A 55,794-nucleotide genomic window follows, 5' to 3' on the forward strand; every position below is an offset into this window, starting at 1 on the left:
CCGTCAAGGGGAGGGCATAAAACCGGCTAGTCCCGTCTAGCTATTTACACGTCCACATCAGGCCGCGGTCGAAGTGGAAGTGGTTGGCGTGCGAGGCATTGAAATTCGGCCCGAGTGCGACGCGGAAATATTTGCACGCCCGCCGGTGCACCTCTTTCAGGAAGCGGCTTTCCGCGTCGTCGCCCTTCCAGTCACGCAGCACCGAGATCGAGCGCCCGTCGGCCAGCGTAAAGCCGGAGATGTCGATCGCGTTGGCCGTGGCGTGCTGGCTGCGCACGCCCTTCCAGAACGGATTGCCGACGATGTTGCGGCAATCGTAGGTGCCCATGTCGCCGAGCCGGGTGACCTTCTGGCCGAACATCTCCTGCGCCAGCGGCTGCACCTCATGCTTGACCCAAAGCGTCAGCGCCGTCGCCGTTTCGCAGGTGAGGTTCTGCACGCCGATCTCGGCCTCGCCCGCGTGCGTGAAGCGCACGGCATTGATCCAGCCGCAGCCATCCTTGAGCGGCCGGTCCGGGATCGGCGTCGCGTCGATATAGGGATCCTTGAGCACGGAATTGCAGAGCGGCGCGTCGTAGCGCAGCGACGAGAGCTTGAAATCGACGAACAGTCCCGGCGGCTTCTCGAGCGAGATCGGGCTGAACGGGCTCAGCCGCTGCGGCACCAGCCCGAACCAGAACGCGCCGCAGACCGCGACGAGCATCAGCAGGGTCAACAGGACCTTGGAAAAAATTCGGCGCGGCTTTCGCATCTCGGTCCCCCGCATTCGAGCGCCGGACCGGTCGATGACACGCCCCGGCTCGCCCCGCAGGCTGTCGCCAGCCCTGACGTGCTCCCCGGACGGACCCTAAAGTGCTTCCGGAAAAGTGGGAACCGGTTTTCCGACAAGAAGCACGACAAGCCAGGACGTGCTTCCGGAAAAGTGGGAACCGGTTTTCCGACAAGAAGCACGACAAGCCAGGACGTGCTTCCGGAAAAGTGGGAACCGGTTTTCCGACAAGAAGCACGACAAGCCAGGAAGTGCTTCCGGAAAAGTGGGAACCGGTTTTGCGATAAGAAGCACGACAACCCAGGACGTGCTTCCGGAAAAGTGGGAACCGGTTTTCCGATAAGAAGCACGTCTGGAAAAATGGCGTTCCCGCGCGACAGGAACCCCGCCCGCAAATGGCTGCACAAGCGCGGCGGCGGTCCGTGCGCGGATTACTGCGAGAGGTGAAGGTTCGACAGGCTCTGGCCGATGGCGTTGAAGGCGGTCTTCAACGCGTCGCCGTTCGACGCCGGGAAATAGTGGGCGGGCGAGGTCGCGCAGTCCTTGAGCAGCCGCTCGGCCGCGCTGCCGGCCATAAAGCCGACGGAATAGACGATGATGCCCTCGTCTTTCATGTTGGTGCAGAGCGAGCGGGCCTGCGTCGCGGAGGCGCCGTTGCCGGACACATACTGCGTGTTGAATTCGCCGTCCGTCATCAGCAGCACGGCCTTGATGATTTTGGACGGCTGATAGGCTTCCGGCCGGCTGTCGTTCGGCCAGATGCTCGCCCACTTGGGCGACAGCAGATACCAGCCCCAGGCCGTTCCGATATGGCCGGCGGTCTGACCGCTTGCGCGCAGCTTGTCGATTTGTGCGGTGAGCGTGCGCTTGCTCGACGTGAGCGGCTGCACGGCCGCGCTAGGGCATGCGACGTCTTTGTCGTAGCCGAAATAAGTGCCGGACGAAGGTGCGTCCTCGCGGAACCGCGCCGCGCCGCCACGCTCGAACACGCAACCGGTGCCGGTCCGCCGCCCGGTCGCGGCCGTGAAAACGCCGCCTGCATTCACGCTCGCGGCATAGGGCGCCAGCGCCACGCGTACGCGGCTCGGCCGTCCGTCGTCGGGAAGGAGCTGTTCCACCAATCCATTCGCGGCGTGCCGCAGGTCGGCGATTTTCGAAGCCGGCGACCCCATCGATCCCGTCACGTCGAGCACCATGGCGAGTTCGATCTCGTGCTGTCCGGAGATGCTCTCGGCCGCGACGGGAATTTCGACATCGCGAAAACCGGCGACGCGCGTCAGCGTCATCGGCACGTTGACAGCGGCATCGACGGTCACCCGCCCGGTCTCGCGATCGATCGCCACCGAGAGATCGCCGATGCTGCCGAAGTCATGGCCTTCGGCAAGGTTGGCGCGGAAGTAGGCCTCCGCCAGTTGCTTGATCTCGCTGTCGGTCCGCGTGCCCTCGCCAAGCGCGCGTCCGGCCGCAAGCGCCGCCGCATCGGCCGCCGCCGCGAGATTGAAGCGGGCGTGCAGCATGCGGGCGTAATCGATGCCGGCGCCGGCCGCGAGCACGACGACCAGCATCAGGAGCGCGAAAATGAACGTCACGCTGCCACGGTCGTCGGATGCGAAGGGGGCCTTCAGGGTGTTGAACCGCGCCATGCCGGAGTCTCTCTTTGAAGCTGCTGCGTGCTGTGAAGCCTCCTGATGCAACTCGAGTGCCGCGACGCAGGCCGGGGCGGGTGCGGAACGGATCAGCCGCTCCGGCACGTAAACAAAGTCTTGATGTCGAAAATTATGTGAGCAAAATCAGGCGCGTATCCGGTCTGGCCAATTGAGCGAGCAGTGCGTGTCGGTCCTCGTTTGAGGAGGTTACCCTCGCCCTGCGGACCCAAATGCCCAAAAACGGACGGAACCGGGACAGCAGCACTAGCGCTGTCCGACGCCGCTCTGGGCCGCGACCGGGATCTCGACATCGTCGTAACCAACGAACCGTGTGAGGGTCATCGGCAAAAAGGCGTCGGTGCCGACGACGACGCGTCCGGCATCGCGATCGGTCAAAACGGAGAGCGTGCCAACCGAGCCGAATAGGCGCTCATCTCCGACGTTTGCTCTGAAATGAGACTCAGCAAGCTGCCGGATTTCGACATCGTTGCGCGTGCCGTCACCAAGCGCACGGCTCGCGGCGAGCGCAGCCGCGTCGGCCGCCGCTTGAAGATTGTAGCGGGCATGGATCACGCGGGCCGCGTCGAGGCCCACTCCGGCGCTGACGCAGAGCACAGCGTGCATCAGCACGGAGAGAAGCGTCACGCCTTTGCGGGCGTCGATTGTTGAAGCGACCGTCGGAGCGAGGGGATCGGCCATGGCTGTGTCTTGTTGTCAGAGCTGACGAAGAGCTTTGACACGGGCCCTTGCACCCCATGTGCCGCGGGGCGTGCCCCTGCGGGACAACCGCCCGAAACCGTTAATTCCGCAACGGCTCTGCGTTAAGCACGCGCCTCCGTGGCGGCACATAACCCTCAGAAGTCGCTGACGATGCCGGCTTTTTCCCAATCGCCGTAGCGCGTCGGCTCGGGGCCGTTGCGCCCGCCGATCTCCGCCTGCCGGGCCGACTCGGCCCGCTCGGCCGCGGCCCGCCGCTCCGCCGCCTCGGCCAACGCGCGTTCCGCGGCAGGAGAAAGAGCGCGTTCCGCGGCGGGAGAGGGCGTACCTTGCGCATCGGGTGGCAGCGCCCGTTCCGCGGGTGCCGCCGGCTGATCTGGAGTGTCGCGTCTGTCGGTCATCAGTGCAGGAACCCCATCCCTAGGGAATCTGGTCGTCGTCGGGAACGCTACCTATATAGCAACCCGGGAAGGCGGTGAACGCGGCCCATTGCCAGGCGGATCCACCGCCCGCCATGCCCGGTGCTGAGGCCCGGTGCTGAGGAGAGAATTTGAATGCCGATGAACTACGTCAAGACCGCCGCCCTGCTGGCCGCGCTGACCGCGATTTTCGTGGCCATGGGCGCCGCGATCGGCGGACAGGGGGGCATGGTCATCGCCTTCATCGTGGCGATGGGTATGAACCTCTTCAGTTTTTGGAACTCGGACAAGATGGTTCTGAAGATGTTCGGAGCGCAGGAGGTGGATGAGCGCACCGCGCCCGACTACTACGGCCTCGTCCGCGATCTCGCACGCCGCGCCGAACTGCCGATGCCGCGCGTCTTCGTCATGCAGAACCCGCAGCCGAACGCGTTCGCGACCGGCCGCAGCCCGCAGCGCGCCGCAGTTGCGGCCACCACCGGCCTGTTGGACATGCTGTCGCGCGAGGAAGCGGCCGGCGTCATCGCGCATGAGCTGGCGCACATCAAGAACCGCGACACGCTGACGATGACCGTTGCCGCCACCATCGGCGGGGCGATCTCGATGCTGGCGCAATACCTCCAGTTCGGCATGATGTTCGGCGGCCACCGCGACGATCGCGGCGGAGGCGGCATCGGCATGATCGGCTCGATCCTCGCCATGCTGGTCGCGCCGTTTGCCGCCATGCTCGTGCAGATGGCGATCAGCCGCTCGCGCGAATACAGCGCCGACCGCATGGGCGCGCTCATCTGCGGCAACCCGCGCTGGCTGGCGTCGGCGTTGGTCAAGATCGAGAACGCCGCCCGGCGCATTCCAAACGAGGAAGCCGAGGAGGTGCCGGCGGCCGCGCACATGTTCATCATCAATCCGCTCAACGGGCACGGTATGGACAACCTGTTCTCGACCCATCCCGCAACCGCCAACCGCATTGCCGCGCTCGAGGAGCTTGCGCGGGAGCTGTCCCAGGGCGGCGGAAATCTCGGCGGTGCCGACCTCGGTGGCGCGCTGCCGTCGGATGGCGGCGGATCCGGCACGCCGGGTCCGTGGTCGGACAACGACCAGACCCGCCCGGGCGGTGGCCCTTCCAACGGACCCTGGGGCTGATTGTCCTCCGGGGGCGTGCGCGCCCAGTGCCGTCGTGCGCCCAGTGCAGTCGTGCGTCTTGACGCGCGTTCGGGTTGGCGCGAAGTGAAGCACGTGAATCCGGCCGGGCGCTGATGCCCGGCCTTTGCCGTTCTATGAAAGATCCTGATGCCTCCTCCGCACCGTGACCAAAAAGCGCGAGCCCGGCCGTCTGGCTATGCGGCCCGCGAACTGGTCGTCGAATGCCTCGCTGCCGTGCTCGATCGCGGCCGCCCTCTGGATGATGCCTTCGACGCGGCCGCTGGCATGCATGCCGAGGCGCTGCCGACGCGCGACCGCGCCTTCGCGCGCCTGATCGTCATGACCGTGCTGCGCCGCAAAGGCCAGCTCGATGCCGTGCTGGACGCGTTTCTGGAAAAGCCCCTGCCCGCCAAGGGCGGTCTCATTCGGCCCATTCTGCTCTCGGCCGCCGCTCAGCTTCTCTTTCTCGACACGCCGCCGCATGCCGCCATCAGCCTCGCGGTCGATCAATGCCGCGACAACACGAAGACGCAGCGGTTCGCCGGTCTCGCCAACGCCGTCCTGCGTCGCGTCTCGACCACCGGCAAGGAGGTGCTGGCGGGCATCGACGCCGTCGCCGCGAACATCCCGGCGCGCCTCCTCGAAAGCTGGCAGGACGCCTACGGCGCAGATACCGCTCGCGCGATTGCGGAAGCCTCGCTCGCCGAAGCCGCGCTCGACCTCTCGGTCAAATCCGATGCGCACGCGTGGGCGGAAAAGCTCGGCGGCGTGGTGTTGTCGACCTCCACCGTCCGGCTCGCACGCGCCGGCCGCGTCGAGGATCTGCCGGGTTACGCCGAAGGCGCCTGGTGGGTGCAGGACGCTGCCGCGGCGCTGCCGTCTCGCATGCTTGGGGCTGTCCGCGATCTCGAAGTGGCCGATCTCTGCGCTGCTCCCGGCGGCAAGACCGCCGAGCTCGCGGCCGCCGGTGCCCGCGTCACGGCGGTGGACTTTTCGGCGGTCCGGCTGCGCCGGCTGTCCGAGAATTTGTCCCGTCTCAATCTCGCAGCCGACATCGTCGAGGCGGATGCGACCGCTTGGGATCCCGGCCGCCAGTTCGATGCGGTTCTTCTCGATGCGCCGTGCAGCGCCACCGGCACCATCCGCCGCCACCCGGACATCCTGCGCCTCAAGCGCAAGGACGACACCTCCGAGCGCGTTGCGCTGCAACGCCGGCTGATCGCCCAGGCGGCCCGTTTGGTTAAGCCCGGCGGGTTGCTCGTCTATGGCACCTGCTCGCTCGAGCCTGAGGAAGGCGAACGGATCGTCGACCGCTTTCTCGCCGGATCCGACATGGACCGCGTTCCCCTTACGCCGGGCGAAGCGGGCATTGACGGCGCCTGGGTGACCGCCCAAGGCGATCTGCGCACCCTCCCCTGCCATCTCCCGAACGCCGATCCGGCCCTTGCCGGCATCGACGGCTTTTTCGCCGCGCGCCTGCGCAAACGCGCTTAACGGTCCGGGATTGTCCCGGAGTTTCAGCTCCGTCCCCCCATGTGGCCGATTGAGGACGTGGGGCGGCATGCTACCATTCGAGGCACGGACGGGCTGACGAGGAGGCGCATGGCGCGGCTCAAGATTTCGGAACGCATCAGGATTACCCAGCTCGCCGCGGACAAACTGCGGCGTGGCGCGCTGACGTCCGTGCTCAACGCGCCGCCGTTCCGCTGGCAGTTCGGCGCGTCGGCGGCCGAGCAGTTGCTCATCGTTCCGCAGGACCTGCGCACGGCGGATCCGAGCTTCCTGAACGAGGTCGAGGTCGGGCAGTACGGGCTCGCCGGCGCGGTCGCGCACGCAGACGAATTCTCTCCGTTCGACATCAAAGCGCCGAGCGAAGCTTGGGCGCGCGAACTGCACGGCTTCGGCTGGTTGCGCCACATGACGGCAGCCGCCCGTCCCGAGGGCCGCGAGATCGCGCGCATTCTCGCGACCGAATGGGCATTGCGCTATCGCGGCGGCTCCGGTGTCGCGTGGGAACCTCACGTCACCGGCCGGCGCCTGATCTCGTGGATCTCGCATTCATCGCTGCTGCTCGAAGATGCCGACACCGAGACCTACGAAATTCTGACCGAGAGCCTGGGGCTTCAGCTGATCCGCCTGGCGGCGAGCTGGCGCAACAGCCCGAGCGGCTACCAACGCCTCTTGTCGTTGCTCACGCTGCTGCTCGCCCAGCTTTGCATTTCGGGCCACGAGGGCCAGATCACGGAAACGGAGAGGCTGTTCGTCCAGGAGCTGCGCCGGCAGATCCTGCCGGATGGCGGCCACATCGGACGCAACCCGGAAGTGCTCGTCGAGCTGATCCTCGACCTGTTGCCGCTCAATCAGTGCTTCGCCGCTCGCGGCCGCACTCCTCCGCCGGAGCTTGGCAACGCGCTCAAGGCCATGCTCGCGATGCTGAAGTACATGCGCCTCGGCGACGGCATGCTGGCGCGCTTCAATGGCATGGGGGTCGCGTCACCCGCCGGGCTGGCGACTGTCCTCGTCTATGACGACAACCCCGGCACGATCCCCGCATCCGCTCCGGCCACCAAATACATGCGCCTGGAGCGCGGTGAGCAGATCCTGATCATGGACGTGGGTTCGCCGCCGCCGTTGGAAGCGGCAGCGGAAGCGCACGCCGGTTGCCTGTCGTTCGAGTTCAGCACCCGGACGGAGCTGATGCTCGTCAACGGCGGAGCGCCGGGCGCGGGCAACGCCGAGTGGCGGGCCGCCTCACGCGCCACCGCCAGCCACAACACGCTGTGCCTCTTCGAAAAATCGTCATCGAAACTCATCCGCCACAAGACGCTCGCCGACCTGGTCGGCGGCTCGCCGATCCGCCACCCGGACGACGTGCAGGCCAGCATCTACACGCACGACGACTGCGTGGAGGTGAAAACCTCGCACGACGGCTACATGAAGCGCTTCGGACTGATGCATCACCGCACGCTGGCGCTGAACAGTTCGGGTCGCCGCCTGCTCGGCATCGACCGCTTGGCGGGCAAGCAGGAATCGATGCGCTTGTCCCAGGACATTCCGTTCGCGATCCACTTTCACCTGCACCCCGCCGTGCGCTGCCGCCGCGGCGACAATCCCAATCTCGCGATTATCGAGCTTGCGAGCGGAGCCGTGTGGTGGTTCAGCCTTGAAGGCGCGCGTCTCGCGATCGAAGAGAGCACGTACTTCGCCGACTCGGCCGGGCCGCGCCGCGCACTGCAGCTTGTCGCGCGTGGAGCCACCGTCGGAGAAGCCGAAATTCGTTGGGTGCTCGAAGCCCAGACCTAACCGCAGACCAAGCACTGAAGACCAGCAAGGACACGACCACGATGAAAGATCCCAATCCCCGGATCCGCCGCGCCCTCATTTCGCTCTCGGACAAAAGCGGCCTCGACGAGCTCGCGCAGCATTTGGCGGAATGGAATGTCGCTTTGATCTCGACCGGCGGCACCGCGGCCAAGCTCAAGGGCGCTGGCTTCGCTGTTGCCGATGTGTCCGACGTGACCGGTTTCCCCGAAGCCTTCGACGGGCGCGTGAAAACGCTGCATCCAAATATTCACGGCGGCCTGCTCGCCGTGCGCGGCAACGAGGAGCACATCGCGCAGGCGGAGGAGCACAAGATCGCGGCCATCGATCTGCTCGTCGTCAATCTCTATCCGTTTGAGCAGACGTTGGCGCGCGGCGCCTCGTTCGACGAATGCGTCGAGAACGTCGACATCGGCGGCCCGGCCATGATCCGCGCCGCCGCCAAGAACCACGCCTCCGTGACCGTGATCGTCGACAGCGCCGACTACGAGACGCTGCTCAAGGAAATGTCCGAAAATCACGGCCGCACGACGCTCGCCTTCCGCAAGCGCATGGCGGCGAAGGCCTACGCCCGCACGGCGGCCTACGATGGTGCGATCAGCAACTGGCTCGGCGCCGTGGCCGAGAGCGCCGACGGATCCGCGACCGGCTTCCCGCCGGCGCTGACCGCGCACTACAAGAAATCGATCGACATGCGCTACGGGGAAAACCCGCATCAGCGCGGCGCGTTCTATGTCGCAAGCGGAGCGCAACCCGGCACCATCGCCGCCGCGCGCCAGTTGCTCGGCAAGGAACTGTCCTACAACAACGTCGCCGACAGCGACGCCGCGCTCGAATGCGTCAAGGCGTTCACGGACCGGCCGGCCTGCGTCATCGTCAAGCACGCCAATCCGTGCGGCGTTGCCGAAGCCGACACCCTCGCCGCCGCCTACGACCGCGCCTATCGCACCGATCCCGAATCCGCGTTCGGCGGCATCATCGCGTTCAACCGCGAGCTTGATGCTGAGACCGCGGCGATTATCGTCGAGCGCCAGTTCGTCGAAGTCATCCTCGCGCCCTCCGTCACCGCAGCGGCGCAAGAGGCCATTGCGGCGAAGAAGAACGTGCGCCTGCTGGTGACGGGCGCATGGCCTGCGCAAACGCCGCCGCGCATGGATATCAAATCCGTGTCGGGCGGACTGCTCGCTCAGGACGCCGACCTCGCCCTTCACGAGAGCATCAAGGTCGTGACCAGGCGGCAGCCGAGCGCCGCCGAGATGGCGGATCTCCTGTTTGCCTGGAAGGTCGCCAAGTTCGTCAAGTCGAACTCCATCGTTTATGCGAAGGACGGCGCAACGGTCGGCATCGGCGCGGGCCAGATGAGCCGGGTGAACTCCTCGCGCATCGCCGCTATCAAGGCCGAGTTGGCGGGGCTCGACGTGAAGGGCGCGGCCGTCGCCTCGGATGCGTTCTTCCCCTTCCCGGACGGTCTCCTCGCGGCGGCCGAAGCGGGCGCGACCGCAGTCATCCAGCCCGGCGGCTCGATGCGCGACGAGGACGTGATCCGCGCCGCCGACGAAAAGGGCCTCGCCATGGTCCTGACCGGCATGCGCCACTTCCGCCACTGATGGAACCGGCCGGCCAGATCAGTCTGCGGCCGGCCACGCGCGCCGATTTCGATCTCATTCGCCGCTGGCTGGCCCGTCCCGACATCCAGGAGTGGTGGGGGCCCGTTTCAGCGACGGAAGCCGAGGTCAACATGGCGCTCTCGTCCGGTCTCGCCATCTGCCGCGTCATCGAGGCGGAGGGAGTCCCGGTCGGCTATGCCCACGCGGTCGATGCCACCTTATGGGGCGAGAACCTGCCGGACGAGCTCGAGCCCGGCACCTGGGACCTCGACCTCTTCATCGCGGCCGAAGACCAGCGCGGCCGTGGCGTCGGCCAGATCGCGCTTGCCAAGCTGCGTGAGGAGGTGTTCGCGACCACGCTGGCGGTCGCCGTGTGTGTGTTTCCGTCGGTCAAGAACGAACGCGCCGTGCGCGCCTACGAAAAAGCCGGATTTCGCTGGCAGCGCGTCTGGCACGATCCGCAGACAGGGCCGGCCTGGTTCATGGTCGCCCGCCGCGGCGATTGAATCGCAGTGCAGCATCGTTCGGCCGCAAAAACCCGGCGTTCCGGCCCGTCCAGCGCTGTAAAAACCGTCATCGAACAATTCGTATAATCATTTCGTCTAAAATTGCGTGCAAGGACGCGCCGCAGGCGCAGTCCGGTTTCTGCCGGGGGTCTTCCATGCACTACGTCCTCACGCCGTTCACGCCCCGTTATCTTTCATTAACGGTTGCCGTTGCCGGGACAGTCTCGCTCGCCGCCCTCCTGCTGGGTGGCGTCGCCGCGATGACACCTGTAACCGCGCTGCTGCTGGCGGCCCTCGCGTTCTTCGCCGCGCTCGGCCTGCGCGACGTCACCCAGACCCGCCACGCCATTCTGCGCAATTACCCGATTGTCGCGCACATGCGGTTCATTCTGGAAGACATCCGCCCTGAGCTGCGCCAGTACTTCTTCGAGGCGGACAAGGACGGATCGCCGTTCCCGCGCGACAAGCGCGCCATCGTCTACCAGCGTGCCAAGAAGGAGCTGGACAAGCGCCCGTTCGGCACGATGTACGATGTCTACGAGAGCCGCTACGAGTGGCTGCATCACTCGATGGCGCCGAAGCGCGCATCGCCCGAGCCGTTCCGCATCGTGGTCGGCGGACCGCACTGCGATCAGCCCTATTCGGCCTCCGTCTTCAACATTTCGGCGATGAGCTACGGCTCGCTGTCCGCCAACGCCATCCGCGCGCTCAACAAGGGCGCAGCCCTCGGCGGCTTCGCGCACGACACCGGCGAAGGCGGTTTCTCGCCCTATCACCGCGAGCACGGCGGCGACATCATTCTGCAGATCGGCTCCGGATACTTTGCCTGCCGCGACGCGGACGGCGGTTTCTCGCCTGAAAAGTTCGCCGAGATTTCTGCCAATCCGCAAGTCAAGATGATCGAGCTCAAGCTCTCGCAGGGCGCCAAACCGGGCCACGGCGGCGTGCTGCCCGCCGCCAAGGTGACGGAAGAGGTGGCCCGCATCCGCGGCGTCGAGATGGGCCGCGATTGCATCTCGCCCGCGCGCCACCCGTCGTTCTCGACGCCCATCGGGCTGATGGCCTTCATCGCCGAGCTGCGCCGCCTGTCGCGCGGCAAGCCCGTCGGCTTCAAGCTCTGCATCGGCCATCCGTGGGAATTTCTCGCCGTCGTGAAGGCGATGCTGGAAACCGGCATCACGCCCGACTTTATTGTCGTCGATGGCAAGGAAGGCGGCACGGGCGCGGCCCCGCTCGAATTCATGGACCACGTCGGCACGCCGCTGCGCGACGGCCTCGCCTTCGTGCATGCTGCCCTCGTCGGTGCCAACCTCCGCGACCGCATCAAGATCGGCGCCTCGGGCAAGATCACAACCGCTTTCGATATGGCCCGCGTGATGGCGCTCGGCGCGGACTGGTGCAACGCCGCGCGCGGCTTCATGTTCGCGGTCGGCTGCATCCAGGCCCAGCAGTGCCACACGGATCGCTGCCCCACCGGCGTCGCCACGCAGGATCCGCTGCGCCAGCGCGCCATCGACGTACCGAGCAAGGCCGAGCGGGTCGCGCAGTTTCACAAGCAGACGGTCAAGGCGCTTGCCGAACTCGTGGCGGCTGCGGGGCTCAATCACCCGCGCCAGCTCGAGGCGCATCACTTCATGCATCGCGCAGCACCCGATCGCGTCGTCACCTTTGCCGAGCTGTACCGCCCCCTGAAGCCGGGCGAGCTGCTGCTCGGCACCTCCGACGCGCGCTTCGAAAACGCCTGGGCCATTGCGACGGCCGAGAGCTTCTCGCCCATCGGCCGCGGCGTCTCGGTGATCCACGCCGTCGCGGCGGAGTAGTCAGTTTGGGTTAGGTCCGGATCGGAGTTCGCACGGGCGCCATGAGCACCAGACCAGCAATCAGGAAGAAGGCGATCGACGCCATGCCGATCCGCTGACTTCCCGTAATTTGCGTCACCGCCGCCACCAGCAACGGCGCGAGAAACGCGGTGACCTTCCCGGAAAATGCGAAGAGCCCGAAATACTGCGTCATCTTCTCCGGCGGCGCGAGGCGCGCGAGCAGCGCCCGGCTGGCCGCCTGCACCGGCGCCGCCACCATGCCGACGAGCACGGCGAAGGCCAGGAACACCAGTTCACCTGTAGATGAGAACGGCGCCGATCCGGGCGCCTTGGGAACGACCTCGCTGACGTAGAGCACATGGCTGGCATCGACCGACAGGATGCCGAGCGCGCCGGCGAGCAGCAGCACCAGCGACACCATGATGACGGTCTTCGACCCGACCTTGTCATCGAGCACGCCGCCGATCACCGCGCCGATTGTGCCCGCGATGGTCAGCACGATACCGAACAGCCCGAGTTCGAGTGCGCCCCAGCCGAACACGGACGCGCCGTAGATGCCGCCGAATGCGAAGATTGCGGCCAGGCCATCCGAGTAGAGCATCCGCGCCGCGAGGAAATGCAGCATATTCCGGTCTCCCGACAGCGACCGGATGGTCGACCAAAGCTCGGCGAGAGCCGGACGCCCGGATGCGGCAGAAGCGCCGCGCTCGTCCGGCACGAACAGGAAGAACGGGATCATGAACAGCACGTACCAGATCGCGGCGAATGGCCCGACAAGACGCTCGCCCTCGCGCTGAACCGTATCGAGCGTCAGCACCGGCTCGAGGCCCAGCACCGAGCGCCCGGTCGCGGGATCGGCCACGATGAAGCCGGCCATCACCGCGAGACTGATGAGCCCGCCCGCGTAGCCGACGGCCCAGGCCAGCCCCGACAGCCGGCCGAGCTGGCTGTGTGGCACCAGCGTCGGCATCATCGAGTTGGTGAAGACGGTGGTGAATTCCGCCATCGCTGTCGCCGCGACGAAGGCCGCCAGAACGAGGAAGATCGTGGCCGTGTCGGCGCCCGGCCGCGCCAGCCAGAGCGTGGCGAGACCGGCCACGAAGACCACCGAGAACAGCGCGATCCAGGGCTTTCTCCGCCCGCCGCCGTCGGCCAGCGCCCCCAGGAACGGGCTGCCGATGGCGATCAGGATACCGGCCGTGGCGGCCGCATAACCCCAGAGCGCCTGACCTTGAGCCGGCGACGCCGCGACGAAATTGGCGAAGTACGGCGCGAACAGGAACGTCAGCACCAGCGTGTAGTAGGGCTGGGCCGCCCAATCGAACAGCGCCCACGAGACGAGGGCCCGTCTTGGCGCGGCCACCTGCACGCCGTGCCCGGGAGCGATTCCCGATGTGCTGTGCGCGATTGCGGTCGTTTCCTGCACGTTCGGTCCCCCCGGATGCTGCGTTTCAGTCTTAACGTAAAGGAGGACGGTACGTCCTAACGTAAAGGAGTCCGGCGCGCGCCGAATGCGGAGCGGCGATCTCTGCATGCGATCCGGCAGCTCTCGCGGTTAATATACGGAAAAACTTATGTTTGCTGCGAGTGCAACCTTCCGATAAACCGGCATGAGGGCTGGGCGTTCGGGGCCCGCGCATCAGTTACTTCATATTGATTTCGTCGGGACAGGATTGCGTACCGTGTTGCTTCGCCTGTCGATCCTCGTCGCCATTGGCTTCGCCTCGTTCGCCCTTTGGGGCCGCGATGACGCGACCCCGCCTGCGGGTTCCGCGGTGCTCGGCTCCGGGATGAGCATCTCCGACGTCATCTCCGGCACGTACGACCGCCCCGAGGAAGGCGGCCGCCGCAAAGCGAAGGTGCAGCTCGCCGTCCAGAAAACAGCGAAGCGCAAGCCGCGTTGCGGGGAGAACGGCACGACCTGCGCCAGCCGCCGTCCGAAGATGCGGGACCTCAACGGCGGCTACCGCACACTCTGCGTCCGTCTTTGCGACGGCTACTATTTCCCGATCAGCGCCGCCGCCCAGCCGGCCGAATTCGCGCGCGACGAAGAAACGTGTCAGGCGGCGTGCGGCTCACCCGCCATGCTGTTCGTCTACAAGAACGGTGAAGGCGCGCCGGAAACGATGACCAGCCTCGACGGCAAGCCCTACGCGTCGCTGGCGACGGCCTTCAAGCATCGCGTCTCCTATGACGCAGCCTGCACCTGCACGGCGAGCCCGTGGACGGAAGCGTCCGCCGAGCGCCATCGTCTCTATGCGGCGGAGCAGGCGGCGCTGAGCGGCGATCCGGAAAGCGCACTGCAGGTGGCCGCGCTCACGAGCGCCGTGCAGGAGACACGCAAACGGACGCGCGCTCGGACGGGCGCCGATCTCGTCGCCAGCCGCTCCGCAGAAGTCATTGCGGGAGCCTCGCGCCAGCGCATGGAAGCAGCCAACGTGCGCAAGGCCGCAGTCGCGCGCGAGCCCACCGTGCGCGCAAAAGTCCGTGCCACCGAACGCGTGAAGGTCCGCCCCGTGCGGCAGGCCGAGGCCCGTATGGTGCGCGCTCTGCGCGCTGGCGAGACGAACCGTGCCATCGAGCGCCGCATCCGCGTGTCCGACGCACGCATGGTCGTCCGGCGCTAGCTCACCGACGCTCCTCCGCTTGCCGAAGCGGGTCACCACATGGTTTTTCACAATTGCTGGACGCACAGCCGCTACCCCGCGCTCCGTCATCCCGGCGCAGGCCGGGACCCACGCCAGTGTCAACAGATCGTAACTGCTGTTTGGGTCGCGACAGATCCACTGGTGTCCCGAGGATCCATGGTGCAACACCGAGGTCCTACGATCGTCGCGGCCTTCTTTGACTTGCGTGGGTGCCGGCCTTCGCCGGCATGACGTCTTATGATGGCGTCGTTATGCGAACATGCGATGGGTTGAATAGTCGTCGCGCGTCTACATCAACATCAGCGGTATGCAGAGAGCTTGTCGGCAATGCGCGCCTAATAGTCCGGCGCTAGCCGCCGATGTCACCTGCGGCGCTCGTTCGCCCAACTGGCCGCGTCGTCCGATCCGCCACGCAGGCCGAACGTATCCTCGATCACATACGGCCCGCCGCCGACCTTGGGCCGCGACGAATAGAGCCCGAAGCTTTCGACCTGGAATGGCTTGCTGCGGTAGGCGCCGAGTTCCTGCAGTACGCGCGCGACCGCCTCGGGCCGTGTGCCTCTGAGGCGCGCGAGCGTCACATGCGGCTTGAAGCCGTGTTTGTCCTGCTTCAATCCCGCCACCCGCGCCGCCCGCTCGTTCGCGCGCGCCAGCCCATCGAGCCACGGGCTTTCCTCGACGCCCGCCCACAACGTCCGCGGCTGCTGTCCCCCGAAAGCGCCGAACCCCGACAGCCTCAGCGTGAAGGCGGGCTCGTCGATGGACGCGAGGGAGGCGTGAAATTCGTTGGCCGTCGGGTTGTCGATGTCGCCCGCGAAACGAAGCGTGATGTGCATGTCTTGCGCCTCCACCCACCGCGCACCCGCGAGCGGCATGGCGAGATCGGCCAGATAATCGGCCAACTCCTCCGGCAGCGCGATGGCGGTGAACAGACGGGGCATTGAGCAGGCACCTCTGTCAGGGCGTCACGGCGACGGCACGTTTCGCGCTCACGCGCTCGATCAGTTTTTCGGTCATCGGCAGGATGCGCGAGACGATGACGTCCACCCCCTTGCCGGTCGGATGCATGCCGTCATCCAGATTGAGTTCCGGATGCATCGCGATGCCGTCGAGAAAGAAGGGGTAGAACAGAAGGTCATGCTCTTTCGCCAGATCTGTGTAGATGGCCTCGAAGATCGCCTCGTACTCGTCTCCCATGCTCTTCGGAGCTTTCATGCCAGCCATGAGAACCTCGATTTTGCGGTCCGAGAGTTTTTTCAGGATCGTGTCGAGGTTGGCGCGCGTGACCTTCAAATCGATGCCGCGCAGCATATCGTTGGCGCCCAGCTCCAGGATCACGGCTTCGGTGCCCTCCGGCACCGACCAATCGAAGCGCGCGAGACCAGCCGCCGTCGTGTCGCCGGAGACGCCGGCATTGGAGACCTCGACGTTGTGGCCCTTCGCCTTGAGCGCGGCCGCGAGTTGAACCGGAAACGCCTCGCTCGGCTTCAATCGGTACCCGGCCGTCAGACTGTCACCGAACGCCACGATCCGAATGGGCGCGGCGCTGTTCGCGTCCAACGCTACGGCGTGCACCGAGAGCGCAAGCGCCGCGGCGAGCCACAGGTTGACGATCGCCAACGCACGCACCATCTGACCTGCGCGGGTGGAAGCGCGTTGCTTTGTCATCATTTTTCTGCCTCATGACGCCGTAACACTCGGCGAGCTTGCCCCGTTTCGGGTTGAACGATGTGCGCCGCGCGGGCGCGCCAGTCCCGAATCTGGCGATCCTGACACAGACGATTCGCGACAGATGGAGCCATAATTCTTTGCCTCAGCCGATCATCCGCCTCGCCGACGTTCGGCTCAATCTCGCGAGCAGAGCCGGTCTCGTCGAGATCCTCAAGGGAATTTCGCTCGACATCGCCCAAGGCCAATCGGTTGCCATTGTCGGCCCGTCGGGATCCGGAAAAACCTCGTTGCTCATGATCCTCGCGGGATTGGAGCGCGCCACCAGTGGGCATGTGCAGGTTGCCGGGCGCGATTTCAATGCCCTCAACGAGGATCAGCTGGCGCTGGCGCGGGGCGAAGACATCGGCATCGTGTTCCAGTCGTTCCATCTGATCCCCACCATGACCGCGCTCGAGAACGTGGCCCTGCCGCTTGAGTTTGCCGGCGTCGCCGAGGCCCGGCAGCGCGCGCGCGACCTGCTGGCCGACGTTGGCCTCGGCCCGCGGCTCGACCACTTCCCGGCGCAGCTCTCGGGCGGCGAGCAGCAGCGCGTCGCCCTCGCCCGCGCGCTCGCGCCGCAGCCGAAACTGCTGCTGGCCGACGAGCCGACCGGCAATCTCGACGGCCAGACCGGCCGCACGGTCGTCGATCTCTTGTTCGGCATGAAACGAAAGAGCGGCGCGACCCTCGTTCTCGTCACGCACGACGAGCGCCTCGCCAAGCAATGCGAGCGCACCATCCGCATGGCGGACGGGCGCATCGTGGCCGACGAGCAGTCCGTGGTGGCGGCATGACCGCGGCGGCAGAACCGTACATTGGACAACCGCGGACGCGGACCGGATTGTCGGCCACGCGGCTCTTTTCCATTGCCCTGCGCGATCTGCGGTCCGGCTTCGGCGGCTTCTACATCTTCATGGCCTGCGTTGCGCTCGGCGTCGCCGTCATCGCCACCGTCGGCGCCTTGTCGGACGCCCTGCGCACCGGCTTCGAACGCCAGGGCGAGGTGCTGCTCGGCGGCGACCTGACCTTTGCCCGCATGCACACCCGCGCCACCGATGCCGAACGGAACTGGCTGGCCGGCAACGGAACCGTGAGCGAAGCCGCCACCTTGCGGACGATGGCGCGCAGCCTCGACGGCGAGCAGCAGGCGCTGATCGAGATCAAGGGCGTCGACGCCGCCTACCCGCTGGCCGGACAGGTCGTGGTGAAAGGCGCGCCCTTCCACGAGGCGATCGGGTCTTCAGACTCCCCCGGCGTCGTGGCCGATCCCATTCTCCTGAGCCAGCTCGGCCTCGCCATCGGCGACAAGGTCCGCATCGGGCAGGTCGACTTCACCGTCCGCGCGGAGCTGGAGAGCGAGCCCGACTCCGTGGCCGACCGCCTCACGTATGGTCCGCGCGTGTTTATCTCCACCGCAAACCTCGAAAAGACGGGGCTGATCCAGCCGGGCGCGCTCGTGCGCTGGCGGTATGCGCTGAAACGCCCAAACCCGGAGGGAGCAGTCCCCGAGGACGTCGGCGCGTTTCGCGACATGGCCAAGCGGGAACTCGAGCCCTCGGGCTTCCTAATCGCCGATCGGCGCAACCCCTCGCCCCAGGTCTCGCGCACGCTCGATCGGTTGCGTCAGTTCCTGACGTTCCTCGGCTTGGCCGCGCTTCTCGTCGGCGGTGTCGGTATCGCCAGCGCCGTCGCGACGTTTATCGACCGGCGGCGCGATGTCATCGCCACCATGAAAACCGTCGGCGCCACCAGCCGCACGGTGCTCTGGATTTTCCTCGTCCAGGTTCTCGTCATCACGATCATCGGCGTCGCCGTTGGATTGGTGGTGGGGCTCACCGCGCCGCGCGTTCTGATCGCCGCCTATGGCAACCAGCTGCCGATCCAGACCGAATACACGTTCTCGCCGTTGAGTGCGTTCATCAGCGCCACGTACGGCATTCTTGTCGCCTTGTTGTTTACGCTCTGGCCGCTTGGCCGCGCCGAGCTGATCAAGCCGAGCGTCCTGTTTCGCGACGAGGTCGCGCCCGAGCGCGTCTGGCCGCGTAAGCCCATTATCGCGCTTACGGCCGCCATCGCCGCGGCGCTGCTCGGCTTCGTTGTGATGATGTCGGAATCGACGCGCATCGCGCTCTACTTCTGCGGCGCGCTCGTGCTCGTGTTCGCCGTCTTCACCGCACTCGGCCATGCCGTGACGTGGACCGCCCGCTGCGTGCCGCGCCCCAAGTGGCCCGAGCTGGCGCTTGCCATCGGCAATCTCGGCGCACCCGGAGGGCTGACGCGCTCGGTCGTGATTTCGCTCGGCGCGGGTCTCTCTCTGTTGGTTGCGGTGGCGCTTGCCGACGCTTCCCTGACCCAGGAGCTGACCAGCCGCCTGCCCGAGAAAGCCCCCAGCCATTTTCTGCTCGACGTCCCGAAGGGCGAAGCGGCCGCGCTCGTCAGCATCATCGAGCGCGAGGCTCCGGGCGCGCATGTCGTGGAAGCGCCGATGCTGCGCGGCCGTCTCGTCGAGATGCGGGGCCGCAAGGCGGAGGATTTCAAGCTGCCGCCCGAAGCGCAATGGGTGCTCAATGGAGACCGCGGCCTTACATATTCGGATACGCTGCCGGAAGGCTCGACCCTGGTCGAAGGCGACTGGTGGCCGGTCGGCTACAGCGGCGAGCCGCTGGTCTCGTTCGAGCGCGACCTCGCCGGACATCTCAGCTTGGCCATCGGCGACATGGTGACGGTCAACGTTCTCGGCCGAAACGTCACGGCCCGCATCGCCAACCTGCGCGAGGTGAAGTGGGAGAGCCTGGCATTGAATTTCGTCATGGTCTTCTCGGCGAACACGCTGCAAAGCGCGCCGCACAACCTTCTCGCCACCGTCAGTCTGCCGGAAGGCACGCCCATCGCCGCGGAAGCGCAGCTCGGCCGCGCCATCGGCAAGGCGTTTCCGTCGGTCACGGTCATTCGCGTGCGCGATGCGCTCGAAGCCGCGACGGCGATCCTGTCCAAAGTCATGGTGGCCGTCCGCGCGGCGGGCACGGTCACGCTGCTGGCCGGTGCGCTGGTCCTGGCCGGCGCGCTCGCCACCGCCCAGCGGCGGCGCATCCTCGATGCCGTCGTGCTCAAGGTGCTGGGGGCAACCCGACGGCGCATCCTGACCGCCCATCTCGTCGAATATCTGCTGCTGGCCGCCATCTCGGCGCTGTTCGCCGTCGGGCTCGGCGCATTCGCGGCCTGGATCGCCGTCACCGAGATCATGAAGATCCCGTTCTCCTTCAGCCTCGAAGCCGTGGCGATGGCGCTCGGGGTCTCGATCGGGCTGGTGCTGCTGTTCGGTGCGTTCGGGACCTGGTCGGTGCTGCGCGCCAAGCCCGCGCAAGCCCTGAGAACCGCCTAAGAATGAGAACCGCCTAGAAAAGGCGGGAGCCGCCAAGAAACCTGCCGGCTTTCGCGGCCATACGTAAGTATACGTCAGTATTGACGGCGCATTTACGAGACGACGCTCATTAACTTTCTGATCGAATAGCCTTATATAAATCTCAAGCGTCTGGCGCAGCGGCGATCGAGCTCTCTTGAAACGGAGCCAATCCATGCCGATATGCGCTGGGCAAATTAAGTTTGCGCTAGAAGTCTTTATGGGGACTCGATCACGATGGCACAGTTTGACAGCAGATACTCGCAACCGACGACCGTCGGCCGCGCCGATGTGGACGCGGGTCTGCGCGCATACATGCTGGGCGTTTATAACTACATGGCGGCCGGCGTCGCGCTGACGGGTATCGTTTCCTACCTCATTTACTCCATGGCCGTTACGACCGACGCAGGGTCCGCCGCGGCAACGCTGGCGAACGGCAAGATGCTGACCTCGTTCGGCGTCGCGATCTTCGCGAGCCCCCTCAAGTGGGTGCTCTTCCTCGCTCCGATCGCCTTCGTGTTCTTCTTCGCCTTCAAGGCGAACAGCATGAGCGTCGGCGCCGCGCAGACCTCGTTCTGGGTGTACGCCGCGCTGGTCGGCGCGTCCCTGTCGTCGATCCTGCTGGTCTTCACCGGCGCGTCGGTGGCGAACGTGTTCTTCATCACGGCAGCGACGTTCGCGAGCCTCAGCGTTTGGGGCTACACCACGAAGAAGGACATCTCCGGCTGGGGGTCGTTCCTGTTCATGGGCCTCATCGGCGTCATCATCGCCAGCCTCGTGAACATCTTCATGCAGTCGAGCGCCATTCAGTTCGCGATCTCGGTGATCGGCGTGCTCGTGTTCGCGGGCCTCACCGCCTATGACACGCAGCGCATCAAGGACACCTACTTCGAGGTGGCCGGCAATGCCGAGGCGGCGGCGAAGGCATCGATCTTCGGCGCACTGTCGCTCTACCAGGATTTCGTGGGCCTGTTTGTCAACCTGCTGCAGCTGATGGGCAACCGCGAGTAAGTTCGGAAACGCTCAATGAAGGAAAAAGGGCTCCGCCATCCGGCGGGGCCCTTTTTTCATGTCCGAAGCGATCCGCGCGGAGGTTACGCGCCCGTCGATTTAGCGCCCCGCGAGCTTGATGCTCTCGCAGGCGGCCAGCACCCGAGCCAGCTCGTCGCCGCGCTTCAGCACCGCTCCGCTCCGCAGCACGACGCTGTAGGCGCCTTGCCGCCGCGCCAGTCGCGGGCATTTCTCGACCCGGAACAGCGGATACTCACTGGCGCGCTGGAAGATCGCGAACACCGCCTTCTCGCGGCCCATCTGAAGCGCGTAATCGCGCCATTCCCCGGCCGCGACTTTGCGGGCGTAGACGTCGAGAATGGCTTCCAGCTCGGCGCGGTTGAACGCGACGACGGGCGCACTGCCGAGTGAGGGGTGTCCGATGACGGAAGAAAGCGACGTTTGAGTGCGCGAGTGACTGCCCGCGTCGCGCGGGCGAAAACGTATGGGATCGGATTCGCTCAATGCGTCCTCCTCGCCGATTTCCCCCTGATGATCGCGCCGCCCTTCGACTTTTTCAAGCCGCATGGCGTGCCTTTTTCACAAGCCTGCCACAAAGCGTCCCTGTCCAGGCCCCATTGCCGCGTAGGTTTAGTACGTCAGGCCCGGTCCATCCCCAGCCTCGGAACGTTCCCAAGCCCCCTCCGAGTTTGATCTCCCTGGACCGGGCCGACCCCTCCCCACACGACGGTTCGCTGCGATCGTGCCCAGCCGACGCGCACAGAAATTCCTTCGCGCCGCCGGAATGCCGTCGCGCCTCGGCCCTGCGGGCGCCAAGAATCGCGGTCACTCTCGGATGATTGATCCCCGCTCGGTGGTCTTGACTGACTGGAACCCCGAGCCCCCCTGTCCGGTCGAGAACGGGCCGCCGAGCGGGCCAATGCCCTCAACTACTCCTTGTCTCCCAATCTCCTTGTCTCTCTAAAAAGAGCCGGTTCCCCCAACCGGCTCTTTGTTTTTTGCGTGCGGCGCGTCCATCGGCTATCGATCACGCGGCCGACACTTCGGCATCTCACGCGAGGGCTCACGAATGACGACCGCAACGAAAAAGAAAGCGACCAGCGCAGGCGCAACGAACAACCCGTTGCTGGCGCCGTGGCGCGGACCGTTCAAGGCGCCGCCGTTCGCGTCGATCAAGCCGGCGCACTTCGGCCCGGCCTTCACCCAAGCGCTCAAGGCGCACAAGCGCGAGATCGCGGACATTGCGACGCGCGAAGCCAAGCCGTCGTTCGCCAACACTATCGTCGCCCTGGAAAAGAGCGGCACGCTGCTGACCAAGGTCGCCGACGTCTTCTTCAACCTGTCGAGCGCCGACAGCAACGATGCGCTGCAGGCCATCGAGCGCGACATCGCTCCGAAGCTCGCGCAGCATCAGAGCGCCGTTCTCCTCAACCGCCGCCTCTTCCAGCGCATCGCCGATCTCTACGAGCGACGCGACGCCCTTGGCCTTGACTCCGAAGCACTCCGTTTGCTGGAGCGCACCTACAAGAGCTTCGTGCGCGCGGGCGCCGCCCTTGATTCCAAGTCGAGAAAGCGGATCGCCGAAATCAACACCGAGCTGGCGACCCTCGGCACGGCGTTCACGCAGAACGTTCTGGCCGACGAGCAGGCTTGGCACATGATGCTGGACGGCGACCGCGACCTCGACGGCCTGCCGCCTTCGGTGCGCGATGCCGCGGCGCAAGCGGCCGTCCAGCTCGGCAAGCCGGGCAGCCACGCCATCACGCTCGGGCGCTCCAGCGTCGAGCCGTTCCTGCAGTATTCGGCCCGCCGCGACCTGCGCGAGGAAGCGTGGAAAGCCTGGATCAAGCGTGGCGAAAACGGCGGCAAGACCGACAACCGCAAGATCGTCGTGCGCATGATGGCGCTGCGCAGCGAGGTGGCCCGCCTGATCGGCTACGACACCTACGCCGCCTACGTGCTCGACGACACGATGGCCAAGACGCCCGCCGAGGTCCGCAAGCTGCTCGACAAGGTCTGGCCGGCCGCGCTCCGCAGCGCGCGCTCCGAACGCGACGCGCTCGAAAAGCGGGCGCGCGCGGAAGGCGAGAACTTCAAGATTGCCGCCTGGGACTGGCGCTACTACGCCGAGAAGGAGCGCAAGGCCCGCTACGCGCTCGACGAGGCCGAGGTGCGCTCCTATCTCACCCTCGACAACGTTCTCGACGCCGCATTCGACACCGCCGGCCGCCTGTTCGGCCTGGTCTTCGAGGCGCGCCCCGACGTGCCGGTCTATCATCCGGATGTGCGCGCCTGGGAGGTTCGCACTAAGGCTGGCGAGCACGTCGGCCTCTTCTACGGCGACTACTACGGCCGCCCATCGAAGCGTTCCGGCGCCTGGATGTCGTCCTATCGTGGCCAGCACAAACTTGCGGGCAGTGTCCGTCCGATCGTCGTCAACGTCATGAGCGTGGCGCAGGGCGCGCCGGGCACGCCGACGCTGCTCTCCTTCGACGATGCCCGCACGCTGTTCCATGAGCTGGGCCACGGCCTGCACGGCCTGCTCTCCGATGTGACCTACCCCTCGCTCGCCATGACCAACGTGATGCACGACTTCGTCGAGCTGCCGTCCCAGCTCTACGAGCATTGGCTGTCGCGGCCCGAGGTGCTGAAGAAATTCGCGCTCCACGAAAAGACGGGCAAGCCGATGCCGGAGCGGATCCTGAAACAGCTCGAAGCCGCCCGCACGTTCAACCAGGGGTTCCAAACGGTGGAGTACACGGCCTCGACGCTGCTCGACCTCGAACTGCATTCGCTGGAGGATACATCCGGCCTCGACGTCGATGCCTTCGAAAGCGAGGTGCTGGCGCGCATCGGCATGCCGGCCGAAATCACGCCGCGCCACCGCATCCCGCACTTCCAGCACATCATCGGCGGCTACGCGGCCGGCTATTACAGCTACCTGTGGTCGGAGGTGATGGACGCCGACGCCTTCGCGGCCTTCGAGGAGACCGGCAACATCTTCGACCGCAAGACGGCGAACAAGCTCAAGACCTTCATCTACGCCGCCGGCAACCGGCAGGATGCGCTCGATGCGTATGTCGCGTTCCGCGGCCGCCCGCCCGAGATCGAAGGCCTTCTCCGTAAGCGCGGGCTTACATGATCCCTCCGGAACGAAGCCGCTCGCCCTAACTGTCATCCTCGGGCTTGTGCCGAGGATCCATCGCGCAGCGGAGAAGAAGCGAGGCGGTGGCGGACGGGCCATGCCTCGAGTTCAAACCGCGATCCCAGCTGAACCATGGATCCTCGGGACGAGCCCGAGGATGACAAGCTGGTCGGACGAACGCGAAACGACCGTTGACATCTGCTGGAGCTTGCGTGGGTCCCGACCCGTCCGTGCGCAGCATGGCTTCGCCATGACGTCGGGATGACGTTAGTGTGGTTGCATCGCTGCTTGGATATTCGAGCACCGGATGTCGTCGTGCCGCCATCCTCCTCAACGTCATGCCGGCGAAGGCCGGCACCCACGCAAGTCAAAGCTCGCGCGACGGTCCAGGACCTGGTTGAGATCGGATCGGTTCTCGGGACAAGCCCGAGGACGCGCTGCCCTCGCCTACGAGTCCACCAGTATCTGCTACTGAATCGTAATGGCCGCCGTCCGAAGGACAGGCGGCCATTGTTTTGGTGCAGCCAAGCGTGGCGGAGATCAACCCGCCTTGCGGTTCTGCCGGTTCTCGATCAGGTCGTCGACCACCGACGGGTCCGCCAGCGTCGACGTATCGCCGAGGCTGCCATACTCGTCCTCGGCGATCTTACGCAGGATGCGGCGCATGATCTTGCCCGAGCGCGTCTTAGGAAGACCAGGCGCGAACTGCACTGCGTCGGGCGAAGCGATCGGCCCGATCTCGCGGCGCACGTGCTGCACGAGTTCTTTTTTCAACGCATCCGACGGCTGCTCTCCCGCATTGAGCGTGATGTAGCAGTAGATGCCCTGGCCCTTGAGATCGTGCGGATAGCCGACCACGGCCGCTTCCGCGACCTTGGGGTGGCTGACGAGCGCGCTCTCGACCTCGGCCGTTCCCATGCGATGCCCGGAGACGTTGATCACGTCGTCCACGCGGCCAGTGATCCAGTAGTAGGCATCCTCGTCGCGGCGGCAGCCGTCGCCGGTGAAGTACGTGCCGGGGTACGTGCTGAAGTAGGTCTGCACGAAACGCTCGTGATCGCCGTACAGCGTACGAGCCTGGCCCGGCCAACTGTCGAGGATGACGAGGTTGCCCTGGTCCGCGCCCTCGACCGTCGCGCCCTTGTCGTCGACGAGCGCGGGCTGCACGCCGAAGAACGGACGCGTCGCCGAGCCGGGCTTGAGCGAGGTCGCACCGGGCAGCGGCGTGATCAGGATGCCGCCGGTCTCCGTCTGCCACCACGTATCGACGATCGGGCAGCGGTGTTCGCCGACGACGCGGTGATACCACTCCCACGCTTCCGGATTGATCGGTTCGCCAACGCTGCCGAGCAGCCGCAGCGACGAGCGGTCGGTGCGGCGCACAAGATCGTCGCCCGCGCCCATCAGCGAGCGGATGGCGGTGGGCGCGGTGTAGAACGTGTTGACCTTCCACTTGTCGACCACATTCCAGAAGCGCGACGCCGTGGGGTACGTCGGCACGCCCTCGAACATCAGCGTCGTCGCGCCGTTCGCGAGCGGCCCGTAGACGATGTAGCTGTGCCCGGTGACCCAGCCGACGTCGGCCGTGCACCAGTAGATGTCGCCCGGGTGGTAATCGAACACGTACTGGTGCGTCATGGCGGCGAACAGCAGATAGCCGCCCGTCGTATGCACGACGCCCTTCGGCTTGCCGGTCGATCCCGACGTATAGAGGATGAACAGCGGATCTTCCGCGTTGACCGGCACCGGCGGGCAATCCGCCGTGACCTTGGCGATTTCATCGTGAAGCCAGAGATCGCGTCCCGGCGTCCACGGCACGGGATTGCCGGTGCGGCGCACGACCAGCATCTTTTCGTTGCCCTTGGCGCATTTCTTGAGCGCCTCGTCGGCGTTCTTCTTGAGCGCCACCGCCTTGCCGCCGCGCAGGCCCTCGTCGGCCGTGATGATGAAGGTCGATCCGGCGTCTTCGATGCGCCCGGCGAGACTGTCCGGCGAGAAGCCGGCAAACACGATCGAGTGGATGGCGCCGATGCGGGCCGAGGCGAGCATCGCGTAGGCGGCTTCCGGGATCATCGGCAGGTAGATGGTGACGCGATCGCCCTTCTTGACGCCGTGCGCCTTGAGCACGTTCGCGAACTTGCACACTTCCTCGTGCAGCTGGCGATAGGTGATCGTCTTGTCTTCGGTCGGGTCGTCGCCTTCCCAGATGATGGCGATCTGGTCGCCGCGCGTCGCGAGGTGGCGGTCGATGCAGTTGACCGACACGTTGAGTTCGCCGTCTTCGAACCATTTGATCGAAACGTCGCCGGGGCCGAAGTTGGTGTTCTTGACCTTGGTGTAAGGCTTGCTCCAGTCGAGCCGCAGGCCGTTTTCGCCCCAGAACGTCTCGGGGTCTTTCACGGACTGTTCGTAGAGCGCCAGGTATTTCGCGTCATCGAGCCACGCACGGCCCGCCCATTCGGGCGTAACGGGATACGCCTTGTCCGTCATCGTGTGTCCTCCCGGGAGTATTTTTTTTCTAGGTTCATTATGGGCAAAGCAAGTGAGCCCCACAACGTCGTCCTTGGTCGAATGGCGACGGGAGCTCGCCGTCGCACGTCATGGCGACCGGTAGCTGCCAAGCTCCAAGCGTCTGAAAACCAGCGAAATTAACACCGTGGCGCGCCGCAGGCGGCCTCAGCTCCGCGTCCCGGTGGCCGTTCGCAATCCGTTGCCGTCCGGCGCGAGGCCGTCCTCGTCGAGACCGGGATCGTCCGGCGGACGGGGCGAGGTGAAAATCGCCGGTCGTTCGGCTGTTGCCTTGCGCTCGTCTCTCGGTGTGGAAGACGATGCGGGCGTGCGGCCGGGCTTTGCGGCCGGTTGCGGGTCCGCAGGGCTGGCGGCAGGCGGTGCAGCGGTCTTGGCGGCGGGCGGCGTCTTGGGTGCCGGCGCCGGCGCGTCCGGAGCAGCCACGACGCTGTCGCGCCCGTTGCTTGGAGTGTCGCCTGGTGCGTCGCTTTTGGGAGGCGCCTCGGCTTTGGCGCTTTCGATGATCACGGTTTCGTCCGCGATGACCGTCTCGGAATCGGGCCCAGTCATCAGCTCCGTGAGGCCTGCGCCGAGAATGCGATCCTCCCCGCCGTCGAAGTCCTCGACCGGCACGCGCCACTCGAACGCATCGAGCACGCCCGTGACCGGAGAGATCGGCGACCAGCGGTCGGAGGTCACGCCGTCGGCGGTCCAGACGGCATCGCGCGGCGCGCTGACGGCGCGCGCCAGCCATTCCCGCGCCCGGCCCTTGTCGCCGCTGTCTTCGGCTTCGATACGCGCCAGCAGCGCCGCCACGCGCCGCGTCAAACCCTGCTCGGTGTAGGGCTGGAGAATGCGGCGCGCCTCGTCGTAGTCGTGCGCTTCGATGGCGGCGAGCGCGACGGCGATCGAGCTTTCGATCGAATGCGGGTTGAGCGAGAACAGTTGCTTGACGCGGTCGAGACGGTCGCGGGGGCTGTCGCCGATCCGGGCGTAGGCGTAGGCCGTGGCCAGCTCGGGATGCGGAGACTTGACCCACGTCTTCTGGATGATCTTGGCGGCGCGGGGCGTGTTGCCGCGCGCGGCCAGCAGCCGGCCTGCAATGGCGGCGGCCGGAATGAGTGCCGGCGCGAGCCCATGCGCTTCGAGCGCAAGCGTGAGGGCGCGATCGGGATTGTCTTCTTCGAGCGCCTGGGCCTGTCCGGCCAGCAGCACCGCGCGGCGGCGGTCGGCGACCGGCCGTTCGATGTGTCCATGACGTTTGGCGAGCGCCAGCGTCTGCAGGGCGCCGGGCCAGTCCCCGGCCTGGCATTGCAGTTCGAACAACGCTTCGACCGGCCACAACAGCTTCGGATTGAGCTTCAGCGCCCGCTCCGCGAACTGCCGCTGCACCTCGCGCTCGTTCTCGCGGCCGGCTTCGAGGAACAGGCCGCGCAATCCGAGCTGCTCCGTATCGGGAGACGCGAGCATGGCTTCGAAAATGCGCCGCGCCGTCGCCTTGTCGCCGGATAACTGCGCCGCCTGCGCGCGCAGCAGATGCGTCAGCGGCTCGTTGGGCAGCGACTTCCGCGCCTGCACCGCATAGCGCGTCGCCATCGAACGGTCGCCCGCGCCGATCGCGATCATGCCGCTGGAGAGCGCGTCGAGGCCGCGCCGTTGCCGCCTGCGCCGCAGAAAATGACTGACGGCCGCCGGGCTCGACCAGATCTGGCCCAGCAGCGACCACGCGAACAGCGCCAGCCCGAGGAACGCCGCGAAGATCACGACGGCGCGGAAGACGCTGGTTTCGACTTCATAGCCTTGCCAGACCACCAGCAGCGAGCCCGGCCGGTCGGCGAGCCACGCGAGCCCGCTCGCGAGCGCGATCACACCGAGAAGGAACAGAACGAGACGCGTCATCGGCGCGATCCTCTCAGTTGGGCGCGGGTGCCGCCGGCGGAACCGGAGCGGCAGGTTGTGCGGCAGGAGGAGCGGCGGTGGGAGCAGCGCCAGCGGGTGGTGCCGGTTCGGCGCCCGCCAGCGAGGCCTTGAGTTGGCCCTCGATGGTTGCGATCGCCTGATCGACCGAGTGGCGCGCGGAGACCTTGCTCAGCCAGTCTTCGATGGGCGCTTGCGCGCGCGGCGGCAGCGCCTTCGCCTGCGCGACGACATCGCCGAGACGGCTCTCGTTGAGGGCAGTTTCGATGCGCGCGACGATGGCTTCGGTGCTGTTGTCGCCCGCCTCGTGGCTGACCTTGCGCACGCGCACGACGGACTTGGCGCCCGCCAGCAACCGGTCGATCACGGAGCCGTCCACGGGGTCGAGATCGGCGTCGATGACGGCATTCATCACCGGCCGGAATTCGCTTTTAAGCTCGGGCACGGTGGCGACGCCGGTCTGCGAATAGCGCTCGAGCGGCACGATATCGAGCTGTCCGGCGGACGCGTTGCGCACTTCCGCAAGTTCGGCGGCGTACCCCTGTCCCAGCCCACGATCCAGCGCGCGTTTCAAGTTGGACAGCTCGAGCGACAGCACGATCCGCTCGGCATTCTGTTTGCGGGTCTGCTCGCTCTTGACCACGCCCTGCACGTTCTGTTCGAGCTCGGCGAGCTTGGTCGACACGGGGTTGATGGCGGCAGTCACGTCAGCGGGACGCGAGACGGACTTGAATTGCGATGAAATCGAGCTGCGCAAGTCGGCGATGTCACCGGTCAGACGGCCGGCCTCTTCCTTCGCGGCTGCAACCGCCGCCGAGAGCCGGTCCATCTCGGCCTTGGTGCCTTCCGAGCGTTGCGCGCCGCGGGCCTGTTCGGTGCGCAGCAGCGCCAGATCTCGGTCGAGACGCGTCGCGGCGGCCTTGGCGGCTTCACTGGTTTCGGCCGTCGCCGCCAGTCGCTGATCGACCTCGGCCGGCAGGCTCTTGCGCAGCTCGGCGAGTTGCGAATTCAGCGTCGCTTCGAGATCCGAAATCTTGCCGGTGATGGCGGCAAGCTGCGGCACGCGCCCATCCGTTTGCGTCGCGCTGGACGCAATCATGGCAAGCTGCTCTTCGAGCTTCGACAGGCGCGCTCCGCTGTTGGCCTCATCGCCCGCTTGCGCAGCCGCAGCCAGCTTCTCCTGCTCGGCCTTGAGTGTCGCGAGCGTGTCCTTGAGCGACTGGACGTCCGCCAAGCGGTTTTCCGCGTCCGTGACCTTGGCCGTGAGCGCGGGAATGTCACCGGCAGTTTGAGACGCCGCTTCGAGGCCAGCCACGCGTTCCGACAATTGCGAAACGGTCGTATTCGACGCGACGGGGAACCAGCCCGGCCCGAGGAAAGCCGCGCCGGCATAAACGAGCCCACCGCCAATGACGCCGGCGGCAAGGTGGGACAGGAACCCGCCGCCCGCTGAAGGAGCGGACTTGGCCGCGTCGGCCGGAGGAGGCGTCGCTGTCGTGGATTTCGGCGTGGGGCCGGACGTGGCCTTGGACGCCGCATCGATCGGTCCCGGCGCAGGTTTGGCAGCCGAAGTGGCGCCCGCCGGACCGGCGGCCGAAGCCGCATTGTCCTTCTCCGGCGAAGGAGGTGGCGTGACCGGAGGGACTGTCGCGCTCGCGGACGCGCCTGCGGGCTTGCTCGCGTCGGTGGCTGCTGCAGTCGATGCGGCCGCCCCGGCGGCAGCCGATGCACTCGCACCGGACGCCGGAGCGGGTCCGCGCACTTCCGTCGCCTTGAGGTCGAGCGTCGCATGTGGACGCTTTCCGCCAGAACTATCGGTCCGGCCAGCATCCTTTGCGGGATCGGGCTTGTCAGTCATGGGAGCAGGGTCTCCAGGAACGTGGGGGTCGGGCTCGCGCACCTGCGGGGACAGGGCAGCGGCGCTTAGGAGAAGTCTGACGCCTCGCGGGCGATGAGGGCAAGCATTTCTTGTGAATGGGGCAAGCGGGCGACCGGAGCGTTAACGGAACCGAGCGCTTGGAGTTCCTGCGCGACGGCGTCCGACAGGCAAAAATGGGTCAGACGGCTTGCCGCCGCGTTAAGACCGGCTTCGGTGATCAGATGAGCGTAAACGCGAGCCGTCCGAGGGGACATCAGCACTACGCCGTCGAAGGCGCCAGCGCGGAAATCTTGAACGGTCTTGGGCGGAAGGGAGGACGCCGCCTCGGTTGCGTAAACGACATGTGTGACAACATCGAAACCATCGGCAGCGAGTGCGTTCTTGAGATCGAACGCGAGCCGCTCGGCCGCCAGATGCACCAGCGCGCCCGTCTGAGGGGCCGCGACCCCGCGGATGACGCCGGCGAGTTCGCGGCCCGTCCCCGGACCCTCGATCACGTGCCGGAAGCCGAGCTCCCGCGCGAACGCTCCGGTCCCGGGGCCAACGGCGAACAGCGGCAAGCCGAAAGCAGCCTCGGGAATTCCGCCCGCCGCGACGGCGCGCAGTCCGTTGCGGCTTGTCACGATCAGGCCCTGCACGCCGTCGAGCGGCGGCATAACGTCTTTGAACTTCACCGTGAGCAGCGGCGTTGACGTTACGCGATGACCGGCAGCCTCCAGACCGATGTGGAGCGCGTCCCGCTCAGATCCACTGTCCGGCCGCGTCAACAGCAGATGCATTACGTTGTCCCTGAGATGAGCGCGCCCGCGCCGCGCTCCAGCAGCACATCGGCGGCAGCCGTCCCAACGGCCTCGGCATCGTGAATCGTCCCGTCCCGAATGACCTCGAAACATTCTGCGCCGTCCGGCGAGAACACCATGCCGCGGAACGACAGCGCCTCTCCGTCGATCTCGGCCAATCCCGCGATCGCCGTTCGGCACGACCCTCCGAGGCGTCGCAAAAAAGCGCGCTCAGCGCGCACGCGGATCGCCGTGTCGATGTGATTGAGCGGGGCGATGAGCCCGGCCGTCCACGCGTCGCCGGTGCCGGTCTCGATGGCGATGGCGCCCTGCGCCACGGCTGGCAGCATCGTCGCCGTTTCGATTTCCGATGTGATGCGATCCACGAGTCCGAGCCGCTTGAGGCCGGCGCAGGCCAGCAGCGTCGCATCCGCCACCCCGTCGGCGAGCTTGCCGAGGCGCGTCTGCACGTTGCCGCGGAAGCCGACGACCTTAAGATCCGGCCGAATGCGTTTCACCTGCGCTTGGCGGCGCAGGCTCGATGTGCCGACGACCGCGCCCTCGGGCAGGTCATCAAGGCGCGCATACTTGAGAGAAATGAACGCGTCGCGCACGTCCTCTCGCGGCAGCACGGCGCCGATGTCGAGACCGTCCGGCAGCTCCGTCTGCATATCCTTCATCGAATGCACGGCGAGATCGATCTCGCGCGCAAAGAGCGCCACCTCGAGTTCCTTCGTGAACAGCCCCTTGCCGCCAACCTCCGCCAGCGGCCGGTCGACGATCACGTCGCCCGTCGTCTTGAAGGTCCGGATCTCGAAGGCGTCCTCGGCGAGGCCATGCGCCGCCATCAGCCGCGCCCGCACCTCATGCGCTTGCGCGAGTGCGAGCGGGGAACCGCGAGTGCCGATACGTAGGACGCGAGCTTGCAAGTTTCGGGCTCCGGATGCTAGGGCGACGGACGGATTGGCGGGTCGCGACGAGTTGGTCAAGACGAGCTGGTCAAGACGGGCCGGCCATGATGGGCTAGGCCCTGGCGGCGGCGCCATTAATGCCCGCCCAGCATGATGAACGCAAACAGGACAGGGTTGTGCCGTCCGAAAAGAGTGATGTGCCCTCCGAAGAGAGTAAAGTGAACGCTGATGACGGCCCGCTTGTCGTGCTCGGCATCGAGACGAGCTGCGACGAAACGGCCGCCGCGGTCGTCGTGCGCGAGGAGCCGGCCAAGGGCCGCATCCTCTCCAATGTCGTACGCTCACAGATCGACGAGCATAGCCCCTACGGCGGCGTCGTGCCGGAAATCGCCGCGCGCGCTCATGTCGAATGCCTGGACGCCCTGGTCGAAGCGGCACTAAAAGAGGCCGGCGTCGGGCTACGCGACCTGTCCGGCATCGCCGCGACGGCCGGCCCTGGCCTCAACGGCGGCCTCGTCGTCGGGCTCGTGACGGGCAAGGCCCTCGCGCTGGCCGCCAACCGCCCGTTCCTCGCCATCAATCATCTCGAAGCCCACGCTCTCACGGTGGGCCTCACCGACGGCATCCCGCCGCCCTACCTCATGCTGCTCGTCTCCGGCGGCCACACGCAGACGCTGGTCGTGGAAGATGTCGGTCGCTACACGCGCATCGGCACGACCGTGGACGATGCCATCGGCGAAGCCTTCGACAAGACGGCCAAGCTGTTGGGCCTGCCCTATCCGGGCGGCCCCGAGGTCGAGCGCGCCGCGCTTCGCGGCGATCCGGCGCGCTTTCCCCTGCCGCGTCCGATGCTGGGCCGCACTGAACCTCATTTTTCGCTCGCTGGCCTCAAAACCGCCGTGCGCCAGCGCGCCGAAGCCGTCGGCACATTGACCGGCCGCGACGTCGCCGACCTCTGCGCCGCGTTCGAGGCGGCCGTGTGCGATATCGTCATCGACCGCGTGTCGCGCGCCATGGACCTTGCCGAAGGAAAGCTCCCGCCGAATGCGCTCCGCTGCCTGACCGTCGCGGGCGGCGTCGCCGCCAACAAGCGGATCTCGGGCGCCCTCGCCACGCTCGTCGCCAGGCGCGGGTATCGCCTCGCCGTCCCGCCGCCGTCACTCTGCACCGACAACGGCGCCATGATTGCGTGGGCGGGCGCGGAACGGCTGGCGCGCGGCATGGTCGACGGGCTCGACTTCGCCGCCAAGCCGCGCTGGCCGCTCGACCCTGGTGCCCCGGCCGCCATCGGCGCCGGCGTCAAAGCCTAGAGGCATTGGCACGAACGTGCCCAGGGGTAATGGCACGAAGGTGCCCAGACACATTGGCATGCGGACGCGAAGTGGGGCACAAGTCGCTCTGTCGTGCGCCGGAGATGCGAAAGGTGCTAGTTAAAGGCCCCGCCCGCCACAAGAGCCCGCGCCACAAGAGAAAGACGGATGCCCCCCACCCTCGATAGCATTGCCGTCATCGGCGCCGGAGCCTGGGGCACGGCGCTGGCCCAAACGCTGGTTCAGGCCGGCCGCACCGTCACGCTGTGGGCGCGCGAGCCCGAGACCGTGGCCGACATCAACGACCGCCACGTCAACCGCACGTTCCTGCCCGGCGTGGCATTGGACGCCAAGCTCCGCGCCACGCAAAGCCTTGCCGCGTGCGCATCCGCCGACGCCATCCTCCTCGTCTGCCCGGCGCAGCATGTGCGCGCCGTAACGGCCGAACTCGCGCCGCACGTCCGTCCGGGCCAGCCGCTCGTGATCTGCGCCAAGGGCATCGAGCAAGAGACCGGCCTCCTGATGAGTGCGGTCGCGGCGGCAACCGTGCCGGACATGACGCTCGCCGCGCTCTCCGGCCCGAGTTTCGCGGCCGACGTTGCGCGCGGACTGCCGGCCGCGTTGACGATTGCCTGCCGCGACGAACGGCTGGGCAAGCTGCTCGCCGAACGCCTCGGCGACCGCCAGCTGCGCCTCTACTGGTCGGACGATATTGTCGGCGTCGAGCTGGGTGGCGCGTTGAAAAACGTCCTCGCCATTGCCGCCGGCATCGTCGACGGCAAGGGTTTGGGCGCGAGCGCACACGCGGCCCTCGTCACGCGCGGGTTCGCGGAAATGCGCCGCCTGGGCCACGCGCTCGGCGCCCGCCACGAAACCATGATGGGCCTGTCCGGCTTGGGCGATCTCGTGCTGACGTGCGGCAGCCCGCAATCGCGCAACATGAGCCTGGGTCGCGCGCTGGGCGAAGGCGAGAGCCTGAAGGCCGTTCTCGGCGAACGCGTCTCCGTCACCGAGGGCGTCTTCACCGCCGCCGCCGTCGTCCGCATCGCGCACGAGAAGAGGGTCGAAATGCCGATCATCGAAGCGGTGCACAGCATCCTCGAAGGCCACCGCTCGGTCGACGATGCCATCGCCGGCCTGATGAGCCGCCCGTTCAAGGCCGAGGATTGAACCCGGCGGACACGCCGCGCATGATGCCCGGCAGGACGAACCGCACCGAAAGAGCGAGACACACGGCCATGGCATATTGGCTTTTGAAATCAGAACCCGACGCCTTTTCCTGGGACGACCTCATCGCCAAGGGCGCGAAGGGCGAGCCCTGGTCGGGCGTGCGCAACTTCACGGCGCGCAACAACATGCAGGCCATGCAGAAGGGCGACCGCGGCTTCTTCTACCATTCGAACATCGGCAAGGAGATCGTCGGCATTTGCGAAGTCATCGCGCTCGCCCATCCCGACCCGACCGACGACACAGGCAAGTGGCGCTGCGTGGATGTGCGCGCGCTCGAGCGTCTGCCTCGCGCGGTCACGCTCGCCGACGCCAAAGCCAATCCGCGTCTCGCCGCCATGGCGCTGGTCAAGACGGCCCGCCTGTCCGTGCAACCCGTCACCGACGCGGAATGGGCCGAGGTGTGCCGCATGGCGGGTGTTGCTCCCGCCAAGCGCGCGAAGAAGACATGAACCAATCGCCCGGCGCGCAGACTGGCACATTGGATCCTGGAGACATCGCAGCCGCGAAACGGTTCATCGCCGCCAACACGCGCGTGCTGACGCCGCCGCTCGTTCCCGAAATCCGCCTGCACCTCGCGGAGGAAAGCCTGCCCATCTGGCAGAAGACCGAGGACGAGCTGGGCGAGATGAACGTGCCGCCGCCGTTCTGGGCGTTCGCCTGGGCAGGCGGTCAGGCGTTGGCGCGCTATCTGCTCGACACGGCGACGCTCATTGCGGGAAAATCGGTGCTCGATCTCGGTACAGGGTCCGGCCTGACCGCCATCGCCGCCATGCAGGCAGGCGCCGCGTCCGTTCTCGCCGCCGACATCGATCGCCTGGCGCTCGCCGCTGTCGCGCTCAATGCGGAGCTGAATGATGTCGCGGTCGCCGTGACCGCCGAGGACCTGCTGGCGCGACCGCCGCAGCCGGCCGGCGTCATCCTCGTCGGCGATCTCTTCTACGAGCGTCAGCTCGCGGAACGCGTAACGGCGTACATCGAGGCCGCCGCCGCGGCCGGAGCCCTGGTCCTGATCGGCGATCCGAAGCGCAGCTATTTTCCGCAAGGTCGCTTCGAGCGCGTCGCCGAATATGAGGTGCCGGTCACGCGGGAACTCGAGGACTCGGAAATCAAGCGGACATCTGTCTGGCGGCTGCAGGCCCCCTGACGGCCACAGATCGGTGTGACGGTGACGGCCATCGATTGACGGCTATTGCTTGGTGCCAGGCTCGTCGTGGTGGCGGAGCAACTTGGCATGCAGCGCCCGCGCCGTCGCCTCGATCTCCTTCAGCCGGCCGTGCCGCATCTCGGAGCCCACGATCTTGATCGCCGCCGCCAGCGTGACCGGATGCGAAAGTCCGTACCGGACCATGATGCGCAGGGCTTCCTCTTCAGCCATGTCCTGGAGCTGGATCGGCTGCCGCATGCGCGAGATGAGTTCGTCCAGAACGGGGTCCCGGGACGTCATGGCCTGCTCCCCTGCTAGCTGGCGGTGCGAGAGACGTCATCATAACGCATTGAGACCCAACGCGGGTTCCCTTTGAACCGGTCCGGACGGCCGGTGGCGGGAGAGACCGCCGGCTGCGACCAATTCGGCGCAAGCAGGTCTTGAACGGGGGGCGAAATCAGCCTATCAAGGCCCGCCGCTCGATGGTGGCGCAGCCGCAATAGCTCAGTTGGTAGAGCACGTCATTCGTAGTGACGTCCCAAACTCGGTGTTTGCGCGAGATGTAGAAGTTTCTTGGCAAGCGCTTGGCAAGCCAAGCCGGTTTAGCTCAGTGGTAGAGCACCGCATTCGTAATGCGGGGGCCGTAGGTTCAAATCCTACAACCGGCACCACTCCCTCATCTTCCCCACATGCGGCCACGCAAACGCCCTAACAGCGCATCCTCGCGGCCATGCAAACGGCCCGGCGCTGACGCCGGGCCCTGAGATAGTCTTCACTATCACCGCTTAACGAACGCGAAGCTTGATGCCGCCGTCGTTATGCCCGTAGCCGTGGCCGCGATGGTGGTCATCGTGATGCCCATGGCGATGCCGGTTGCGTCCACCCAGCTCGATCGAGACCGACGGCGAGTCGTCGACGTAGCGGCAGTGGCGATGACCGTTGTGCCAGCCGCATTTGCGATAGCCGATCTGCTCGACGGCCGATGTCTCCGCTGCGCCGGACTTGGCGACAGGCATTGCGGAACTCGGGGTAGCGAGTGCGCCCGCCATCATCATCGCAGGAAGAACCAAGAGAATGCGCTTCATGATCGTTTCCTTTTTTGATTTCGAAGAGGCTGATGCAATCAGCCCTGCGCATAGGAAAGCGATGCGGCGTTCCTCTTGTTCCGGAAAATTTCGGGCGAGAAAGACGCAGTCGGAAAGACGGCGTTGAGACCGTTCGGAAATTTAATCCCGCCGTGCAAAGTTCGCGGTGTGTGCTTCGCGGCGAGCGCGAACACGTGAGCGCGACACAGCGGAATTGAGCGCGCTGCGGACGTGCTCTGCTTATTTCGCCGAAGCGGCGACAGCCTCGAGCCCGCGCGACAGCTTCCAGGTCGCGAGATCGATGATCTCGGCGCCGATCGCGCGCTGCGGAACAGGGCGCGATCGTGGTACGTCCCGGCGCTGCGTGAGCCGTTGCAACAGAACGGCCAGGCTCGTCCCGATGACGAGATAGCAAAGTGTTTGCTTTTGCATTGGATCCCCCCGGATCGAATCATCCCCTTCATCATCGCCCCGCCGATACGGTGCCTCTAGTGCGAGGAAACCACAGCCGCCCGCAAACGCTGCTTTTCGCAGACGCTTTTCGGACATGGGATGCTGCTGAGCGGGCGGGTAGATCGGGAACGTGCCGCCCGCACCCAGGATGACGGACGCCGGCCTCACGGAACGAATCCCGCCCCCACCGCGTTCTCCCAGCGACTTTCCAACTTTCGAGATCGCCGCCGATCAACGCGCCTCAGATCAACTCGCTTCATAAGGAGCCACGCCACATGGGCCAGACGTATCAGTCGCAGCAGGGCAATCGTTCATCCGAAGCCCAGGATGCCGTCCACCAGATGAAAAAGAAGGCCGAAGACGCCTACGACACCGTGACAACGGAAGGCGCCAAGGCTCTCAAGAACGCAAGCGCCAGCGCCGAAACGGCCATCGATGCCACCAAGCGTTTCGTGCAGGAGCAGCCAGTTCTCGCCATCGGCACGGTAGTCGCTCTGGCCTGCGCTGTCGGCGCACTCTGGAAACTTTCGTCAGGCAGGCGCGATCAGGATCTGATGGAGCGCGTATCGAGCTACATCGAGCCCGGCTACCGCGCGCTTCGTCGCCGAGTCTAACGCGCGCGTCCCTCCACACTTCTCCCGAGTTCTTGAATCGACTTCGGCCCGTCCCTCTTGGACGGGCCTTTTTCCTGCTCAGGGACCGGAGGAACAGATGCCCGGACGAGCGCGTTTAAACTGCAGTCAGTTCGAGAGGACGGCACCATGACCAGCACCAAGGACTTGCTCAAAGCGGAGCTTGAAAAACAGCTCGATCAAGCGCTTGAGGATACGTTCCCGGCCAGCGATCCGATTTCGATCGGGGATGTGACCACAGCCACGCCGGACAGACCGCTGCACCGCAAACCCGCCGCCATCGATCGAGGCCTCGTCGACCGGCTCGCGCAAGAGGTCGCGGATACGCATAGGCGTGGCACCGAGGACACGACAGGCGCTGCGTGAGTGCGACGCGTAAGGAGTTGTTAAGGAATTGGAACGCCGAAGCGCGGAACGCCGGATAGTCGCTGAGCGCGTGGTGTCGCGGGCCTGAATGCAGGCGCAGCCTAAAATGCAATTGCGGCAGCCTATCGAGAGCGTGCTCTCGCCAGGCCGCCGCTGCAGTCGCACCAAGGTACGCGGGACCTAAATCCCTGGCGCATGAGAGACATTAAAGCGCCAAATCGTTTCAACTTGGCAAACGCCGTTCGATTTTCTTCACGCGCATACATTCTGTCGCAGGTGTCACCGCTGTTTGTCCGCCGTGGCGCCCGGCGCCAGCAGCGCCGCGACGAGCGGAACAGTAACGGCATGCGGCAGGATTTTGACGGCCAGTGCCGCGACCGTGGGCAGCAGCCCCGGCACAATCACCCGCCGCCCCATCATGAAGCCGCGATACGCGCTCGCCGCCACGAACTCCGGACTGAGCGCCGGCACGATGCGGCGATAGAGGGCGTTGTCCGCCTGCATGGCCCGATGGAATCCCGTATCGACCGGCCCCGGCGCCACCGTCGCGATGCGGACGCCCCGTCCCCGCTCTTCGTGCGCCACGGCCTCAGTCAACGACACCAGATACGCCTTGCTGGCGTAGTAGGCCGCCTGATGCGGCCCCGGCACCAGCCCGCCGAGCGAGCTGACGTTGAGGATGCCGCCCCGGCCACGTCCGATCATGGGCGGAAGCGCGTGGCGCATCAGGCGCGTCGCCGCCGTGATGTTGAGCGCGAGCAGGTGCGCGAGGCGCTCCGCGTCATCGGTCGCGAATGACCCGGAAAGCCCCATCCCAGCGTTGTTGACCAGGACGTCGGTGTAAAATCCCGCCTCGCGTAGAGCGGCGTCCAACCGCGCCGGCGCGTCGGCATCCGTCACATCGAGCGGAATTGTGAAGACGCGGGGCCCGTTCGCGCGAGGCACCGACGCAGCGGCCTGATCGAGCGCCCCGGCCGTGCGAGCCACCATCGCCACATTCCGCCCCGCGTTTGCAAATCGCGACGCCAGCGCCAAGCCGATCCCGCGTGAGGCCCCCGTCACGACGACGCACGGCGCGAGGCCCGCGACATCGGCCAGCGCAGGCGGTTGCGGTGCCGCGCGCCGCCCAATCCAGAGATCCACGAGTGAAACCAACGTGTGCAGCATGTACTCGCTCCGAGACTTAGCCGGTTTACGCCAAACGGCGTCCGGCGGGGTCAATGCAGGATGCCTGTGGATAACTCTGAAAGTGAACAGCAAGTGGTTGCAACCGGCGCAAAACTGATCGGCCGGCATATTGCTCACGCGGCATGCCGGTGTCGGGCAAGGCACGGCAGGTTGCCGCACTGGCAATCCTTGCGCCAATGATCCCGGCATTTCGAATAAGCAACTTTCTTACGGAGACCGCATTACCTCGAAGTCATGAGCAAAAAACGAAACTGCGTAGGAACCGGCACGGCGTGCCGGCCCACTGGTGGAGGAGCGTACGATGAATGCTAATGCGTCCAGATCGCTAGCCGACCAGGGCTTGGATAGGAATCCCGGCCTCGCCTCTCTCGAAACATGGATGAGCTTCAACCGGCCGATGTTGGAGGCCATGACGGAACTCAACGGCCGCCTGATCGAACAGGTCTCGCGCGCCAACAACGAGTGGCTTGGTTTCGTGAACCGCCGCATGAGCGAGGACATGGCCGCCTCGAAGCGCTTCATGGAATGCAAAACCGTGCAGGATGTATTTTCCGCCTACTCGGATTTCGTCCAGCGGGCGCAGCAGCAGTATCAGGCGGAGTTTCAGTATTTCGCGCGGCTCAATCAAAAGCTCGCGGACGAGACCGCCACGGTGCTGAAGTCGCGCATAGACGAGGTCGAGGCGGACATGCGCCACTAGGCGCGGGACGCCAAGGCCAGGCGGCCTTCGGCCGCACTTGCTGGCGGCTTCGGCCGCACTCGAATGACAACTGTTTGTTGAGCACCGGCACGCGACCCGCGTTGCCGGTTAAGCTGCGTTGTCGGACCCCATCGCGACCCGGCGCGCCAGCGGCGACAGCAGGACGATGACGGCGACGAGCGCGAGCCCGGCCAGCAGCAGCACCGAAAGCTCGTCCGCCCCCGATCCGATGTAGCGCACGATGATCGACACCAGGATGTCGTACTTGAACACCGCGATGGTACTGGCGGCGACACCGGCGAGCTTTGCGGCCAGCTCGAGGTCCTGATCGTGCTGCCGGAACGAGAACAGCAGCAGCAGCATGGCCCATGCGCCGAACAGGAAGCTCATCAGCGTCACGATCGAGCGGAAGCCGCCCTTCTGCTGCACCCCGAACAGCGCGTCGGCCGATTGCACATAGCCTTGGCTCATGAGCGGGAAGAAGATCATCGCCGCCGCGCCGACCAGCACGCACAATTCAATGCGGCTGACACGATCCGGATAGTGCCGCTTCACGCCGGAATGCCGGAAGGTCAGCATCACGCTGATGGCCATCAGGATAAACAAAAAGAACACCTTGCCCGGCAGCAGCAGCCTGTGCACGCGGCCCGTGATCGATTGCTGAGCGGGGTCCTGATAATAGCCGTCGATGGCGGTCTGATAGCGCCGCTGCGCCTGGCAGCATTCCTCATCGTTGCTGAGCCGCGGCGTTGCCGAAAGGGGTGTCGAGGCGAAGCAGAACCGGCGGGCTTCCTCAGTGGCGTCGGGTTCGATCAAAGGTTCGGCTTGGCACGCCCGGTAGAACTCGCGCACGCCAACGCGGCGCTGGCTCACCTCGCGCAGGTTCTTCACGCCGTCGATCAGCGCGATGCGCTCGCAGGGGCGCCCCTCGCCGCCGCATCCGGCCGGTTCGCTCTTATCAGTTTCCAGCGTCGCCGGCTTGATGTCCCACACCGAGCGGTGCGGATTCGACGCCAGCCCCAACGCTATGTGCGTGGCCGCCGCGGCGAGGATCGTGAGCCCGACCAGAAAACGGATCAGTCCAAAGCCGATGTAACGCCAGTACATGTCGACGAAGGCGCACGACGGCAGATAGAAGGCCGCCAGCGCGACCAGTCCGAGCGTCGGATAGAACAGGAACAGATGGCTGTCGAACGTCGCGAACGTCATCGCCCGCTCGGGCCCGAACTCCCACACCAGCACGGCCGGCACCGCCAGGAACGACAGTCCCAGCAGGAAGTAGACGAAGAACACGAACACGCGGGCGCCGAGGGACATGCAGGTGGATCCTGTCGAAACAAGGGGGGTCCTGTCGAAACGAAAGCCGGTCGCCCCAGTATGCCGGAAGGGGGCAATCGCGGCCTAGAGATTCCCGGCCACGCCTCCCCGTCAAGATTAACGGGCGGGCTCGCTAAAACGCCCGTCGCACCGTTGCCCGAAGGCACCGATCGCGTGCATGCCGCCGCCGTCGGAGATATGGACAAGACCGGTGCCCGCGCCGACAATGCCGCCTCCAGCGACAACGAGCGAGACAAGAGCCTGCCAGACCAGCAACGACAGCCCGCCCCCGTGGCCCCGGTCACCCGCGTGCTCCTCATTTCGGATGGCCGTCCGGGGCACTATCGGCAGAGCGAAGGCGTGGTGGCCGCCCTGAAGCGCCGTGGCCCCGTCGCCGTCGACCGCATCGAGCTGAAAACGCGCCTGCCGCTGCCGAAGGGATTTATTCCCAAGCTCGGCCGTCTCTTGCCTGCTCGCAGCGTGCTCCGCCTCCATGGCATCGACCCGGACGCCATCTCCCGCCCCGACCTCATCGTCTCGTCGGGCGGCGCGACTCTCGGGGCAAATGTGGCGCTCGCCAAGGTCCTCGGCGTGCCGAACGTCTTCAGCGGATCGACGCGCGGCTTCCCTCTCGATGGCTTCAGCCTCGTCCTCACGCCGTACCCGTCTGTCGCTCGCCCGCCGGTGGCGATGTCCGGCGCGAAGCCGACGCCGTTCGATCCCGACCGGTCGCCGCCGCCGCGCGCAATTTCAACCGCCGACGCGATGCACGCGGCTCGCATCAGCCTGCTGGTCGGCGGTCCGACACCTACAGCAGATTTCAAGGCCGGTGACTGGGCCCGCCTTGCTGCGCTGATCCAGAACCTGATCGCGCGCTGGGACTGCCGCGTCACCATCGCCACCTCGCCGCGTACGCCGGACGAAGCCTATGCCGCGCTCATGCCCACCATCGACCGCAACGCGGGCGCCGTCTCGATCATCGATTTCCGCACTGCCGGGCCCGGCTCCATCGACGCCGCGTTCGACTGCGACGTGATGCTGGTCACGTCGGATTCCATGTCGATGATGACGGAAGCCGCCCTGTCGCGCCGTCCCGCCATCGCGCTTGCGCCTGAGATCACGCAATCGCATCGCGACGACGAAGCCGTCGCAGGTCTTGTCGCCGAGCGCTGGCTCGCGGTGCTCCCGCTCGCGGGGTTGGATGCGCAGCGCGTGGCGGCAACGGCCGCGGCACTGACACCCATGACCGAAAATCATCTCGACAGGCTGGCGAGCCTTGTCGCGCGCGCAACGCGCCTCGGCGCTTAGCGTCGGCGGCGGGGAAACAACGGAGCGCGCATCATGGCCACATTCGATGTCATCGTCGTGGGCGTTGGGGGAATGGGCGCGGCAACCTGCTGGCAGCTCGCGCGTCGCGGCAAGACGGTGCTCGGCCTCGACCGCTACGACATCCCGAACGCCATGGGCTCGTCGCACGGCGTCAACCGCATCATCCGCCTCGCCTATTTCGAACACCCCGCCTACGTGCCGATCCTGCGCCGCGCCTACGAGCTGTGGCGGGAAACGGAGACGCTTGCGGGCGAGCAACTGCTGTGGATCACGGGCTCGCTCGATATCGGCGCGAGCGGCAGCGCGATCGTCGACGGCGCGCTCGCGAGCTGCCGCCTGCACGGGCTCAGCCACGAACTCCTGAGCGCCGCCGACGCGACGGCGCGCTATCCCGGCTATCGCCTGCCGGAAAATTTCGTCGCGCTCCACCAGCCGGAAGGCGGCTTCGTCGCGTCGGAGCGGGCCATCGTCGCGGCGGCCAACCTGGCGATGCGGAGCGGCGCGGTCCTGCGCGGACGCGAAGCGGTGCTAGAGTTCACGCCCATTGCGGGCGGCGGCGTGCGTGTACGAACCGACCGCGGTGTCTACGAAGCGGGCCAGATCATTGTCTCCGCAGGCGCATGGGTCGGGGAGCTCGTCCCGGGCCTCGGCGCCAGCGCGGTTCCGGAACGCCAGGTGCTCGGCTGGTTCCAGCCCAAACGACCGGACGCGTTTGCACTCGGTAAGTTTCCGGTGTCGAACCTGAAGAGCGATGTCGGCCACTTCTATCAGTTCCCGGTCTGGAACGTGCCGGGCTTCAAGATCGGGCTCTATCATCACCTGCGCGAACGGGGAGCGCCCGAGCAGCTATCGAGGGAGCCGACGCCCGCCGACGAGCAGGCCCTGCGCCGCGGGCTCGCGGAATTCTTTCCCGACGCTGACGGCGACGTGCTGGCGCTTCGCACCTGCCTATTCACGAACACGCCCGACGAGCACTTCATCATCGATCGTCTGCCCGGCTTCGAGGAGGTGATCGTCGCCTCGCCCTGCTCGGGTCACGGCTTCAAGTTCGCGAGCGCCATCGGCGAAATCCTGGCCGACCTCGCCACCACGCGCGCCTCGCGCTTCGATCTCTCGCTGTTCTCGCTGCGCCGGTTTCAGGCCTGAGGCGAACCCTCACCCGCCCGTTTCGTTGGGCTGGCACTGGCCGTTCGGATTGCGGTACATGCCGGCCGGGCAGGCCTTGGTTTTGTTCTTCGCGGCCTGATCGCGCCCCGCCTTGGTCTTTGGCGCGCATTTGCCGTTGATGTAGGCCATGCCCATCTCGACGCAGGAGGCTTTCGCGCGCCGCTCGACGGTGGCCTGGGAGGGCTTTGACGGTTTGGACGGCTTCACCGTTTGCCGCTGCGGCGCGGGCTCGTCGGATTTTGTTTGCGATGATCCGTGCGGCAGTTGCGCTTCGGGCAGAAGCCGGGCAACCGACTCGCCCGCAGTCGGCAGGAACGCCTGCCGGCAACTGCCTTCTTCATACGCCGTGATCCAGGGATGGGTCAGGAACGTGTCCAGCACCATGTCGGCGCCCGGCTGCAGCACGCCATACTCCTCAAGGCCACCCTGATAGCCGACCCACTGAATAACGAGTGTCGCCTCGGACTCGTTGACGAACCGGATTTTCGCGGCTTGTTTCGCCTCCTGCGACCTGAGTTTCGCAGCGTCACTGCACGAGAGTTCGCGGGCGCTGTTCACGGCGGCGGCGGGAGAAGCGGGCTTTGGCGCGTCGACCTTCTTGAGGTAGGCGCGCGCCAGATCCGCGTGGAAACCTTTCGGATAGTTGGCGAGGAACGCGTTCCACGCGTCGGCCGTCCCGAGATCCTTCGCGGCCTGGAACGCGTCTTTCTCGGCCGCGTCCGGAGCCGCTGCCTCTTCAGCCTGGGCTGAAGTGGGCGCGAAAAACGTCAGGGCGCGATCGCCCGGAACTTGCGGCAAAAGAACAAGCCCCGCGCCGGCCAGCAGAACGCGTAGCGGTGAGGTCTTGGCAAATAGCGTCATGACGAAGGGCGTCCCTTGGGCGAGCCTGCAGCGATTGTTCGTGCACGAGCATACCCTGATTTCGCCGCCGTGCGGGGAAGACAAAGTCAGGGGCAGGTCAAGTCCGGCACAAGCGTGGCGTGCTAGGCGGACATGTCTGCGCGGGAAGGAATTGACCGATGAAAGTTGATGCTGGCGCAAGCTCCATGTTTGCCACCCAGAGAAACAATGCGACGGGGCGAACCGATGCCCAGGACTTTTCCGCATTGCTGACCGAAAGCTCGGCCGAGACGCGCGATAACCCGGGAGGCGATGCCGCGCGCAGCCGAACCGATTTCACCGGCATGACGCGTCAGGGGTTGATGGACTGGATGAACGAGCGGATCCGGAGCGGCGAGATGACTCTCGATGAGAGCTCGCCGTTTCTGGACATGACCCTGAAAATATCCGCGGCAACCGGACAGTCCGTGGATATGGCCACCGATACGACGCGGATCGATTTCACGGAGAAGGCCCGGCAGGGCATCGAGGGCGCCTTGTCCCGCTTCGACGTCAAGGATGCCAAGCGCTTGCAAGCCGCTCTCGATACGATGCTGCATCAGGGCGCCGAGAGCCGGATCTGAAATCCGGAAAGTTTGATCGAGGGCGACGCTTAATCAGCCGGACGACGCAGCCGTAAAAACCGCCAATTGCGCGTCGAAGGCACGCTTGAAGGCCGGCCGCGCTTCGGCACGCGCGACATAGGCGGACAGGTTCGGATAGGCATCCAGCATATCTGAGCTTTTCAACCTGATCAGCACCTCCACCATCATCAGGTCGCCTGCGCTGAACCCGCCATCGAGCCAGTCGGCATCGCCAAGCCAGCCGGAAAGATCGCGGAGGCGCGCGTGGACGCGATCGTCGAGGATTGGCAGGCGCTCCTGATACCAGCTCTTGTCGCGTTCCGTGAGTATGGCGGCTTCGCGCGCGAGAATCGGCGGCTCCACCGTGTTGAGCGCGGCGAACATCCAGGTCATCGCGCGCGCTCTTGCCGTCGCATCGTCCGGCAGCAGGCCCGCATGGCGGTCCGCGATATGGAATACGATCGCCCCCGTCTCGAAGAGGGCGAGATCGCCATCTTCATAAGTCGGGATCTGCCCGAACGGATGTAGCGTCCGATGCGCCGGTTCCTTCATCTCACGGAACGAAAGCAGGCGAACGTTGTAGGGCTGGCCCACTTCTTCGAGCGCCCAACGCACGCGCATGTCGCGCGCCAGTCCCCTGCCGCGATCGGGCGACAGTGCAAAGGCGGTGATGGTGGGGCTCATGGGAAGGCTCCGGGTGATTGCGGTTCTTGCGCTTTGCATCCTGAGGACGAAAGACCGGCGCGGCTCCCGACAACGTACCTCGTTTTTTCGCCGACGCGATTTCGCGGTGCGGACCTCGACCGCGGTCCGGCGTGCGACAGACGGCGAAAAACTTTCCCGAGCACGAAGGTCCGGCCAGCGAGCGGCCCGGCCGCGCGTAGCTCCGCGCCACCGGCGATTTGTCGGACAGCTTGACGTTCAATCCATCATGTAACATGATATGTTACATGAAAAGAGATACGCGCTTATCGGACGTGCTCCACGTCCTTCTGCACATGGCCCGGCAAGAGAGACCCGCAACCTCGGAGGTTCTCGCGAAGGCCATGCGCACCAATCCTGTTGTCCTGCGACGGACAATGGCTGGCCTGCGCGATCAAGGGCTTGTTCGATCCGAGAAAGGGCATGGTGGCGGGTGGACGCTTGCTTGCGATCTGTCGAAGGTGACGCTGCGCGACGTTTACGTGGCGCTCGGCGAGCCGGCCTTGTTTGCCTTCGGCAATCGATCCGACGCGCCGGACTGTTTGGTTGAGAAAACCGTCAACGCCAGCCTGAACCAAGCCGTCCTGGAGGCTGAGCAGGGGTTGATGACCCGGTTTGGCGAAATCACCCTGTCCAAGCTCAGCGCCGACCTTCAATCGCGGGTTAAACAACGCCGCGGCGCTCTCGACGTGGAGAAAATTCACGGAGGCCCGGCATGAAACCCACTGCCTTTGACGCACGCGCCGCCAGCTCCTACGCGGAAGGCCCGCCACGACAAGTTCCGGGCTATTCGAGCTTGCACCGCATGGTGTCGCAGCTCCTCGCGGAGCGGACCCCACACGATGGTCGCGTGCTGGTCTTGGGTGCTGGGGGTGGCCAAGAGCTCAAGGCGATGGCGGAAACGCATCCGGGATGGTCATTCGATGGCGTGGATCCCTCGAGCGATATGCTTCGTTTGGCTGGTCAGGTGGCAGGGCCGCACGCCGCACGTATGCAGTTCCATCAAGGCTACATTGACGACGCTCCCGGCGGTCCTTTCGATGCTGCCACGTCCATTTTGGTTTTCCACTTCATCGCTCATGACCAACGCCTCGAAACCCTGAAGCAGGTTCGGTGTCGGTTGAGAAGTGGCGCGCCCTTCGTCGTGGTCCACCTCAGCTTCCCCCAGGCTGAGCCTGAGCGGTCGATATGGATAGGCCGTCATGTCGCGTATGGCCTGTCGAGTGGATTAGGACCGGCCGATGCCGAGCGCGCTCGCCAGGCAATCAGCAGCGGACTAACAATCCTATCGCCCGAAGACGACGTCGCCATGCTCCGGCAAGCCGGATTTTCGAATGTCAGCCTCTTCTATGCAGGATTGAGCATCAGGGGCTGGATCGCTTACGCCGAATAGCTCTGTCCGCTGCGAGCACGGAGGCGTTGGCCAACGTCCGTTGTCGCCCATAGCGGCACAATGCTCGGCTGCGGCACACCGGGGTTGCGCGGTGGAAAGAGTGGGCGCGTGGCGGGGCCAGGAGGGATTAAGTTCGAGCCCCTTTGGTCGACGAACTCGCAGGTTGGAAGCTGCTGTTCGACTGCCCTATTGCGGTCATTCAGGTTGTGCACTTACCTGCCGCACATCAACTTACGACATCTGGGGCCGGAATGATTACCGGGCATGTCTTCATCGCCACGAGTCTGGATGGCTTCATTGCCAGGAAGAACGGGACTATCGACTGGCTGCTCAGCCGCGATGACCCACTTGAAGACCACGGCTATCGGGATTTCATCAAGGACATCGACGGTCTTGTGATCGGGCGCGGCAGCTTCGAAACGGCAGCAGCTTCTGAACCCTGGCCATATGACAGACCCGTGGTGGTACTGTCGTCAACCCTTGCTTCATCGCCGGTTCCGAGCCATCTGACGGGCCGCGTTCGCTTTGTGGACATGACACCCAAGGCCACGATGGAAACGCTGGCGATGGAAGGCTGGCGACGCGTCTACGTGGATGGCGGCCAGATTGTGCAATCCTTCCTTCGCGAAGGCTTGATCGCCGACATGGTGGTGACCCAGGTCCCAGTCCTTATTGGCGAGGGCCGCCAGCTCTTCGGCCCCGTCGACAGCGACATCTCGCTGACCCACCTGATGACGAAGACGTTCCCATCCGGGTTGGTTCAATCCCACTACAAAATAGAAGGCTGACTGTCTCGCGCTCGAAAAGCGTGGATGCCGTTCAGCTCCGGCCGTCTCGCCCGCTCGTCCTAACGTCCGCAAATGGCCCTCTGCGGAACAAGCCTCGCGGGAAGCGCCCACGAGGGCGCATGTCAGCAAGGCGACGCGGCGGTCTTGGAGGTGCCAAGCTTCGCTTGGACCGCCGCCCCGCGGAGCGCCTGTCCATGCGGAGCATGGCTTCGCCATGACGGCGCGTGAGCGCAAAAATGGCGGAGAGAGTGGGATTCGAACCCACGAGACGGTTGCCCGCCTACACGCGTTCCAGGCGTGCGCCTTCAACCACTCGGCCATCTCTCCGGCGCGAATCGATCCTAGTCTGGTTGAGAAAAAGGACCGCCTACAGCCGGGCTGGCATGCGTCGCGAAGCGACGCCAGGCCCCGGCCTGAAGCGGCGCACTATACCCAGAACCGCCGGGCTGGCAACACGCCAAACGGGGGCCTTCCCGGTCTTCTTTTTCGAGCGGACATGCTAGGAGTGCTTCCGGAAAAGTGGGAACCGGTTTTCCGAAGAGAAGCACGACAAAGCAAAGACCTAGAGAGGTCCGCGATTCCACTTATTGCGGAGCCGCTCTAGGATGGCGACGACGGGCGCAACTGCGCCGATCCATCGATCGAGAGCTTCGGAATGGCCGTTTTCCGTTTCCTGTCAGCCGTTTTTCTGTTGGTGGCGACCGTGGCCCTGGTGGTCGATGCCACCCCCGCCTCCTACGGCGTGGGCAGCTTCCATGCCACCTCGCTTGCTGGCCATTGGAAGGAACTCGGCCCAAGCTCGTTCGAGGTCGCCCGCCGCGGCGTCATCGACGCCGCCCCCTGGCTCTGGGAAAGCCTGATCCGGCCGATCCTCGATGTCCCGACCTTCGTGGCATTCGGCGCGCTCGCCTTGCTGAGCGGCTACGCCGGACGCCGCCGCCGGTCCGTGCGCATCTTCGTCAATTGAGCCCGTTGGACACGTCGCCTATTTGCGCTTCGGCGTCGTGGTCGGCGCGAGCGTGCCGGAAATCGGCAGCGCCGCGGAAGCGGTCTGCCCGATCGGCGTTTCGCTCGCGAAGTCGTCGACGATGCCGATCACCATCAGCACCGCCAGCGCGCCCATCAGGCCCATCACGACGTTGTGGTGCGAGCGGTTGAGGTCCGCAATCTGCGCCTCGTTGACGGTATCGACTTCGTTCACGCCACCCGACTTGAAGCCGAAGAACTTGCGGCGGAACGAGCGGCGCACGTTGCCCCGGTCGATCAAAGGCAGGCGCGCCCGCTCGGCGATCTTCTGGGCGATCTCCGGATAGGGAAAGCACGGGTCGACGTTGGCTTCGCTGATGTAGCCGATCGGTATGGACTTCTCGTCTTTGGTGATTAACCGCGCGCCCTTGAGCAGCACGGGCACGATCGAGCCGCCGTAGATCTCGCGGCGCGTCTCGACCGTCTGCACTTGGTCGTAGGGGATGTCGTAGGATTTGTAGAACAGCATCGGCGTCGGCCCGCGCCCCGACGGCAGCGTCATCTTCACCGACTTCTCGCCCAGCTCCACACGGGCTCGCAGCGAGAACAGAAGCTCGATCACGACCAGGAACATCAGGATGGTGAAGCCGATGGCCATGATGGCGAGTCCGGCCGCGTCGAAGAACAGGCCATGCTTGACCCGCATGTACATCATCGCCGGCAGGCTGGCGAAGAACGGCAGCAGGATCAGGAACACGAACGAGAAGATCGTCTTTCGCCCGCCGGTCGCAGCATAAACGGTAGGCTCGAACTTGATGTCGGGCCCGCCTGCGGTGTCCGCCTGCGCCATGATCAGAACTCCCCTACCCGTCTTGACCGGCGGCCATCCTAGTGGGCTTCCCGGCGGCGCGAAACCGCCAAGAATCTGCCCGCTGCCTGCTGCCCCGCCTTAGGCGTCCCCGTCCGGCTCCTTGTGCTCCCTGAGTTCGGGCGTCGCCTCCAGCAATTCCGGCTCGAAGGCCGCCCCATCGCCCGACATGCGGGCCTCTTGGACGACGGATTGGGCTTTTTTCTCTGAGAAACCCATGCTCGTCAGGGCAAAACCAAGCAGCCCGAGGGCCACCTCCCGTGTCCCCATGATGGCGAAGCCGACGCCTTGAGACTTGAGATAGGCAAGCTCGGACGCGCGATGCGTCCGCACGGCCGTCTCGATGCCCGGATTGGCGGCGCGCGCCAGCTCGATGATCCGCCGCTTGAGCATGCCGGGCGGGATCGCCACGATCAGGATCCTGGCCTGCGCCACCCCCGCGGCTTCGAGAACGCCCGCCGCGGCCGCGTCCCCGTAGATCGCATTGAGGCCCTGCCGGCGCAGCTCTTCGAGGCGCCGCCGGTCTTCCTCGATGACGACGAAATCCAGCCCCTGCGCGCGGAGCTGATCGCCGATCAACTCGCCGACGCGGCCGTAGCCGACGATGATGGCATGGTCCTTCAGGCCGGCTTTCGTTGCGCCCTCGTTCACCAGGTCGTCGGCGGCCTTACGCTCAAGCCGCGCGGCGAGCGCAGGCCGGGCCTTGATCCATCCCATGATCGGATCGATCGCCGCGAATACGAGCGGGTTGAGCGTGATCGATAGGATGGCGCCCGCCAGAACGAGGTCGCGTCCTTCGGGCGGCAGCAGCCCGAGCGACACGCCGAGAGCGACCAGAATGAAGGAGAACTCGCCGATCTGTGCCAGGCTCGCCGAAACCGTGAGCGCCGTCCGGATGGGAAACCCTCGCAGCATGACGATTGCGAACGCGGCGACGGACTTGCCGAAGACGATCAGGAAGACGACAGCCAGCACCGCCAGCGGATCGCGCACGAGGATGCTCGGATCGAACAGCATGCCCACCGAAACGAAGAACAGCACTGCGAACGCATCCTGAAACGGGAGCGAATCCGCCGCCGCCTTGTGGCTGAAATCGGATTCGCTGAGCACGATGCCGGCAAAGAAGGCGCCGAGCGCGAACGACACGCCGAACAACTCCGCCGAGCCGTAGGCGATGCCGAGCGCGGTCGCGAGAACCGAGAGCGTGAACAGCTCGCGCGAGCCTGTGCGCGCCACATGCTTCAGCATCCAGGGCACCGCCCGCGTGCCGACGACGAAAACGAGAGCCGTGAACAGGGCGACCTTGCCGAGCGTCAACAGCAGCGTCAGCCAGATGCTGTCGCCGGAGAACTGGCTCGCGATGCCACGGCTGCCGCCCTCCGCGCCGAGTGCGCCGGCCAAGGCCGGCAGCAGCACCAGCGCCAGAACCATCGCCAGATCCTCGACGATGAGCCAGCCCACCGCGATCTTGCCGTTGACGCTGTCGAGTTCGTTGCGTTGTTCGAGCGCCCTCAGGAGAACCACGGTGCTCGCGACCGACAGCGCCAAGCCGAACACCAGTCCGGCGCCGAGTCCCCATCCCCAGAAATGCGCCAGCGCCACACCGAAGAGGGTCGCGACCGTGATCTGTGCGATGGCGCCAGGAATGGCGATTCCGCGGACGGCCAACAGGTCATTGATGGAAAAGTGCAGGCCGACACCGAACATCAGCAGCATGACGCCGATTTCAGCCAACTGGCTTGCGATGTGGGCGTCACCGACGAACCCGGGCGTGAACGGACCGACCGCAACGCCGGCAAGCAGATATCCGACCAAGGGCGGAAGTCGCAGCTTGTTGGCGATCATGCCGCCGACAAAGGCGAGGACCAGACCCATCGAAATGGTGGCGATCAGCGAGATGTCGTGATGTTCCATACGGCTCCTTTTCGGTTCGGCGTCGATTTTTCAGGCTCGCGCGCAAGAATGCAAGGCCGTTAACCCCCGTAGTCGCACGCCGCCTCCATTGCCGCAGCGGTGTGATGGGATGACGGGCCGCATTGCAGCATCGCAAATCTGCCGCAGCCGCGCGCTACGTCTCTCCACGCGTGGAGCGGGGCCTGTGCATCTTCGCAGGCGGCGGAGGTGGACGGCTCGCCCCGGCATGCTAACTGTGTACGTCGCAGGGCCGCATAGGCCGGACACCGATGATTGAGCGTCGCTATCCAGGTGATCGAATGGCAGAGCCGAACTCCAAAGCATTTTCCGCCCGCGCGTGCCTCGCAACGTGGCTTGCCATGGCGGCGGCGCTCGCGCTGACCGGCGCGCCGGCCCTGGCCGCGAAGAAGGATTTCACCTTCAGCGAAAAGGCGAACGAGCGCCTCGCCAAGAAGCTCAACATACCCATTTACTTCACGGTGCCCTCAAGCACCCGCGCGCCGCTCAAGGGGCCGTTCGAGACCACCGACGTTCTGGTCGACTTCAAGCATCCCGATGCCATCAAGTCCGGCAGCGACGCAGGGCTCCGCCTGATCGTGACGCCGCGCTCCGGCATGGCGTCGCGCCTCGCCAAGAGCGGCATCGTCGAAACCGGCGATCTGCTGCTGACGTTCCGCGCCGAATGGGGCGGCGCGGGAGCCTATCCCAACGTCCAGATGGGCATCAGCCACACGGGCCTCGCCTACATCAAGGACGGCAAGGTGCGGAACTTGGATAATCCGATGAATGAGGAATATCTCGGCAAGGGCATGAGCGCCGACCTCACCAGCGAGCACTATCGCACCCTGAATTTCATGCACATCATCCGCCCTCGCGGCTTGAATGATGAGGAGCGCAAGAATATCGCCGCCTGGGCCGCGCGTCTCAACGCCAGCGCCAAGAAGGTCTATCCGAGCCAGATCAAGTTCAACGACGACTACAACGCGCCGAAATTCAAGCCCGGCCGTTCGCTGGATTTCGTCAAGCACCTCGGGCAGATCGCGCTCGGCCAGAATCCGCCGGGCACCCTCGATCTCTATTGCTCGGAGTTTGCCTGGTCGGTGCTGGCGCTCAAGGACTGCGATCCGACCGCGACCGCCGAGGCCTTCAAGGGCAGTCGCGTGCCGTCATGCGTCAAGGCGCCGATGAAGCCGTTGGATGCCGCCGGCAACTCTGTTGCCAATGAAGGGCGCTCCTCCGTCGTGGGCCTTGCCGATGGCCCGTTGACGGTGATCGACAAGCTCAAGATTCCGAGCGACGACCGCAAGGCCCTCCTGCAGTCGGTGTTCGTCGAGAACCCGGACGGCCTCAAGAAGATGTCGGAGGGGCACCGTAAGGTCGCCGAGTCGATGCAGCCGAAATTTGAAACGCTGAAGGATTATTATCTTGGCGTCAGCGGCGGCAGTATCGTCCAGCGGATGCGGGCGCGCCTGATCCGGAGCGCCTTCAACCGCGCTGTTCCGGAAAACTATTCGCCGACATCGTATTTGCTGAACACGCTTCTGCCGCCCGACAACATCAATCGCACGATGGATTACGTGGCGACGGTCGTTATCGAATAGGCGCCCGGCAACCGGCGCTGGCCCGGAAAACAGCGCTGGCATGGAGCGGCCCGTCGGTCACGACGCTCGAAGCGGATCATTGATCCTGTCTAGGATCTTGGCAGGGCGGCGTTTCCCCGTCGACGGACACCATGCGCCAGAACTGAGACATCCGCTCGCCGTCGTGGAACTCGTCGACCCGGCAAATCTTCCGCCCCCGAAACATCACCACTTGCCGGTAGCTCCCGCGGATCTCATGTCCCGTGCGGCGGTGCCTGATGTAGGCATTGATCGTGACGTGACCCAGACCGTCTTCGAGCTTGAAATCCTCGACGGCCGTAGCGCTCTCCGCGACAGCGAGAATGCTCCGCAAAAACGTGCGCAGTCCCTGCTTGCCGTCGATCTGGAACGGCACACCGCGGATCTCGCCGGCATTGCACCAGTAGGTCAAATCGTCTGTGTAGTGACTGAGCATCCGCTCGACGGCGCCGGTCGACCAGGCGTCGTGGACAGAGATCATGATGTCATGCGCCGATTGCGCATCGAACTTTTTCAAAGGCCGACTCCCACGGGGTCGCCTCCCGCAATAATGAGCTATCGAAAATCAAACGCGGCATCCGCGCCGCTGGTTCACATTAATGATAAAATTGAGCACAATTCAAAGGTACTAGAAAATAGTCGACGTCTTGCCGGAAAAGTTCCCCATGAATTTTTAGGCAACGGCCTCGCGATCGGCCTCGCGCTTGCGTTCTTGCTTCTTGCGCTCGTTCGGATCCAGCCAGCGCTTGCGCAGCCGGATCGTCTTCGGAGTGACCTCGACAAGTTCTTCGTCCGTGATGTAGCTCATCGCCCGCTCGAGCGTGAGCTTGATCGGCGTCACGAGCAGCACCGCATCGTCTTTGCCGGAAGCGCGCACGTTCGTGAGCTTCTTGCCCTTGACGACGTTCACTTCGAGATCGTTGTCGCGCGTGTGCTCGCCGACGATCATGCCGGTGTAGACGCGCGTCTGCGCACCGATGAAAAACGGTCCGCGGTCCTGCAGATTGAAGATCGCATACGCTGCGGCTTCACCGTCGGAGTTCGAGATCAGCACGCCCGTGTGACGGCCGGCGATCTCGCCCTTGAAGGGCTCGTAGGCGTGGAACAGCTTGTTCATGACGGCCGTGCCGCGCGTATCGGTGAGCAATTCGGCCTGGTAGCCGAGCAGGCTCCGCGTCGGAACGTGAAACACCATGCGGGTGCGTCCGCCGCCTGAGGGGCGCATCTCGAGCAGGTTGCCTTTCCGCTCGGAAAGCTTCTGCACGATGATGCCCGTGTGGCCGTCGTCCACGTCGATGATGACTTCTTCGACCGGTTCGAGGCGCTCGCCCGTGTCCGGGTCCGTGCGGAACACGACCTTGGGACGGGATACCGTGACCTCGAAGCCCTCGCGGCGCATGTTCTCGAGCAGAATGGCGAGCTGCAACTCGCCGCGGCCGGCGACATCGAACGACTCGCCGCCTTCCGTCGATGGCGTCACGCGAATGGCGATGTTGCGCTCGGCTTCCTTCATGAGACGGTCGCGAATGACGCGGCTCTGAACCTTATCGCCTTCCTGTCCTGCGAACGGTCCGTCGTTGATGCGGAACGTCATGGAGAGCGTCGGCGGATCGACGGGCTGCGCTTTGATCGGCGTATCGACCGAGAGATCGCAGAGCGTATCGGCCACCGTCGCTTCGCTCATACCGGCAATCGCCACGATCTCGCCCGCGTGCGCCTCTTCGACGGGAACGCGCTCGAGGCCGCGGAAGGCCAGCACCTTGGTGACGCGGAAATTCTCGACGACCTTGCCCTCGCGGTTCAGCGCCTTGAGCTGCTGGTTCGCCTTGAGCGTGCCGGAGCTGATGCGCCCGGTCAGGATGCGGCCGAGGAAGTTGTCGGCTTCGAGCGTCGTCGCGAGCAGGCGCGCCGGGCCGGGTTCCACCGTCGGCGCCGGCACGTGCCGCACGATCAGGTCGAACATCGGCGCGAGGTTTTCTTTCGGACCGGCGGGATCGAGCGCCATCCAGCCGTTACGGCCGGAGCCGTACAGCACCGGGAAGTCGAGCTGTTCGTCGCTCGCGTCGAGGTTGGCGAACAAATCGAAGATCTCGTTCAGCACGTCGAGGTGCCGTTCGTCCGGGCGGTCGATCTTGTTGATGGCAACGATCGGCCGGATGCCGCGCTTGAGCGCTTTCGAGACGACGAACTTGGTCTGCGGCAGCGGGCCTTCGGAGGCGTCCACCAGCACGACGACGCCGTCCACCATGTTCAGGATGCGCTCCACCTCGCCGCCGAAGTCGGCGTGGCCGGGCGTGTCGACGA

Annotated in this window: 50 protein-coding genes and 2 tRNA genes (1 of these 52 only partly in view); 27 read left to right on the forward strand and 25 right to left on the reverse strand. The window is 65.6% G+C overall.

The window, feature by feature from the left end; all coding sequences use genetic code 11:
- Window positions 1-40: 40 nt before the first annotated feature.
- From ACTIFK_RS13355 to ACTIFK_RS13370, 4 genes are all read right to left on the reverse strand, one after another.
- A complete protein-coding gene (locus ACTIFK_RS13355; RefSeq protein WP_439543573.1) occupies window positions 41-751 on the reverse strand; it encodes an extensin-like domain-containing protein in 711 nt (236 codons plus the stop codon).
- A 449-nt stretch (window positions 752-1,200) separates the two neighbouring features.
- Complete coding sequence (locus ACTIFK_RS13360; protein WP_439543574.1) at window positions 1,201-2,412, reverse strand: vWA domain-containing protein; 1,212 nt, start codon at window positions 2,410-2,412, stop codon at window positions 1,201-1,203.
- 267 nt (window positions 2,413-2,679) lie between these two features.
- Complete coding sequence (locus ACTIFK_RS13365; protein ID WP_439543575.1) at window positions 2,680-3,114, reverse strand: pilus assembly protein TadG-related protein; 435 nt, start codon at window positions 3,112-3,114, stop codon at window positions 2,680-2,682.
- Window positions 3,115-3,269: 155 nt separating this feature from the next.
- Window positions 3,270-3,533, reverse strand: coding sequence for a DUF1674 domain-containing protein (locus tag ACTIFK_RS13370; RefSeq protein WP_439543576.1), 264 nt, complete (start codon window positions 3,531-3,533; stop codon window positions 3,270-3,272).
- Window positions 3,534-3,686: 153 nt separating this feature from the next.
- On the opposite strand from ACTIFK_RS13370, the gene htpX reads away from it, so the two are divergent.
- The 6 genes from htpX to ACTIFK_RS13400 all read left to right on the forward strand — a co-directional run bounded on the left by htpX (window position 3,687) and on the right by ACTIFK_RS13400 (window position 11,948).
- Complete coding sequence (gene htpX / locus ACTIFK_RS13375; protein ID WP_439543577.1) at window positions 3,687-4,694, forward strand: zinc metalloprotease HtpX; 1,008 nt, start codon at window positions 3,687-3,689, stop codon at window positions 4,692-4,694.
- 147 nt (window positions 4,695-4,841) lie between these two features.
- Window positions 4,842-6,188, forward strand: a complete 1,347-nt coding sequence (locus ACTIFK_RS13380) for an RsmB/NOP family class I SAM-dependent RNA methyltransferase (RefSeq protein ID WP_439543578.1) — start codon at window positions 4,842-4,844, stop codon at window positions 6,186-6,188.
- Window positions 6,189-6,296: 108 nt separating this feature from the next.
- Window positions 6,297-7,997, forward strand: a complete 1,701-nt coding sequence (locus ACTIFK_RS13385; RefSeq protein WP_439543579.1) for a heparinase II/III family protein — start codon at window positions 6,297-6,299, stop codon at window positions 7,995-7,997.
- A gap of 41 nt (window positions 7,998-8,038) precedes the next feature.
- The gene (gene purH / locus ACTIFK_RS13390; protein WP_439543580.1) at window positions 8,039-9,622 is read left to right on the forward strand and encodes a bifunctional phosphoribosylaminoimidazolecarboxamide formyltransferase/IMP cyclohydrolase; all 1,584 of its coding nucleotides are present in this window, start codon (window positions 8,039-8,041) and stop codon (window positions 9,620-9,622) included.
- A complete protein-coding gene (locus ACTIFK_RS13395; protein ID WP_439543581.1) occupies window positions 9,622-10,128 on the forward strand; it encodes a GNAT family N-acetyltransferase in 507 nt (168 codons plus the stop codon). The genes purH and ACTIFK_RS13395 overlap by 1 nt, the downstream gene beginning before the upstream one ends.
- A gap of 155 nt (window positions 10,129-10,283) precedes the next feature.
- Complete coding sequence (locus ACTIFK_RS13400) at window positions 10,284-11,948, forward strand: FMN-binding glutamate synthase family protein (protein ID WP_439543582.1); 1,665 nt, start codon at window positions 10,284-10,286, stop codon at window positions 11,946-11,948.
- A 10-nt stretch (window positions 11,949-11,958) separates the two neighbouring features.
- Here ACTIFK_RS13400 and ACTIFK_RS13405 read toward each other — a convergent pair whose 3' ends face one another.
- Complete coding sequence (locus ACTIFK_RS13405; protein WP_439543583.1) at window positions 11,959-13,374, reverse strand: MFS transporter; 1,416 nt, start codon at window positions 13,372-13,374, stop codon at window positions 11,959-11,961.
- 256 nt (window positions 13,375-13,630) lie between these two features.
- Here ACTIFK_RS13405 and ACTIFK_RS13410 point away from each other — a divergent pair, with 256 nt between their 5' ends.
- A complete protein-coding gene (locus tag ACTIFK_RS13410) occupies window positions 13,631-14,575 on the forward strand; it encodes a DUF2865 domain-containing protein (RefSeq protein ID WP_439543584.1) in 945 nt (314 codons plus the stop codon).
- Between the two features lie 383 nt (window positions 14,576-14,958).
- Here ACTIFK_RS13410 and thpR read toward each other — a convergent pair whose 3' ends face one another.
- Together thpR and ACTIFK_RS13420 are read right to left on the reverse strand one after the other, a co-directional pair.
- Entirely contained in the window at window positions 14,959-15,537 is a 579-nt protein-coding gene (thpR, locus tag ACTIFK_RS13415) for an RNA 2',3'-cyclic phosphodiesterase (protein WP_439543585.1), read from the reverse strand.
- A 16-nt stretch (window positions 15,538-15,553) separates the two neighbouring features.
- Window positions 15,554-16,267 carry an arylesterase gene (locus tag ACTIFK_RS13420; protein ID WP_439543586.1) on the reverse strand — a complete coding sequence of 238 codons (714 nt, stop codon included), beginning with the start codon at window positions 16,265-16,267 and terminating at the stop codon, window positions 15,554-15,556.
- A 137-nt stretch (window positions 16,268-16,404) separates the two neighbouring features.
- Here ACTIFK_RS13420 and ACTIFK_RS13425 point away from each other — a divergent pair, with 137 nt between their 5' ends.
- From ACTIFK_RS13425 to ACTIFK_RS13435, 3 genes are all read left to right on the forward strand, one after another.
- Window positions 16,405-17,100 carry an ABC transporter ATP-binding protein gene (locus ACTIFK_RS13425; RefSeq protein ID WP_439543587.1) on the forward strand — a complete coding sequence of 232 codons (696 nt, stop codon included), beginning with the start codon at window positions 16,405-16,407 and terminating at the stop codon, window positions 17,098-17,100.
- The gene (locus ACTIFK_RS13430; RefSeq protein WP_439543588.1) at window positions 17,097-19,688 is read left to right on the forward strand and encodes an ABC transporter permease; all 2,592 of its coding nucleotides are present in this window, start codon (window positions 17,097-17,099) and stop codon (window positions 19,686-19,688) included. Before ACTIFK_RS13425 ends, ACTIFK_RS13430 begins: the two co-directional genes overlap by 4 nt.
- Before the next feature lie 255 nt (window positions 19,689-19,943).
- Complete coding sequence (locus tag ACTIFK_RS13435) at window positions 19,944-20,717, forward strand: Bax inhibitor-1/YccA family protein (RefSeq protein ID WP_439543589.1); 774 nt, start codon at window positions 19,944-19,946, stop codon at window positions 20,715-20,717.
- A 99-nt stretch (window positions 20,718-20,816) separates the two neighbouring features.
- Here ACTIFK_RS13435 and ACTIFK_RS13440 read toward each other — a convergent pair whose 3' ends face one another.
- Entirely contained in the window at window positions 20,817-21,221 is a 405-nt protein-coding gene (locus ACTIFK_RS13440) for a DUF2794 domain-containing protein (protein ID WP_439543772.1), read from the reverse strand.
- Between the two features lie 565 nt (window positions 21,222-21,786).
- Between ACTIFK_RS13440 and ACTIFK_RS13445 the strand changes: the two genes are divergently transcribed.
- Window positions 21,787-23,859 carry a M3 family metallopeptidase gene (locus ACTIFK_RS13445; RefSeq protein ID WP_439543590.1) on the forward strand — a complete coding sequence of 691 codons (2,073 nt, stop codon included), beginning with the start codon at window positions 21,787-21,789 and terminating at the stop codon, window positions 23,857-23,859.
- A 543-nt stretch (window positions 23,860-24,402) separates the two neighbouring features.
- Here the strand turns inward: ACTIFK_RS13445 and acs are convergent.
- The 5 genes from acs to hemC form a co-directional block, all read right to left on the reverse strand.
- Window positions 24,403-26,352 carry an acetate--CoA ligase gene (gene acs / locus ACTIFK_RS13450; protein WP_439543591.1) on the reverse strand — a complete coding sequence of 650 codons (1,950 nt, stop codon included), beginning with the start codon at window positions 26,350-26,352 and terminating at the stop codon, window positions 24,403-24,405.
- A 186-nt stretch (window positions 26,353-26,538) separates the two neighbouring features.
- Entirely contained in the window at window positions 26,539-28,269 is a 1,731-nt protein-coding gene (locus ACTIFK_RS13455) for a heme biosynthesis protein HemY (RefSeq protein WP_439543592.1), read from the reverse strand.
- A gap of 13 nt (window positions 28,270-28,282) precedes the next feature.
- Complete coding sequence (locus tag ACTIFK_RS13460) at window positions 28,283-30,145, reverse strand: hypothetical protein (protein WP_439543593.1); 1,863 nt, start codon at window positions 30,143-30,145, stop codon at window positions 28,283-28,285.
- 65 nt (window positions 30,146-30,210) lie between these two features.
- Window positions 30,211-30,945 (reverse strand): uroporphyrinogen-III synthase, encoded by a 735-nt coding sequence (locus ACTIFK_RS13465; protein WP_439543594.1) that lies wholly within the window; start codon window positions 30,943-30,945, stop codon window positions 30,211-30,213.
- Window positions 30,945-31,874 (reverse strand): hydroxymethylbilane synthase, encoded by a 930-nt coding sequence (gene hemC, locus ACTIFK_RS13470; RefSeq protein WP_439543595.1) that lies wholly within the window; start codon window positions 31,872-31,874, stop codon window positions 30,945-30,947. The genes ACTIFK_RS13465 and hemC overlap by 1 nt, the downstream gene beginning before the upstream one ends.
- Window positions 31,875-32,074: 200 nt before the next feature.
- Between hemC and tsaD the strand changes: the two genes are divergently transcribed.
- From tsaD to ACTIFK_RS13490, 4 genes are all read left to right on the forward strand, one after another.
- Window positions 32,075-33,166, forward strand: coding sequence for a tRNA (adenosine(37)-N6)-threonylcarbamoyltransferase complex transferase subunit TsaD (tsaD, locus tag ACTIFK_RS13475; protein ID WP_439543596.1), 1,092 nt, complete (start codon window positions 32,075-32,077; stop codon window positions 33,164-33,166).
- Window positions 33,167-33,334: 168 nt separating this feature from the next.
- Window positions 33,335-34,336, forward strand: coding sequence for an NAD(P)H-dependent glycerol-3-phosphate dehydrogenase (locus tag ACTIFK_RS13480; RefSeq protein WP_439543597.1), 1,002 nt, complete (start codon window positions 33,335-33,337; stop codon window positions 34,334-34,336).
- Window positions 34,337-34,404: 68 nt separating this feature from the next.
- Window positions 34,405-34,845, forward strand: a complete 441-nt coding sequence (locus ACTIFK_RS13485; RefSeq protein WP_439543598.1) for an EVE domain-containing protein — start codon at window positions 34,405-34,407, stop codon at window positions 34,843-34,845.
- Window positions 34,842-35,540, forward strand: coding sequence for a class I SAM-dependent methyltransferase (locus ACTIFK_RS13490; protein WP_439543599.1), 699 nt, complete (start codon window positions 34,842-34,844; stop codon window positions 35,538-35,540). Before ACTIFK_RS13485 ends, ACTIFK_RS13490 begins: the two co-directional genes overlap by 4 nt.
- Before the next feature lie 42 nt (window positions 35,541-35,582).
- Here ACTIFK_RS13490 and ACTIFK_RS13495 read toward each other — a convergent pair whose 3' ends face one another.
- Window positions 35,583-35,840 carry a hypothetical protein gene (locus ACTIFK_RS13495; RefSeq protein WP_439543600.1) on the reverse strand — a complete coding sequence of 86 codons (258 nt, stop codon included), beginning with the start codon at window positions 35,838-35,840 and terminating at the stop codon, window positions 35,583-35,585.
- Window positions 35,841-36,136: 296 nt separating this feature from the next.
- On the opposite strand from ACTIFK_RS13495, the gene ACTIFK_RS13500 reads away from it, so the two are divergent.
- Window positions 36,137-36,211, forward strand: a tRNA-Thr gene (locus ACTIFK_RS13500).
- Between the two features lie 114 nt (window positions 36,212-36,325).
- On the opposite strand, the gene ACTIFK_RS13505 is transcribed toward ACTIFK_RS13500, so the two are convergent.
- On the reverse strand, window positions 36,326-36,625 hold the full coding sequence (locus ACTIFK_RS13505) for a hypothetical protein (protein ID WP_439543601.1): 300 nt from the start codon (window positions 36,623-36,625) through the stop codon (window positions 36,326-36,328).
- 240 nt (window positions 36,626-36,865) lie between these two features.
- A complete protein-coding gene (locus ACTIFK_RS13510; RefSeq protein WP_439543602.1) occupies window positions 36,866-37,057 on the reverse strand; it encodes a hypothetical protein in 192 nt (63 codons plus the stop codon).
- A 296-nt stretch (window positions 37,058-37,353) separates the two neighbouring features.
- On the opposite strand from ACTIFK_RS13510, the gene ACTIFK_RS13515 reads away from it, so the two are divergent.
- Together ACTIFK_RS13515 and ACTIFK_RS13520 are read left to right on the forward strand one after the other, a co-directional pair.
- Window positions 37,354-37,692 (forward strand): hypothetical protein, encoded by a 339-nt coding sequence (locus ACTIFK_RS13515; RefSeq protein WP_439543603.1) that lies wholly within the window; start codon window positions 37,354-37,356, stop codon window positions 37,690-37,692.
- A gap of 147 nt (window positions 37,693-37,839) precedes the next feature.
- Window positions 37,840-38,076, forward strand: coding sequence for a hypothetical protein (locus ACTIFK_RS13520; RefSeq protein ID WP_439543604.1), 237 nt, complete (start codon window positions 37,840-37,842; stop codon window positions 38,074-38,076).
- A gap of 279 nt (window positions 38,077-38,355) precedes the next feature.
- Here ACTIFK_RS13520 and ACTIFK_RS13525 read toward each other — a convergent pair whose 3' ends face one another.
- Window positions 38,356-39,243 (reverse strand): SDR family NAD(P)-dependent oxidoreductase, encoded by an 888-nt coding sequence (locus ACTIFK_RS13525; protein WP_439543605.1) that lies wholly within the window; start codon window positions 39,241-39,243, stop codon window positions 38,356-38,358.
- Between the two features lie 400 nt (window positions 39,244-39,643).
- On the opposite strand from ACTIFK_RS13525, the gene ACTIFK_RS13530 reads away from it, so the two are divergent.
- Window positions 39,644-39,964, forward strand: coding sequence for a phasin family protein (locus tag ACTIFK_RS13530; RefSeq protein ID WP_439543606.1), 321 nt, complete (start codon window positions 39,644-39,646; stop codon window positions 39,962-39,964).
- Window positions 39,965-40,072: 108 nt separating this feature from the next.
- Here the strand turns inward: ACTIFK_RS13530 and ACTIFK_RS13535 are convergent, their stop codons facing one another.
- Window positions 40,073-41,281, reverse strand: coding sequence for a hypothetical protein (locus tag ACTIFK_RS13535; RefSeq protein WP_439543607.1), 1,209 nt, complete (start codon window positions 41,279-41,281; stop codon window positions 40,073-40,075).
- Between the two features lie 198 nt (window positions 41,282-41,479).
- Here ACTIFK_RS13535 and ACTIFK_RS13540 point away from each other — a divergent pair, with 198 nt between their 5' ends.
- Together ACTIFK_RS13540 and solA are read left to right on the forward strand one after the other, a co-directional pair.
- A complete protein-coding gene (locus ACTIFK_RS13540) occupies window positions 41,480-42,589 on the forward strand; it encodes an ELM1/GtrOC1 family putative glycosyltransferase (protein WP_439543608.1) in 1,110 nt (369 codons plus the stop codon).
- A 33-nt stretch (window positions 42,590-42,622) separates the two neighbouring features.
- Entirely contained in the window at window positions 42,623-43,756 is a 1,134-nt protein-coding gene (gene solA, locus ACTIFK_RS13545) for an N-methyl-L-tryptophan oxidase (RefSeq protein ID WP_439543609.1), read from the forward strand.
- Between the two features lie 9 nt (window positions 43,757-43,765).
- On the opposite strand, the gene ACTIFK_RS13550 is transcribed toward solA, so the two are convergent.
- Window positions 43,766-44,638: a hypothetical protein gene (locus ACTIFK_RS13550; RefSeq protein ID WP_439543610.1), complete on the reverse strand. Its 873-nt coding sequence runs from the start codon at window positions 44,636-44,638 to the stop codon at window positions 43,766-43,768.
- Between the two features lie 158 nt (window positions 44,639-44,796).
- Between ACTIFK_RS13550 and ACTIFK_RS13555 the strand changes: the two genes are divergently transcribed.
- On the forward strand, window positions 44,797-45,240 hold the full coding sequence (locus tag ACTIFK_RS13555; protein WP_439543611.1) for a hypothetical protein: 444 nt from the start codon (window positions 44,797-44,799) through the stop codon (window positions 45,238-45,240).
- Between the two features lie 33 nt (window positions 45,241-45,273).
- Here ACTIFK_RS13555 and ACTIFK_RS13560 read toward each other — a convergent pair whose 3' ends face one another.
- The gene (locus tag ACTIFK_RS13560; protein ID WP_439543612.1) at window positions 45,274-45,924 is read right to left on the reverse strand and encodes a glutathione S-transferase family protein; all 651 of its coding nucleotides are present in this window, start codon (window positions 45,922-45,924) and stop codon (window positions 45,274-45,276) included.
- A 266-nt stretch (window positions 45,925-46,190) separates the two neighbouring features.
- On the opposite strand from ACTIFK_RS13560, the gene ACTIFK_RS13565 reads away from it, so the two are divergent.
- From ACTIFK_RS13565 to ACTIFK_RS13575, 3 genes are all read left to right on the forward strand, one after another.
- Window positions 46,191-46,661, forward strand: coding sequence for an Rrf2 family transcriptional regulator (locus ACTIFK_RS13565; RefSeq protein WP_439543613.1), 471 nt, complete (start codon window positions 46,191-46,193; stop codon window positions 46,659-46,661).
- Entirely contained in the window at window positions 46,658-47,335 is a 678-nt protein-coding gene (locus ACTIFK_RS13570; RefSeq protein WP_439543614.1) for a class I SAM-dependent methyltransferase, read from the forward strand. The genes ACTIFK_RS13565 and ACTIFK_RS13570 overlap by 4 nt, the downstream gene beginning before the upstream one ends.
- 251 nt (window positions 47,336-47,586) lie before the next feature.
- On the forward strand, window positions 47,587-48,123 hold the full coding sequence (locus ACTIFK_RS13575) for a dihydrofolate reductase family protein (protein ID WP_439543773.1): 537 nt from the start codon (window positions 47,587-47,589) through the stop codon (window positions 48,121-48,123).
- Between the two features lie 237 nt (window positions 48,124-48,360).
- On the opposite strand, the gene ACTIFK_RS13580 is transcribed toward ACTIFK_RS13575, so the two are convergent.
- Window positions 48,361-48,450 (reverse strand) — tRNA-Ser (locus tag ACTIFK_RS13580).
- A 328-nt stretch (window positions 48,451-48,778) separates the two neighbouring features.
- Here ACTIFK_RS13580 and ACTIFK_RS13585 point away from each other — a divergent pair.
- On the forward strand, window positions 48,779-49,090 hold the full coding sequence (locus ACTIFK_RS13585; RefSeq protein ID WP_439543615.1) for a hypothetical protein: 312 nt from the start codon (window positions 48,779-48,781) through the stop codon (window positions 49,088-49,090).
- 18 nt (window positions 49,091-49,108) lie between these two features.
- Here the strand turns inward: ACTIFK_RS13585 and ACTIFK_RS13590 are convergent, their stop codons facing one another.
- Together ACTIFK_RS13590 and ybaL are read right to left on the reverse strand one after the other, a co-directional pair.
- The gene (locus ACTIFK_RS13590) at window positions 49,109-49,939 is read right to left on the reverse strand and encodes a hypothetical protein (RefSeq protein WP_439543616.1); all 831 of its coding nucleotides are present in this window, start codon (window positions 49,937-49,939) and stop codon (window positions 49,109-49,111) included.
- Between the two features lie 99 nt (window positions 49,940-50,038).
- Complete coding sequence (gene ybaL, locus ACTIFK_RS13595; RefSeq protein ID WP_439543617.1) at window positions 50,039-51,871, reverse strand: YbaL family putative K(+) efflux transporter; 1,833 nt, start codon at window positions 51,869-51,871, stop codon at window positions 50,039-50,041.
- Between the two features lie 299 nt (window positions 51,872-52,170).
- Here ybaL and ACTIFK_RS13600 point away from each other — a divergent pair, with 299 nt between their 5' ends.
- Window positions 52,171-53,472, forward strand: a complete 1,302-nt coding sequence (locus ACTIFK_RS13600; protein ID WP_439543618.1) for a hypothetical protein — start codon at window positions 52,171-52,173, stop codon at window positions 53,470-53,472.
- Between the two features lie 76 nt (window positions 53,473-53,548).
- On the opposite strand, the gene ACTIFK_RS13605 is transcribed toward ACTIFK_RS13600, so the two are convergent.
- On the reverse strand, window positions 53,549-54,007 hold the full coding sequence (locus ACTIFK_RS13605) for a nuclear transport factor 2 family protein (protein WP_439543619.1): 459 nt from the start codon (window positions 54,005-54,007) through the stop codon (window positions 53,549-53,551).
- A 156-nt stretch (window positions 54,008-54,163) separates the two neighbouring features.
- Window positions 54,164-55,794, reverse strand: partial view of a translational GTPase TypA gene (typA, locus tag ACTIFK_RS13610; protein WP_439543620.1) — the 3' portion only. The gene runs 208 nt beyond the window's last position; only the last 1,631 of its 1,839 coding nucleotides appear in the window; its start codon lies off the right edge, out of view; it ends in the stop codon at window positions 54,164-54,166.

Origin of the sequence: Hyphomicrobium sp. (genome assembly GCF_051860585.1) — a bacterium.
In the GTDB taxonomy this organism is placed as follows: domain Bacteria; phylum Pseudomonadota; class Alphaproteobacteria; order Rhizobiales; family Hyphomicrobiaceae; genus Hyphomicrobium_C.

Coding starts and splice junctions, on each gene's coding strand:
- ACTIFK_RS13355 (WP_439543573.1), bottom strand. CDS start 751: ATGCGAAAGCCGCGCCGAATTTTTTCCAAGGTCCTGTTGACCCTGCTG.
- ACTIFK_RS13360 (WP_439543574.1), bottom strand. CDS start 2,412: ATGGCGCGGTTCAACACCCTGAAGGCCCCCTTCGCATCCGACGACCGT.
- ACTIFK_RS13365 (WP_439543575.1), bottom strand. CDS start 3,114: ATGGCCGATCCCCTCGCTCCGACGGTCGCTTCAACAATCGACGCCCGC.
- ACTIFK_RS13370 (WP_439543576.1), bottom strand. CDS start 3,533: ATGACCGACAGACGCGACACTCCAGATCAGCCGGCGGCACCCGCGGAA.
- htpX (WP_439543577.1), top strand. CDS start 3,687: ATGCCGATGAACTACGTCAAGACCGCCGCCCTGCTGGCCGCGCTGACC.
- ACTIFK_RS13380 (WP_439543578.1), top strand. CDS start 4,842: ATGCCTCCTCCGCACCGTGACCAAAAAGCGCGAGCCCGGCCGTCTGGC.
- ACTIFK_RS13385 (WP_439543579.1), top strand. CDS start 6,297: ATGGCGCGGCTCAAGATTTCGGAACGCATCAGGATTACCCAGCTCGCC.
- purH (WP_439543580.1), top strand. CDS start 8,039: ATGAAAGATCCCAATCCCCGGATCCGCCGCGCCCTCATTTCGCTCTCG.
- ACTIFK_RS13395 (WP_439543581.1), top strand. CDS start 9,622: ATGGAACCGGCCGGCCAGATCAGTCTGCGGCCGGCCACGCGCGCCGAT.
- ACTIFK_RS13400 (WP_439543582.1), top strand. CDS start 10,284: ATGCACTACGTCCTCACGCCGTTCACGCCCCGTTATCTTTCATTAACG.
- thpR (WP_439543585.1), bottom strand. CDS start 15,537: ATGCCCCGTCTGTTCACCGCCATCGCGCTGCCGGAGGAGTTGGCCGAT.
- ACTIFK_RS13420 (WP_439543586.1), bottom strand. CDS start 16,267: ATGATGACAAAGCAACGCGCTTCCACCCGCGCAGGTCAGATGGTGCGT.
- ACTIFK_RS13430 (WP_439543588.1), top strand. CDS start 17,097: ATGACCGCGGCGGCAGAACCGTACATTGGACAACCGCGGACGCGGACC.
- ACTIFK_RS13435 (WP_439543589.1), top strand. CDS start 19,944: ATGGCACAGTTTGACAGCAGATACTCGCAACCGACGACCGTCGGCCGC.
- ACTIFK_RS13445 (WP_439543590.1), top strand. CDS start 21,787: ATGACGACCGCAACGAAAAAGAAAGCGACCAGCGCAGGCGCAACGAAC.
- acs (WP_439543591.1), bottom strand. CDS start 26,352: ATGACGGACAAGGCGTATCCCGTTACGCCCGAATGGGCGGGCCGTGCG.
- ACTIFK_RS13455 (WP_439543592.1), bottom strand. CDS start 28,269: ATGACGCGTCTCGTTCTGTTCCTTCTCGGTGTGATCGCGCTCGCGAGC.
- ACTIFK_RS13460 (WP_439543593.1), bottom strand. CDS start 30,145: ATGACTGACAAGCCCGATCCCGCAAAGGATGCTGGCCGGACCGATAGT.
- ACTIFK_RS13465 (WP_439543594.1), bottom strand. CDS start 30,945: ATGCATCTGCTGTTGACGCGGCCGGACAGTGGATCTGAGCGGGACGCG.
- ACTIFK_RS13480 (WP_439543597.1), top strand. CDS start 33,335: ATGCCCCCCACCCTCGATAGCATTGCCGTCATCGGCGCCGGAGCCTGG.
- ACTIFK_RS13485 (WP_439543598.1), top strand. CDS start 34,405: ATGGCATATTGGCTTTTGAAATCAGAACCCGACGCCTTTTCCTGGGAC.
- ACTIFK_RS13490 (WP_439543599.1), top strand. CDS start 34,842: ATGAACCAATCGCCCGGCGCGCAGACTGGCACATTGGATCCTGGAGAC.
- ACTIFK_RS13495 (WP_439543600.1), bottom strand. CDS start 35,840: ATGACGTCCCGGGACCCCGTTCTGGACGAACTCATCTCGCGCATGCGG.
- ACTIFK_RS13505 (WP_439543601.1), bottom strand. CDS start 36,625: ATGAAGCGCATTCTCTTGGTTCTTCCTGCGATGATGATGGCGGGCGCA.
- ACTIFK_RS13510 (WP_439543602.1), bottom strand. CDS start 37,057: ATGCAAAAGCAAACACTTTGCTATCTCGTCATCGGGACGAGCCTGGCC.
- ACTIFK_RS13515 (WP_439543603.1), top strand. CDS start 37,354: ATGGGCCAGACGTATCAGTCGCAGCAGGGCAATCGTTCATCCGAAGCC.
- ACTIFK_RS13520 (WP_439543604.1), top strand. CDS start 37,840: ATGACCAGCACCAAGGACTTGCTCAAAGCGGAGCTTGAAAAACAGCTC.
- ACTIFK_RS13525 (WP_439543605.1), bottom strand. CDS start 39,243: ATGCTGCACACGTTGGTTTCACTCGTGGATCTCTGGATTGGGCGGCGC.
- ACTIFK_RS13530 (WP_439543606.1), top strand. CDS start 39,644: ATGAGCTTCAACCGGCCGATGTTGGAGGCCATGACGGAACTCAACGGC.
- ACTIFK_RS13535 (WP_439543607.1), bottom strand. CDS start 41,281: ATGTCCCTCGGCGCCCGCGTGTTCGTGTTCTTCGTCTACTTCCTGCTG.
- ACTIFK_RS13540 (WP_439543608.1), top strand. CDS start 41,480: ATGGACAAGACCGGTGCCCGCGCCGACAATGCCGCCTCCAGCGACAAC.
- solA (WP_439543609.1), top strand. CDS start 42,623: ATGGCCACATTCGATGTCATCGTCGTGGGCGTTGGGGGAATGGGCGCG.
- ACTIFK_RS13550 (WP_439543610.1), bottom strand. CDS start 44,638: ATGACGCTATTTGCCAAGACCTCACCGCTACGCGTTCTGCTGGCCGGC.
- ACTIFK_RS13555 (WP_439543611.1), top strand. CDS start 44,797: ATGAAAGTTGATGCTGGCGCAAGCTCCATGTTTGCCACCCAGAGAAAC.
- ACTIFK_RS13560 (WP_439543612.1), bottom strand. CDS start 45,924: ATGAGCCCCACCATCACCGCCTTTGCACTGTCGCCCGATCGCGGCAGG.
- ACTIFK_RS13565 (WP_439543613.1), top strand. CDS start 46,191: ATGAAAAGAGATACGCGCTTATCGGACGTGCTCCACGTCCTTCTGCAC.
- ACTIFK_RS13570 (WP_439543614.1), top strand. CDS start 46,658: ATGAAACCCACTGCCTTTGACGCACGCGCCGCCAGCTCCTACGCGGAA.
- ACTIFK_RS13575 (WP_439543773.1), top strand. CDS start 47,587: ATGATTACCGGGCATGTCTTCATCGCCACGAGTCTGGATGGCTTCATT.
- ACTIFK_RS13585 (WP_439543615.1), top strand. CDS start 48,779: ATGGCCGTTTTCCGTTTCCTGTCAGCCGTTTTTCTGTTGGTGGCGACC.
- ACTIFK_RS13590 (WP_439543616.1), bottom strand. CDS start 49,939: ATGGCGCAGGCGGACACCGCAGGCGGGCCCGACATCAAGTTCGAGCCT.
- ybaL (WP_439543617.1), bottom strand. CDS start 51,871: ATGGAACATCACGACATCTCGCTGATCGCCACCATTTCGATGGGTCTG.
- ACTIFK_RS13600 (WP_439543618.1), top strand. CDS start 52,171: ATGGCAGAGCCGAACTCCAAAGCATTTTCCGCCCGCGCGTGCCTCGCA.